A 57671-nucleotide genomic window follows, 5' to 3' on the forward strand; every position below is an offset into this window, starting at 1 on the left:
TCTTCCCATCCCGAACAGAGAAGTTAAGCCCTGCAGCGCCGATGGTACTGGGGTTACACCCGGGAGAGTAGGCCGCCGCCACATTATTCAGACCCTCAGTTCATACCTGAGGGTCTTTTTGGTTTTAAGGTAATTGCTTTCCAACTAATTCAAACGAAAATGAATATGAAAAACACTTTTGAGAAGACTTTTATAAATACCCTTTGATAACCATCCCTGAAACCATTTTTTACTTTTCTTTTGCTCGGAAATGGATTAACTTGGCCTTTGATTTGAGAATATAAAATATCGCTGAATTAAGATTATCCCCATATGAGAACTTATTTCTTTTTATTGGTCTTTGTTTTTACTTTTTCTTCTAATGCATTTCCCCAAGATAATTTAGCAGCCTATAAAAGAGGTAAAACTTTAATCGTTTACGGGAATTATGCTGAAGCCATGGAGTTGATGCGACCATATATGGAGGAATCTAAATATGGGAGATTGGCTTTTTATGCCCAATATCATTTTGGTAAAGCTGCTTTTCAAAACAAACAAGGTGAGCTGGCCAAATCTGTCATAAAGCCCTTGGCAGATAATAAAGCATGGGAAAAACAAGACGAAGCCAAATACCTCCTTGCATTGATCTATTTTGAAGAATCAAAAAATATAGAGGCCTTACAGGAACTATCTTTGATCAAAAATCCTGAAATCTTTGCTATTGGCGAGCGTGCCAGCCTGAAATATTTGAAAAGTGTTTCTGTCAGTTTTTTGCTTGCTAACTTGAGCAAATTCCAAAACAACAAAGGCTATCTGATTGCATTGAGAGAACAGCTTGAAAAGCAATCAATCATGTCAGCTGATGAAAAGGCTGTCCTGCAGCAGTTGAGTAATATTGATCAATCAATCACTGTCCCAAATCAAAATAATAAAAACCTTCAAGTACTCGAAATTGCCATTTTGTTGCCCTTCAATTATTCAGGAGGCAATGATGTCAAAGCCATTTCCCAAGGGAATTTTATCTTGGAATTGTATCAGGGAATCCATTTTGCCCTTGATGAATTGATGGCCAATGGGCATAGCATCAATGTCAGAACTTATGATACCCAAAGAGACAATGCCAGGCTGCAAAATATTTTGGGGGATGAATTCCTGCTTAAGGCAGATGTTATAATCGGACCTATTTACCCTGAAGAAACTGAAATCGTTTTACAGTTTTCACAGAAAAACAACATCCCATTTATCAATCCTCTTTCCAATTTGGATGATAAAATCCAAGGCAATGATTTTGCATATTTGTTCAGGCCAGCCATCGCATCTTTAAGCAATGGCCTGATGAATTTTTTGAAAACCAACATCCAGGGAAAAAGACTGGCAATAGCCTATTCCGGTGCTTCCCGAGATGAGCAACTTGCAAGTAAAATTGTAGAGGAAAGCGGTGGTCAGGGATATAAAACCGTTGCCAAAACGTTGATTTCTCCAAAAAATATCAACCAGTTTTTTGACAATATCCAACTTGATAGAGACCTTCTTTCAAAAACAGATGCTGTCATAATTCTTTCAGATGATCCCAATATTGCGCAAGCTACATTTGGGTATATGGAATCCAAAAACCTTCAGGTGCCTGTGATTGTGATGGACAGTTGGCTTTATTTTAATTTTGCCAGTTATGAAATGCTGGAAACCCAGAATTTTGTCTTTTTGGGAAATAATTCCATTGATTTTAGCAACGCTAACCTTGAAAGTTTCAGAACCGGTTTCAATGAGGAATATGGGAAATTCCCTTCTCTAAATATGCACTTGGGCTATGAACTTGCCTATTGGATAGCGCAGACGATAAGCCCCGCTGAAGGATTTGATTTTAGAAGTAACCTGAACAAAAACGGCTTTAGCCAAGGGAAAATTACTTATGGTTTTGATTTTAGAGATTCCAATAACAACCGATACGTTCCTGTGTTAAGATTGAATAATGGAAAATTAGAGGTTAATTAAAGAACAAATACATGCAGATTACCCATAGTAAGGCCTTGTTTGAAAAGGCCAAAAGATATATACCGGGAGGAGTCAATTCTCCCGTTCGTGCGTTCAGGGCGGTAGGTGGAGATCCGATTTTTATCAAAAGAGCTGATGGTGCATTTATCTATGACGAAGATGATAATGCCTACATCGAGCTAATCAATAGCTGGGGCCCGATGATTCTTGGTCATAACCATCCTATGATTAAAGAAGCCATTGTCAGGGCCTTAGAATTTGGTACATCTTATGGGGCACCTACAGCAAAAGAAGTTGAAATTGCGGAGTTGATTGCAAGCATGGTACCCTCTGTCGAAAAGGTCAGAATGGTGAATTCCGGCACGGAAGCCACCATGTCCGCTATCAGGGTAGCGAGGGGATATACAGGAAGAGACAAGTTCATCAAAATGGAAGGCCATTACCATGGGCATGGAGATTCTTTTTTGATTTCTGCAGGCTCGGGTGCGATTACAATGGGCAATCCGGATTCACCGGGAGTGACCAAAGGTACAGCAAAAGACACCCTCCTTGCCCCATACAATGACCTTGAAGCCATCGAAAAGCTTGTTGCGGCCAATAAAGGGGAAATTGCAGCTTTGATTTTGGAGCCTGTTCCAGGCAATATGGGACTTGTTCTACCAAAAGAGGGTTATCTCCAAGGAATAAGAAAAATCTGTAATAGGGAAGGAATTGTCCTGATCTTTGACGAAGTCATGACGGGATTCAGGCTTGCAAAAGGCGGTGCTCAAGAACTTTTTGGGGTGACACCCGATATGACCACACTTGGAAAAATCATTGGAGGCGGTCTTCCTGTCGGGGCTTATGGTGGGAAGAAGGAAATCATGGAGTTTGTCTCCCCAGCAGGTCCTGTCTATCAGGCAGGAACACTTTCCGGCAATCCCATTGCCATGGCTGCGGGTCTGACAATGCTCAAACACCTTAACCAAAATCCTGAGGTTTATACCACGATAAACAATATCGGGGATAAATTGGTAAAAGGATTTCAAACTTCTTTGGACAAACTAGGCCTGAATTATACGATCAACCATTTAGGAAGTATGTACAGCCTGTTTTTTACCGATCAGGAAGTCTTCGATTTTGAATCTGCCAAAAAATCTGACACTGTCCGCTTTGGAAAATACTTTCAAGGGATGCTCAAAAGAGGTATCTACCTCGCTCCATCTCAATATGAAAGTTTATTCCTTTCCACTGCGTTGAGCGATGAATTGATCGAAAGGATCATCCAAGCCAATGAGGAATCCCTCAAGGAAAGCCTCTAGGGATAAATTTTCTATTGCAAAATCTACCAAAATGACCTTAAAAATATACGGGATCAAAAACTGTGACACCATGAAAAAGACCTTCAATTTTTTGGAGGAAAAAGGAATTGGTTACGAGTTCATTGATTACAAAAAACAGGCGCCTGATAAAGCTTTGCTCGGGAAGTTTGCCAATAAAGTAGGAATGGAATCCCTGGTCAACAAAAAAGGGACTACTTATAAAAAGCTGTCTGAAGAAGAAAAAGTCACTTTGGAAAAGGAGGACTCCGCTTTTGAAATGCTAAAATTAAAAAGCAGCATGATCAAAAGACCGATAGTTGAGTTTCCAAACGGAGATTTGATTTTGGGTTTTGAACCGGAAGCCATCTTGAAAAAAATCTAGAATTTGTCTTTCCTGCTAATATTTCACTTGATCTGTTGGCAGGGAAGGCAATTCAAAATTTCCCAACTCCACCTTAAAACTCAATTCCTTTAATTTTTCAACCTTGATCTCTTTGGCCAAAGGGGTTTCATAGGCAAAAACTTTTTGAAGGCTCGGATGTGAATCCAGCTTCTCTAGATTGTCCCCATTGACCATTGATTTGGTCAAATGCAACTGAATCAAGTGGGTATTTCCCTTAAGCATTTCAAAACTTTGACCTTCAATTTTTGTCTCATTCAGTTTGAGAATTGTAAGGTTTTCCATTTTTCCTACAAGAGGAATAACATCATCGGTAACATTCGAAAGACTTAAATCAAGAATGGTGATATAGACAAGAATAGGTTCCAAAGATTCCAAGTCCTGATTATCGGCCTCAGGGAAATTGATGGTACTGACTTTTAGTAATGGAGATGTTACGCTCAACTTTTCGATAAAAAAACCTTTTCCTTTCAATTCCTTCAAAACATCCTCCTCCAATGGCTCGAGCTGGACTTCAGGATAAATCGAGGCTTCATTTTTTTCGAAAAAAGTAGAAACCAAATCCATTGAAATTCCCGATTGGCCGAGTGTCTCTCCAAAAGATGCACCAGTAAGTAGCCAAGCTTTTATCAATTCCACCTCGGCTTCTACGGGCTGCCTTTTCTCCTTTGGGGGCATATGGTCTTCATGATCTAATGGGAGAAGCATTCGCTTAATCAATTCGCTTTCCATGGGAGTTTTATGGAAGATTACTTCTCCATTTTTTCCGCCTTCCAACAAGCTTTCTTTGGAAGTCAGGATCAAATCGCCCTTGCTGTTCTTCTCATTATGGCAACTGCGGCAGTTTTGATTCAAAATGGGTTGGACTACATCTTCATAGAACAAAGCCTCCTCCCATGCTTCCCCATTAAGGGAAAGTGGCTCAAACTGCTCCTCTATTTTCCATCCGAAAGTTTCCTGAATCCCTTCCGGCAAAACCTCCGTCAGGTAAGTTTCTCCGTGGGTCAGATTGCCTCCGAGATGCCCGGTAAATGTCAGGCAAAGAAAAAGTATTGCTGAACCAGCATGGATTTTTGGATCCGATAGGGTTTGATGTTTTTTGACAAGTAGAAAAAGGGATAAGCAAGTCAGTGCGGTGAGAATGCCCAAAATCAAATGGTTTTGAACCGTGTCAAAAGCATAACCTTCCTGATTGTAGAGAATAATTCCGGTGATACAAGCAAAAAACGCCGTCAGGGTGCTCAATAGCAAAGCAAACTGTACCGTGGGCAAAAGCAGGTTTTTATCCTTTCTGGGATAATACATCAAGATCAGGGCAAACAAAATGAACCCAATTGGCAAATGGACTATCAAAGGGTGGAAGCGTCCGATCAGTGGGAGAATGAATAGCGGCATTGGTTTCGTTTAGGCTAAAATGTCTCTGATGATTTCACCTTCCACATCTGTCAGTCGAAAAGGCCTTCCCTGAAAATCGTATGTGAATTTTTCGTGGTCAAATCCCAAAACCTGCAATATCGTGGCGTGGACATCATGAACCGAAACTTTTCCTTCTACACCCGAAAACCCAAAATCATCCGTTTGGCCATAACTTGATCCGTTTTTGATCCCTGCACCGGCCATCCACATCGTAAAAGCGTCTACGTGGTGGTCTCTTCCTTTGAATCCCATGGTCTTTCCTTCTCTGTTTTCCTGCATCGGCGTCCTCCCGAATTCACCTCCCCACACCACCAAAGTATCTTCCAATAATCCTCTTTGCTTGAGGTCAAGCAAAAGCGCAGCAATCGGCCGGTCGATTTCATTGCATTTGTTTCTTAATCCCAAATCAATTGCCGTGTCATGGTCCGTTCCATGGCTGTCCCATCCCCAATCATACAACTGAACAAAGCGAACCCCTTTCTCTACCAATTTTCTGGCGAGAAGGCAGTTATTAGCAAAGGCCTCTTCTCCAGGTTTTGTACCATATAGTTGATGGATATATTCAGGTTCGTCGTTGATGTTCATCACATTGGGAACCTCGATCTGCATCCTATATGCCATCTCGTATTGGTTGATTCGGGCCAAAGTTTCCGGGTCGCCAAATGCTTCAAATTCGGCTTTGTTCACTTCGTTGATGGAGGAGATCAATGTCTTTTTGAGGTCACGGTTGATTCCTTTCGGGTCTTCAAGATAAAGAACCGGATCGCCTTTGGACCGACATTGGACTCCTTGGTAAACTGAGGGCAAAAACCCGCTGCCCCAAACGCTTTTCCCTGCATCAGGGGTTTTTCCGCCGGATGTCAGGACAACAAAACCCGGTAAATTCTGATTTTCTGTTCCGAGGCCATAGGTAACCCAACTCCCTAAACTCGGTCTTCCCAATCTCGGACTTCCTGTTTGCATAAAGAGTTGGGCAGGACCATGGTTAAATTGATCGGTGTGAACGGCTTTTAAAAAAGCGACTTCATCTACTACTTTTGAAAAATGCGGTAAGTAATCAGACACCCAAGCGCCGGATTCGCCATGTTGGGCAAAGTTGGATTGGGGACCAAGGAGATTGGGCACACCACGGATAAATGCGAATTTCCTTCCTTCCAAAAGAGATTCCGGACAAGGTTGGTTGTTATATTTGACAAGTTCAGGTTTGAAATCAAAAAGCTCCAACTGCGATGGTGAACCCGCCATATGCAGGTAAATAACCGATTTTGCTTTCGCAAAATAAGGAGGAGGCAAGGGAGAAAGGGGATTCAAATCCCTGTCTGAAAGTTGAAGTCCCTGAACTTTGGGCACGCCGGGATTTGTCTCGCAGCCAAATAGCAAGGGTGCCAAGGCCAGACCGCCCATTTTGCTGACGCAGTCCAACAGAAAGTGACGCCTTGTTTGTTTTTCAAGTTGCGTGCGGTGAAGCTCGGTCAATAGGTTTTCCAGCCTTTTCATTTCAGGATTTGGTTAGAAATTCGTCCAGGTTCAACATGGCATTGGCTACCAAAGTATAAGCTGCCAATTCCGGATTCCCTTCGACTTTTTTGTCTTGTAAAAATTCTTTCAGTTCCTCAGGTTTGGATCTGTAATTGGTCAATGCTTCTTGATACAGGTTCAAAAGGCTTTTCTTCTTGGATTCAGAAATTGTCACCAACATCATTTTTTCATAGGTTTCTGCAATGACAGTCCCCGGATCTTTATTGGTTTCTTGGGACATTTTTTCCCCAAGTTTCAAAGCGGCCTCGATATACACCGGATCATTCAAAGTCGCCAATGCCTGAAGCGGAGTATTGGTCACGATCCGTTTGCTAATGCAGACTTCCCTGCTGCCGGCGTCAAAACTGATAAACGAAGGATATGGACTGGTTCTTTTCAAAAAGGTATAAACCGACCGTCTGTATTGGTCTTCGCCTTCACTTGTTATCCAGGATTCTCCATTATACACTGTTTGCCAAATTCCATCAGGTTGATGTGGCATGACGCCTATGCCATACATTTTATTACTGATCAGACCTGATACTGCCAAGGCTTGGTCACGGACTTGCTCGGCACTCAGCCTAAATCTCGGCCCTCTTGCATACCACCTGTTTTCAGGATCTTTTTGATGGAGTTCGGGACTGATTTTGGAGCTTTGCCTGTAGGTATGGGAAATCAGAATTTCCTTGATCAGGGATTTGATGCTCCAATCATATTCGTGCATCAGCTTCCAAGCCAAATGATCCAATAACTCAGGGTGGGAAGGCATATCCGATTGGGTTCCCATATCCTCCAAGGTATTGACCAATCCACGTCCGAATATTTGTGCCCATACCCTGTTGACCAAGGTCCTGGCTGTCAGGGGATTCTCTTTGTCTACCATCCAAAAAGCTAATCCCAACCTGTTTTTAGGCCATTCAGGATTCCAGTTGTTCAACCCTTCTGGTGTTTTTGGAGAGACTTCTTCTCCGAGCAACATCCAATTCCCCCTTTCAAAAACATTGGTTTTTCTCTTCATGAAATCCGGATTTTCGATCATGATGGGTAGCGTCACAGGTTTGGTAGCTAACAAGTCCTTCCACTGCTGTTCGATGCTGAGGTATTCCGGTTGGTTCTTTCCGGGAAGTGATTTTATAAACGCAAACCACACAATCGCCGAAGTAGACTGTTGTGGTTTTGCTTTTGGGTTGGAAGCAGTTATAAACAAGTCCGTCTTCCCTTTTATTTCTTTAAATGGAATAGCCCTTGTAATCCGGCCTTCCGTTTTATCGATGGTAAATTCGCTCAGGATTTCACCTTCGGGCCCGCCTTTTCGGATTTCCATTTTGGTGCCGTCTATATCTGCCCAATAATTCAGCAGGAGCTGATCGGAGTTTTGGGTATCTACATTGCGGAGGTAGGTCGTCCCGTTGTGCCACATGCCAAGCCATTTGGTATCGATCAGTTCGGCATCGACAAAATCCTCGCAAAGATGGGCGTGGTACTTGGGTTCAAGGTAGGTTAGGAAATTGGCCTTGGCCAAAGCTTCCTCGTTGTTGCTGTTTTGGTCCACCCAGGTTTTGATTTTTTGAACCTGAGCTTTTTCTTCCTCGGAGTAAAGTCTCAGTTTTGGTTCCTCATCGTGGGTGTCCTCGTCCCGCGAATTATTGAAAAATGCTTTGATCTGAAAATATTCCTCATGCTTGAAAGGGTCATAAGGATGGCTGTGACATTGCACACAGGCCATGGTGGTACTTTGCCAAACCTCAAAAGTGGTATTGACACGATCCAATACCGCCGCAACCCGAAATTCCTCATCCTCCGTACCGCCCTCGTCATTGTTCATTGTGTTGCGGTGAAAAGCCGTAGCGATCAACTGATCTTCAGTTGGATTTGGCAAAAGGTCCCCGGCGAGTTGTTCCACCGTAAACCGGTCAAATGGCATGTCGTCATTGAGTGACTTGATGACCCAATCCCGATAGGGCCACATGGTGCGGGAGACATCCCGTTCATAGCCCTTAGTATCTGCATACCGGGCCATGTCGAGCCACCAAGTTGCCCATTTTTCACCATAGGAAGGCAAGGAGAGGAGTTGGTCGACAGCTTGGTCATAGGTTAATTTACCGCCATTCCAATCTGCTACTAATTTTTCTGATGGGGGCAATCCTGTGATATCCAAAGCCAACCTTCTCAAAAGCCGCAAAGATTCTTCCTCTGGCGATGGAGATAGTCCATTTTCAATCTGTTTTTGGAATACAAAATGGTCAATGGTTGAAATAGGGGATTTTCCAAGAATTGAGGCAAATGGTTTTTTTGAAGCTTCAGGGATTTTTGGTTCTCGTACAGGAACATAAGCCCAATGTTTGCCCCAAGCAGCGCCTTGATGAATCCAATTTTTGAGGGTTTCGATTTCTTCCGGTGACAATGCGGGTCTGTGATACGGCATTCGCATTTCGGGATCAGATTCATAAAGTCTTCTGATGATTTCACTTTGGCCGGGTCGGCCGGGAATGATGGCCGGTTGTCCTGATTCGGTAACCGCAAATGCTTCCTCCTCAAAAAGTACGCTGAAGCCGCCGTTTTTTTTGACGCCTCCATGACAGGAAATACAATGCTTGTTTAGGATGGGTTTGACATCTGTACTGAAATCCACTCTTTTTGGTTCTTTGAAAAACAAGATGGTTCCCACCAAAAGGAAGAGCAAAACAGAAAGGAGAGCGGGTAAATTCTTTGTTGGCATTTTGGATAAGCTACTGCAACCAAATTAATGATTTTTAGTCACCTTATCAAAATGTCTTTTGTTGGAAGGGGGAATGCAATTATTAGTATGGGTCAAAATGAATAAATAAAAGTCGTCTTCTCCTATCATTCGATATTGGTTGATACTTTTTGATATTGAGATATTGTTTCGCTTCGAACCGAGTTTCTGATTTGTTTAAGATTTTTTTGAAAAATGATCCCATCGGGATCAAATATTAATAGCCCCGGGTAAGGAACGCAACCCGGGGAAAAAAGAGAGAAAGCGTCACCGGTTTTTGGTCGAAAGGATGTAAAGTCAACAGAAAGCCTTCCTCCAAAAACAGGGAAGTTCAAGTCAAAAATTTTTGCCATTATTTCTGATTCCAAACATTCAACCCTTTCAGGGTTGGCGCTTATTTTGGTCATTTCCCATCCCCGGGTTTTACCCGGGGTAATTAAAAATTAGACCCCTTTGGGGTCTTTTTCCATTAAAACAATTTTCGGTGCTTCCTGAAATTCAACTAATTTGAACCTTCGTAAAATCAAAACGAATAAGAAGGAAGATGCTTCAGGATATCGGCGGTCATTTTTTCCAGACTGTAGTCATGTTGCCAACCCCAATCTTTTCTTGCGCAACTATCGTCAATACTATCCGGCCAAGAATCTGCTATTTCCTGTCTGAAATCGGGTTTGTAACTGATGCTGAACTGAGGATAATGAACTTTGATGCTTTCAAAAATTTCTTTTGGAGAAAAACTCATCGCCGAAAGGTTATAGCTCGACCGGATTTTCACCTGCTCTTTTGGCGCATGCATCAGGTCCAAAGTGGCCTTGATCGCATCGGGCATATACATCATCGGCAGATAAGAATCTTCTTTGAGAAAAGACACAAAATGCTCCCCTGCAATTGCTTTGTGGTAGATGTCAACCGCATAATCTGTCGTCCCACCGCCGGGAAGTGACTTATAGCCAATAAGTCCCGGATAGCGCAGGCTTCTTACGTCTACTCCGTATTTCTGAAAGTAATACTCACACCACCTTTCTCCGGCTTGCTTCGAAATGCCATAGACCGTATTGGGTTCCTTGACACAATATTGCGGTGTGTTGACTTTTGGGGTATTTGGACCAAAAACAGCGATGGAAGATGGCCAATAGATTTTATCCAGTTTTTCTTCTTTGGCAAGTTCCAATACAAAAAGCAAGCTTTCCATATTGAGATTCCATGCAAAAAGAGGCATCTTCTCGCCTGTGGCGGAAAGCACTGCTGCCAAATGGTAAATCTGCTTCACATTTTGGTCTTTGACCAAATCTTTCAAAGCCTCTTTGTCCATCACATCCAAGACCGCAGTCCTGCAGTTTTCGAACTTTTCCAAAGCTTTGGGATTGATGTCTGTGGCGATGACATTGTCTCCACCGTAGATGTTGGCTATGGCCTGCGTCAGTTCCGAACCCAATTGTCCAGCTGCGCCAATGATCAAAATTCTTTCCATTTTTAAAATATTCCTTATCGGTGCTCCGGAAAAGCCCTTGGGATTTTTAATTATATTTGGGACTTAAAGCGACAAAAATAGTGATTTCGATGAATGTATTTCACTTTAATTGTACGAGTGTTTTTTTCTTTTAAAACCCCCAATACAAAATATTATGTACGATACTTTGAAACCCAAATTAGAGAAAGAGTTACAGGAAATCGAAGCGGCAGGCCTGTTCAAAAAAGAACGAATCATTACTTCTCCCCAAGCTGCAGAGATTACCATTGCCGGAGGCAAAAAGGTGTTGAACTTCTGTGCCAACAATTATTTGGGCCTTTCTTCCCATCCAAAAGTTATCGAAGCAGCTAAAAACGCCATCGATTCCCATGGTTTTGGCATGTCCTCCGTGAGGTTTATCTGCGGTACACAGGATATCCACAAGGAATTGGAGGCCAAAATCTCCAAGTTTTTGGGTACCGAAGATACAATTTTGTATGCCGCGGCTTTTGATGCCAATGGGGGAGTTTTCGAACCGCTCTTTGGTGCTGAGGATGCGATCATTTCTGATGCGCTCAACCACGCTTCGATCATCGATGGCGTCAGGCTTTGCAAAGCGATGCGCTTCCGATACAACCACAACGACATGGAAGACCTCGAAGCCCAACTCAAAGATGCAGATGTCAAAGGTGCCCAAAATAAAGTCATCGTCACAGACGGCGTTTTTTCTATGGACGGCACCATCGCCCAATTGGACAAAATCGTCGCCTTGGCAGAGAAATACCATGCCGTGGTCATGTCTGACGAATGTCATTCTACGGGTTTTATGGGCAAAACAGGCCGTGGCGTCCATGAATACTGCAATGTGATGGGGAAAATCGACATCATCACCGGGACATTGGGCAAAGCCCTTGGCGGTGCTTCGGGAGGCTTTACTTCCGGCAGGAAGGAAATCATCGAACTGCTGCGTCAGCGTTCCAGACCTTATCTTTTTTCCAATACCTTGGCCCCATCCATCACAGGTGCTTCGATTGCGGTTTTTGACCTGTTGTCAGAGACCACCGAACTCAGGGATAAACTCGAAGTGAACACCAAATACTTCAGGGAAAAGATGACTGCTGCAGGTTTTGATATCAAACCGGGAGAACATGCCATCGTCCCGATCATGCTGTATGATGCGGTGCTGTCCCAAAAAATGGCAGAGAAGCTTTTGGAGAAAGGAATCTATGTTATCGGGTTTTATTTTCCTGTGGTGCCAAAAGGTCAGGCAAGGATCAGGGTGCAGATTTCTGCCGGACACGAAAGGGCGCATTTGGACCAAGCCATTGCTGCTTTTATAGAAGTAGGGAAGGAATTGGGTTTGGTGAAGTAAAAATCCTAGACCTTATTGAACATCAAAAATCCCCTTGGAATCACATCCAAGGGGATTTAAGTGAAATTGGTTGGGAAGATACATTTTCAGGTAATATGGCAATATGGTAAACCACCTATATAATCCAAAACCCCACAAATAAATGTTCTACAATTAGTTGGGTATGGAATATAGGTACATCCATTGGCAGGCTGACAATTTGGACTGTCATGGTTGAATGGTTCATAACAAAATTGAGTTGAACTCAAATCACCTGCAATGTTTTCAAAATTAATATAAGAATAGGTTTCAAAAATTAAATCATCAGGATTAATTTTTAGATATTCCAAAACACGAAAGCCATTTTTGAAACCTGAAACTTGGTAGTAATATCCTGTTTCACTTGTATTAAATACATCTACCTTTTCCACCTCGGTGAAAATTGCAGAAAATTTACAAGCTAAATCCATGTATAAATTTTGGTTTTTAATTGTACCAAAATAACCTTCCAAATTTGTTAGACTTGGATCCATAACCTTTTCCGCTTTTGTAAATTCAACATTTGTAAAAAGGATTATACAAAAACATAATACAGATAAAAATTGCGTGTTTTTCATGTTTTTTAAGTTTTAAAGTTAACTCCCAACCAAACTAAATGTCTAAAATTTATTTAAGAAAAACAAGGTTGTAGTTTAAATTATTTTGACTATTTTTAAATTTCTGATAATTATTAAACTTTGAAATAATTCTTTCATCATGGTAAGAGGTTTTCCCCTATTGGTTTTGGTGGTATTGTTGCTTTCATGCAATGAAAAAGAAAATGTTCCCACCTTTGCCTTACTTACAGAGAACCCATTGGATATCAGCGGAGAGAGTGCCAAGTTGGTAGGGAGATTGATTACGAATGAAAAACTTCAAGTGGATGACCACGGGTTTTGGGTGGATACAAAACAGGAATTTTCAGATCCTTCGGTGGTTTCTCTAGGTGTCAGAAATGGTCCCGGTAGGTTTATAGGTGAAATCAGAAGTCTTGCTCCCGGCCGGATATATTATGTAAAATCTTTTACTCAATCAGGTGGAGATTTCTCCTTCGGCAATGTCATCCAATTGAATTCTTTGAGTCCGGGAATATATTCTTTTTCACCTCAATACGCATCTCCAGGGCAAATAATTGAAATATTGGGGTTGAACTTAGGGGCTGATACGAGGGTGTTTTTTGATGATACTGAAGCGGCCATTCAGGAAATTGTTTTGGAATCTTTGCTAAGAGTTACCATTCCGCCCATCCAGAATAATCCTTCTCCTTTTATCAAAGTTATCAGCAATGGGGTAGAATTGGTTTTTGATATTCCTTTTGAATATATGGTTGGGAAATTCCGCCCTATCAATTTTCCAGAAACTTTCAGGCTTAGTAATTCAGTGAGTTTTCAGGCCAATGGAAAAGTTTATGTCGGTTCAGGACAAAAATCTGAATTCGTTATCAATTCCGACTATTGGGAGTTTGATCCAATTACTGATAATTGGGAAAAGCTAGATTTAGGAATCAAACCCCATCTTTACGGTTTTGGGGTTAGCGGATATTTTGGAGGAGGTTCGGAGTCCATTCGCAGCAACAATCAATATACCTTTAACAAGGCTTTTTGGTTTTGGGATGGAAACGGGCTAATTAGAAAAGCAGATTTACCTTTTAAATCTATTAATAGTATAGCCTTTGAAAGCAATGGAAGGATTTATGTTTTGGGTGGGAGTCTCAAGGAATTTGAAACATCTTTATTTGAATATACTCCTGAAACGGATAGTTGGAAAATTGGAATTGATTTTCCCTTCCCTATTCAGAATAACTTGCCACATTATGTTTATAAGGATAAGTTCTATTTCATTACCGAACGGAAAGAACTCTATGAATTGGATCCCGAAACAGGAGAAAGAAATATTATCGGGACTTTTCCGGGAGCAAACATCAATGGATTTGGGACAGCGTCGGTTTCAGGAGACCGTGCAATCATCGGGTTTTATAAGCAGGAGGTTGAAATTTGGGAATTGGATTTGATACAGCTCAGGTGGAAAAGAAAAATCAATTTCCCCGGGGTATTTCTCGGTAACAACCTCGGGTTTTTTGCCCAAGACGGTTTGTTTTACTTATTAAGATCTACTGACCAGCCTTTGGCCATAAATGGCAGCATGGAATTTTGGGAATTTGATCCTGACGGTTTTTAATTTTTGAACCATGAGAAACTGGATATACCTATCATTGATCCTCCTGACTGCCTGTATCGAGCCTTATGCTGTAGAGGTGCCTGAGGGTGAGAGTATGCTGAGTGTGGAAGGCCACATCACCAATGGTCCCGGGCCACATACCATCAAAATCACCCGGACAGCTACTTACGGAAGTGTTTTTGTGGATTTTATCAGGCCTGTTATTTTGGCCACTGTAGCCGTAAAAGAAACTGAAACAGGGCTTGTTACCTTTTTGAAAGAAACCAGCCAAGGTATTTATGAAACACCTGACGGCTTCAGGGCAACAACAGGAAATTCTTACTCACTTAGAATAGTTACCTCAGAAGGGTCCGAATACATTTCTTTCCCTTCCAAATTGCATCCTGTTCCCATTATTGATTCTCTCAGTTATCGATCAATTATTATTCCTACTGAAAACAGGTTACAACCGAGATCAGGTTTGCAATTGGTTGCATTTTTTAATGACCCATCAGATATGCAGAATTATTATTATTGGAGGGTGAAAAATCCCATTTCTTCTGTTCAAACTTTTCCGGAATATTACCGACCTCCTTTTAGCCTACCCACGGATCCATTTCAACCTAAGCCTTGTTGTAAATTTTGTGATATCGCTGATTCCAACCTGATCAAGGCGCTTTTTCTGGCAGAGGACAGTAATTTCAACGGATTGAATACCGGACAGATAGCAGGTTTCATTGAGGATAACGGTTTCCGGTTATCATACAAATACAGGTTTGATTTTGAGCAGATGGCTATTTCGGAAGATACCTACAGGTTTTTGAGACTGATCAATCAACAAATGACCCTGACAGGAAGTGTGTTTGACCCTCCTCCGGCGAACATCAGGGGCAATATGGTTTGCCTCACCAATCCTGAAGAGACGGTATTGGGACATTTTTTTGCTGCGGGGGTTTCTGAAACGAAGATCAATCTCTCCGTAGAAGACTTGGATCTTTTTCAGATCCAAAGACCTTTCAATGATGACTGCAGGGTTTTGACCCAACCGGTGGCACCGAGGCCTGTGGATCCATAATGGATCACTAATTTCCTTCGGAAAAAAATTCCCATTAGGGTTGATTGCGGTTTTCAATCAAACGTATTAAATACAAAAGCTATCACAAGTTATTTTTCTTACGTAATTCTTTTGCTGAGTAATTAAATTCAAGTGGCTCCTGGAGAATAGAAAGGCTCAAATTTTTTAGCTTTTGGCTTGAAATGTAACCTTTTAAAACCATTTTCAAAGCTTCTGTAATGGTCTCTGCTTTGGTATATTCCAAAGCTTCTTTGATCAATTCGTTAGGTAAGATTACAGTAACTTTCATTTTAAAATAATTTTTGAATAAAAATACAATATGCCATCTTATCAAAAAATTGTAGTTCTATTTATTTCTATTTTCTTTTAAGTATCTGTTGCTCATTTGGTTTGAACTTCAAATTCAGCGGCTCCGCCACGGCGGACAGGCATGGACTGTTGACTATGGACTATGGACTTTTTTTTCACTTCCTCAAATTCTTTGTCTCTATCCTATTCAATTCCTGTTGGAGGACATTTTTTGGAATCCACTCGCCACGGACCATGACACCTTGGACGTTTTTGAGGTTGGACAGATTTTCCAATGGATTTCCTTCTACCAATACAAAATCCGCTGAGGCACCGGTTGCAATCACGCCAAATTGCCCCTCCCTTTCAAAATACTTTGCCACGTTAACAGATCCGGTTTTTAGGATTTCATAAGGATTCATCCCGGCATCCTGCATGGAAGAGATTTCATTGTGGATAGAAAATCCGGGAACGTTAAATACCTGTGGAGAATCTGAAGCCATGACCATCGGCACGCCGCCACGGTGCAGGGCCATCAGCATCGTCTTTCTGAATTCAAGATAGGGTTTGACATTTTCTTCCTTGAGCATCCCTTGGTTTTCGAGGAGTTTCTTTTGGTTGACCCACTGCTGTACCTGCAGGCCGGGCATGTATTTCATGTCTGATTCCAGGCGAAACTCATCAGCCGGAATGTATCCAAAGAAGCGCTCAAACAAAGTCAGCGTGGGTGCGATCCAAGCTTTTTTCTCCACAGATAACTTTACAAGATCAGGAATTTTTGACATGTCCGCATATTTCACGGCGAGCATGCTGAAGGATCCGGCTACTTGTGGATCAAGTTTGGACTTGTCAGCGACCAAAGCCTCGATATAGCCATCCATGTGTTCTACAGAACGATAACCATTGTTCAGGGAGTTGACCAAGCCGACGTCCAGGGAAATGTGTCCGCCAAATTTGATATCCACTTCCTTGGCGGTATTGGCAATGGCGAGGAACTTGGGCATATCCAATCCAGGGTGTAATTTGAGGTGGTCAAAACCTGCCGCTTTTTGGTCACGGACCATTTTGGCACCGCTTTCAGGGTCTGCGACAGAATTGCCGTTGAGCGATTGTCCTGCTGCAAAAATCCTCGGTCCGGTAATTTCACCGGAAGCTATTTTCTTTTTGAGTTCAAGGTGGGAATCATGGCCGATCATCCCGCGGACATTGAGGATTCCATTTGCTAAGTACAGCCACATGACGTCCTGCATATATGAAAAATCGCCATTTTCGGTTACAGGGATATGAGAATGCATTTCTGCCAAACCCGGAAAAGCATAAGCACCTTTGCCGTCGATCTTTTCCATTTTCTCAAACTTGCTCAAGTCCTTTTTGGGAAATATACCGACGATCTTATCACCCTTGATATGGATAAATTGGTCTTTGAGAACCTTGTCATTTCGCATGCTGATGACATGGACATTGGTGACTATAAATTCCTGTGCTTTTGACTGGAGGAATACCAATAAGGTCAAACAAAGGGTCAGGAAATATTTAAGGATGTTTTTCATGGTTTTATGAGAAAAAGATATTGGTGGATATTAAGATACTTTTTGATATTAACTCCTGCTTTCACCATTTTGAGGAATCGGTTACATGTTTTAGGTTCATTGCCATTGACTATCGACTATGGTCTATGGTCTGATCCATTAACCAAATAACCCATTAACCCTTAACCATATCCCTAATATCCAATCTCCATACTTCCCCCCTTGGGGATACTTCCTTTCCAATCCGAATGATGGAATGGCCCATTGGGATCGTCTCTACGCTGATAAGTGTGGGCACCAAAGTAATCCCTTTGTGCCTGAATCAGATTGGCTGATGAATCAGCAGTAATCCTTCCGTAGAAGTAATTGATGGCCGCTGACATGACCGGCAAGGAATAATTGTGCTGTAGCCCCAAGCCAACGATGTAAGAGAGGTCATACCGGAGTTCTTTGATCTTGGTTTTCATCTGTTTGGCTTTCAGCAGCGAACTGTTTTCCTTGTACAAAGCAACCATGTTTTCCATCAGCGTCGAACGGATAATACATCCATTGGTCCAAATCCGTGATATCTCACTCATATTGAGGTTCCAGTTTTCTGTCAGGGAGACCTGATTCATCAATTCAAATCCTACTTCGTGGTTGATGATGCGGGTGAGGGCGTAAGCGTTTTTGATTTTCTCAATCAGAATGACCTTGTCTTCTCCAAAAGCTCCGAATCGATGACCGAAAAAAGTAGCCAATTCTTCCCGCTCGTCTTTGTTGCCGGACAGCATCCTAGCGGTGACAGCTTCCGAAAGTGGGCTATAAGCGACATTGTATTTCAATGCGGTGGTCAAGGACCAAGAGCCTGTTCCCTTTTGTCCGGCTTTGTCCAACACCTGATCGAGCAGGAAGTTTTTCCCTTCCTTGGCAAGCAGGATGTCGGCGGTGATTTCGAGCAGGTAACTTTTCAGACCTTCATTGGTCCAGGATTTCAGTGTTCTTGAAATTTCGGGATAGGAGAGTTTCAGGCCAAACTTCATCAGGTGGACAGTTTCTGCCAAAGTCTGCATTTCACCGTATTCGATGCTGTTATGGACCATTTTGATAAAATGTCCCGCACCCGAATTGCCGATAAAGCTGACACATGGGGCGCCGTTATTGTCTTTGGCGGCTATTTTTTTGAGGTAAGGGGATACCAAGTCATAAGCTTCCTGATTTCCGCTTGGCATCAAAGACGGTCCTTTTCTAGCTCCTTCTTCCCCTCCGGAAACTCCCATCGGAATAAAATGGAAGCCTTTGGAATTTAGCTCTTCGTACCTTCTTTTCGAATCTTCAAAAAATGAATTTCCCCCGTCAATGATGATGTCTCCCGGCTCAAGCATCGGAAGTAATTGCGAGATCTGCATATCTATCGCATTGCCGGCAGGGATCATCAGGAGGATTTTCTTGGGTTTTTCGAGGGAAGAAATAAATTCCTCCAATTCATCAAAACCTTTCAGAAGTGGAAGATCCGAATTTTCTGTTGCAAATGTGGAAGCGATTTTTTCCTCTTTTCCTTCGACATGCCTGTTGTACACTGCCGTCGGGATTCCGTTGTCAGCAAGGTTGAGAGCAAGGCTTTTGCCCATTACTCCCATGCCTATGACGCCAAAGTGAAGTGATGGCATCTTGATTTCTTCTATTTTAAGAATTTCCCCAACCATTTCTTCAGGAGTTTTTGAGATATCAATCCGATGTCCATATTCGGGTTCCTCCCAAGTTTCCAATTGGGAATCCAATAGGCCGGGATTCATATAGTGGCCTTTTCGCAAGGAAAGCCTTTCGGTCAAAATATCTTTGCTGCCAATGAGGTGCAGCCATACTATCGAAGGGACTACTTGGAGAATTTGCCTGTAGTGTTCTCGCAGTGCCGAACAGGCGAGGATTCCGCCGCCAGCTGATTCCCATGTTTTGATATTATCAGCAAGGTGCTCGAGCCAAGGCTGTCGGTCGTGGTCGGTCAGGGGAATTCCCTGTGTCATCTTTTCCACATTGGCTTTGGGATGAAAGTCATCTGCATCAAAAAAAGGCAGCCGAAGTTTCTTGGCCAATAGGGAACCTAAAGTTGTTTTTCCGCTTCCCGAAACACCTGTTACAATAATTATCATAGCCGAAATTAAGAAATTTAATTATTTTCACCATGAAGAGTTTGGGAAGGAATGATAACCACAGCTGAAAATAATATTGACCACATCTACACCAAAAAAGTCGGAGACCTCCATTTCCGTAATTTATCGGTTTGTCCGGTCCATACCCCTGTTTTTGAAGTTGCCCGCTTGATGGCTAGAGATAAGATTTCCTGCTTTTTTATTGGAGATTCTCCCAATGAAATTATTGGATTTGTCACTGATATCACGCTCCGGGACAGGATTATCGCCGATAAGCTTTCTTTTGATACCCCTGTGGGAGAAATCATGGACAGGAATATCGTTTACATTCATGATTCAGCTTTCCTGTATGAAGCGCTTTTGATGATGTTCCGGACCAAGACGAGATACCTTTTGGTCAAAAACAAAGAAACATTTGTCGGCTGGATCAGCCGAAATAAAATCCTATCAGAGCAGGCGCAGGGCCCTTTTGTTTTTATCCAATCTGTGAAGCAGTCTATGGATACGGAAGAACTGAAGGAAAAGTGGGAGCAAGTTCCTCAAATTATCCATCAGCTGATCGATAAAGGGCTCAAATCACAGATCGTCAATCAGATTATTACCACCGTGGCGGACACGATCGCCCTGAGGATCATCGAAAATACCATCAGGGAAATAGGAGAACCCCCGGCCAAGTTTGTTTTTTTTGTGCTTGGCAGCGAGGGGCGGGCGGAACAAACCCTCAAAACAGATCAGGACAACGCCATCATCTATGAAGACAAGGCCAATGAACACCGCGAAATGGTCAGGGAATACTTTTTGGATTTTGCCGAAAGGGTTTCTTTTGCCTTGGATCAGGTCGGATTTGTATTTTGCAAAGGTGGATTTATGGCCAAAAACCCAAAATGGACGCATTCTCTTTCCCATTGGAAGCGGAATTATGAAAGCTGGATTCAGGAATCCACTCCCGAAACTGTCATGAAGTATTCGACTTTCTTCGACTGCAGGCCGATTTATGGGGAATTTGGATTGTTGGAGGATTTGAGGAAATTTATGGACCAACAGCTTGAAAATCCTTCCGAGAAGTTTTTTATCAATATGGGGACCAATGCACTTCAGTTTGAGCCGCCACTGACTTTTTTCAAAAACATAAAAACCTACAAGATTGATGGGGAGAAACATTTCAACATCAAAAAAACCATGACGCCTATCGTGGACCTTGTCCGCATATTTGCTTTGAAATACAGGATTTTTGAGACCAATACAGGAGACAGGATCAGGATGCTCGAGGAGCAAAAGATTTTTACCGACAAGGAAGCAAAGGAGATTTCCCATGCCTACTATTACCTAATGGGGATCAGGTTGGAAAAGCAGTCGTTACAGCTTATGGAAAACAAAAGCAATCCGACCAACCACGTCAGTACCGATGAGCTGACCAAAGTGCAGATGGTGACTTTGGTGGAAATATTCAAGGTGATCAAAGAATTTCAATTGAAAATCAAGATTGAATTTACTAAAAATATATTTTAGCAAAATTTGAATATCTTTTTTAAAATTTTTATAAAAGTCTATGATTTAACGTAAAAGTTTTTTTATTTTTGCATAAATAATTTCCCGGCTGTATTTAATTAAATTAAGTTGAATACAGAAGGTAATCCGAGCAAGCCTAAATATTTATTCTTCGCGAATGAATTGATGCCAAATTTAAATTGGTTTGTTTAGTTTGGTAATTGAAAAAATTGCGTCACTCCATTTGTCATATATTTCTAAAAAGTCCGAAACAAAAAAACAGTCCTATGCTTAGCAAATACCCGCTTTCAGAAGTAGAAAAAGCTTTCCAAAGAGAATCCGGTGTCGATAAGATAAGTACGCTGATTCCCTATCTTTTGGTGGATAATTTCCCAAAATTAGGGCTTATCACTGCGTGTAGATTTTTGGAATGGGTTTCTGAAAATCCCAAGGGAGTCATCAGTTTGCCAACAGGCAAAACCCCGGAATATTTCATCAAATGGACACAATACCTTTTGGAGAATTGGGACACCAAAAAGGGAAAAGAAACCAGAGAAAAACATGGACTTGGGGCCGTCAAAAAACCTTATCTCAAGGATTTGACTTTTGTGCAGATAGATGAGTTTTATCCGATTTCTTCCAAGCAGAAAAACAGTTTTTTTGACTACGTCAATAAATTTTACCTCGAAGGTTTCGGTCTGAGCAAAGAAAAGGCAATCCTGATCAATTCGGATGAGATTCCTTTAGCCGGAGGGAAACATTTCAAGGAAGTTTTCCCTGATCTGAAAGTGGATCTTTCCTTGAGATTCCGTGACCCGATAAACAACTTAGAAAAAATCCAACAAGAATCGATTTACAAAATCGACCATTGGTGTGGGCAATATGAGCAGAAAATCAGGGATGCAGGCGGAATCGGATTCTTTTTGGGCGGCATCGGGCCGGATGGCCACATTGCCTTCAATACCCGCGGTTCGCATCTTTTTTCGACGACAAGGCTGACAGAAACCAACTTTGAAACCCAAGCGGTAGCAGCAGGGGATTTGGGAGGGATAGAAGTATCGGCCAATAGGCTGGTCATCACCATTGGTCTGGATACGATTGTGTTCAATCCCGATGCAGTTGGGATCATCATTGCTGCCGGTGAAGCTAAAGCACAGATTGTCAAAGATTCCCTGGAGACTCCATTGGACAATGTCTACCCGGCCACAGTACTACAAAAACTGAAAAACGGACGCTTTTATCTTACCAAAGGGGCGGCGGTAAAGTTGACGGATTCTGTGGACGCCTATTACCGTCAAGGCGAATGGACTTGGGAAAAAACAGAAAGGGCCATCGTTGACCTTTGTAAAAAAATCAAGAAATATGGTCACCGTCTCAAAATGGAGGACCTGAAAGCCGATAAATATACCGCCATGATTCCGGGATTGTCCGAGGAAACGGTCAATCAGGTAATGGAAAGTACCATTGCCAAACTTACCCGTGGCATCACGCAGGAGCGGGATGAAGTTTTGCTCCATACAGGACCTCACCATGATGATATCTCATTGGGTATTTTGCCTCATATCACCAACCAATTGCATGAATACAGCAATGAGGCACACTTCTCTGTCTTGACATCAGGATTTACAGCGGTCACCAATACTTTTGTGATCGATACCCTTCTCCAGACCAAAAAACTTTTGGATGAAGGAAAAATCCAGATGGTCAAATTTGAGGATTTCTTTGATGTTGGTTACAAACTGAAAACTGATAAAGATGTCTACCATTTTCTGACCAATGTGGCTTCGGAGGATTTGGATGAAAGGATCAGGGGACTTTGCCACAGGGTAGTGCGTGCTGTAGTCGATGTGTTTGAAGTCAAGTCGGCGGCCAAGTTGAGAGAAACCATCAACGACATCATCAGTATCCTCAGGAATTCCTATGACGGAGAAAAAAATCCGGCCAAAATCCAGAAACTCAAAGGAATGATCAGGGAATTTGAAGAGGAACTTGTTTGGGCTCATTTTGGAGTTCAGGTGAAAAACGTGCACCATTTGAGATTGGGATTCTACACCGGCGACATTTTTACAGAGCAGCCTGACAAAAAAAGGGACGTTATTCCGATTGTTGAATTGTTCAGAAAGGTCAATCCGACCAAAATCAGTCTGACCCTTGATCCTGAAGGTTCGGGTCCTGACACGCACTATAAAGTCCTTCAAGCCACTGCAGAGGCTGTCAGACAATGGGGTGAGGAAAAAGACCTGAGCAAGTTGAGAATCATCGGCTATAGAAATGTGTGGTTCAAATTTGAGCCGCATGAAGCAAATGTAATCGTGCCGGTTTCCTTGGGCGACATGTCGGTGATGGAAGATTCTTTCTCCAACTGTTACCTCAGCCAAGTGAATGCTTCTTTCCCGAGTTACTCACACAACGGTAAATTTTCTACTGTTGCCAAGCGTACATGGGTTGGACAACTTGACGATATTCAGCTACTTTTGGGGAAAAATTATTTTTACCTTCATGAAACAGCAAAAGTCAGATCCAGTCATGGGCTGATCTTTTTCAAAGATATGAATGTGGAAGAGTTTTTGGCCCATGCCCGGGAACTTGAAAAGTCCATTGAGGGTATGCTTGATTAATCGCTAGCAAACCAATATTTTGGAAAAAGGAGAATGAATGAATCATTCTTCTTTTTCTGTTTAAAGCTTAAAAACCTTAGACCTATGCTGAAAACCGAAAAACCTATTCTTGGACTTGACATTGGAGGCACCAACATCAAAGCAGGAGTTCTTGTTGGTTCTGAATTGATAGATATCCGCACCATTGCTACTCCCTCTCAGGAAAGCCAGGATTTTATCCTGGAAACAATCGCGGAATTGATTTCTTCTTACAGCCATCATGATTTTTATGCCATTGGAATAGGGATTCCGGGATTGATCAACACAGATCTGGGACTTGTGCTCAACCTTGAGAACATCCCTTCCTTCAGGAGGGTACATCTAAGGGATTTTTTGGAACAAAGATTTTCAAAACCGGTGTATATAAATAATGACGCCAATTGCTTTGCCTTGGGCGAATACAAATTTGGGGCAGCGGGAGTTTACAAGCATGTGGTGGGAATTACTCTCGGTACCGGCCTTGGGGCAGGAATCATTGCCAACGGCCATTTGTATTGTGGATTCAATTGTGCGGCAGGAGAATGGTGCTCAGCACCTTACCTCGATCAGGACTTTGAGTTTTATTGCAGCAGCAAATTTTTTAATGCCAAATATGGCTCGAAAGCCAAAACTTTGTCCAAAAAAGCCAAAGAAGGCGATCCTGAAGCAATCAGGGCTTATGCGGAATTTGGACACCATTTAGGTGAACTGATCAAAAATATCCTGTACACTTTAGCACCTCAGGCCATAGTTTTGGGAGGTTCGATCCGAAAGGCTTTTCCATATTTTCAGGAAAGTATGATGGCCAATATTGCTACATTCAAATATCCCTCAGTGAGTCAGAACCTTAAAATTTTGATTTCTGATCTGGATGAAACTGCCATTCATGGTGCAGTCGCCTTGGTGGACGAATATGCCGCACAAGTCGAGCCTGTTGCCAAAGCGTCCTGACGGCGTGACAACCCTTTCGAAATAAAATTTGGATACCTCAATTAGAAATGCCTGAGGTTTAAAAATATTCGTAAATTCGGGCTTTATAACCCAAATTTTATGATTTATAATTCCATTATTGAAACCATTGGAAATACACCAATGGTAAGGTTGAACAGGCTGAACAAAGGCATCAAGGGAGAGATTCTCGTCAAAGTTGAATATTTCAATCCGGGAAACTCGATGAAAGACAGGATGGCCATCAAGATGGTCGAAGATGCGGAAGAAGCCGGATTTTTGAAACCGGGAGGGACAATCATAGAAGGAACAAGTGGGAATACCGGAATGGGTTTGGCTTTGGCCGCCATTGCCAAAGGGTACAGGTGCATTTTTACAATGGCTGACAAGCAGTCCAAAGAGAAAATCGATATCCTCAAAGCAGTTGGTGCAGAAGTGATCGTATGTCCGACGAATGTGACTCCGGATGACCCAAGGTCCTATTATTCTGTGGCCAAAAAACTGAATCAGGATATTCCCAACTCTTTTTATCCTAACCAATACGATAACTTATCCAATTCGTTAGCTCATTACGAGACCACAGGTCCCGAAATCTGGCGCGATACAGAAGGAAAAATTACCCATTATGCTGCCGGGGTGGGAACGGGAGGATCTATGTGTGGTACGGCAAAATACCTGAAAGAACAAAATCCTGACATCATCACCGTGGGAATTGATACCTATGGTTCGGTATTCAAAAAATATAAAGAAACAGGAATCTTCGACGAAAATGAAATTTACCCTTACCTGACTGAAGGGATTGGTGAGGATATTTTGCCAAAAAATGTTGATTTTTCACTGATTGATCACTTTATCAAAGTGACTGATAAAGATGCGGCCGTCATGACAAGAAGACTGTCACGGGAAGAAGGACTTTTTGTTGGATGGTCTTGTGGGTCTGCGGTCCATGGCGCTTTGGAATATGCCAAAGAAAACCTGAAAGAGGGAGACCGCATGGTAATCATCCTTCCTGACCATGGGACGAGGTATCTCGGCAAAATCTACAATGACGATTGGATGAGAAACCACGGCTTTCTTGAAAACAAAACTTTTGGAACAGCCCGAGATATCATCAGTGCCAGAAATGGCAGTTACCAATTGGTAGTTTCCCACAAAAATGACAAAGTCAAAGATGCCATCCACCTGATGAACGGAAAAAGCGTTTCCCAGATCCCTGTTTTGGAAGATGGTCACGTGGTCGGTTGCCTTACAGACAGTAAACTTTTGACCAAAATTATTGAGAATCCGGAATTGAAAGACGCAACGGTCGCCGATGTGATGGAAGCATCTATGAAATTTGTGGCTTTGGACAGCACCTTGGATGTGTTGAGTTCGATGTTGGATAAAGAGAAGGCAGTTTTGGTAAGAGATGATAACCATCAGATCCATATTGTCACCAAACATGATATCTTGGAAGCAATGACAAAATAATGGTTAATTGGCTATTGGGTTATTTGTATCGGTTTCATGATGATAAATGGATTTAAATAATTGAATAATCCTTTCATACCGAGCTTCGAATTTTTCTCAAATCTCAAATCTCATGTCTCACGTCTCATATCTCTTTTCTTATAAATGAGTAAAAAAAAATTAGAACAACTTAGGGTTACAGGCTACGATTTCGATTTCAATGACATATTTCAAAGGGCTTGGAAAATGTTTCTCAAGCAGCCGGTTTTGAGCGTGGCATATACCATGCTCATCATTTCTTTGCAGTTGATGGCAGTTGTGTACCTGGATAAATTTGCCTTTGTTTTTGCACTGTTTTTGGCACCTCCGCTCTATTCGGGATTCTATTTAGCGGCCAATAGGATCAGTTTGGGATTACCGGTAATCTATCCGGATTTCTTCAAGGGCTTCAGTTTTTATATGCCGATTTTTTCTATATGGCTTATTGGACAAATTTTGGTGGCTCTGGGATTGTTTGCATTTTTGATTCCGGGAATTTACCTCGCAGTAGGATATAGCTTTGCGGTTTTGATGGCTTTGTTTGGCGGTTTTGATTTTTGGACAGCATTGGAAGAAAGCAGAAAATTGATCACTGTGAGGTGGTGGAAATTTTTTGTTTTCACATTGATCTTAATCATTATCAATTTGTTGGGTATTCTCACGCTAGGGTTGGGGTTATTGGTCACCATCCCGATTACTTTCTATGCTACCTACATTCTGTTTGAGGATTTGACAAAAGATATCTTTTCTGAATAGAAAAATATGGTTATCCGCTTCTTTGCCAAATACCAAATATTCTATTACAATTGGGACGGATCCCGATAGCTATCGGGACGAAGTCGGAAGACCCTCGCCTGTCGTCGGGCAGGGATGTTCCGGGCAATTCCAATCTCCCAATAAGATTTATATAGAATTACAATTCAAGTTGAATCATCGCGAACAATACATGTAAAGGTGATTCTTGGCAATAGTAAATAAGAATGGTTGATGCTGTTCTGTGGGTATCCACTTTCTGGCCATTAGCTATATAAAACTCGGATTGAAGTTTCATCGCGGTGGCTATGGACTATTGTCTATGGACTTATTGACTATGCCTGATTTTGGTTGCCCCTTTTCTGTCTAGTGGCAAAGTAGCGGATAATTCTATGCTGTTTTTTTTTCAATTCCCATTTCCTAACTTCAAGCTATGAAGCACCTTAAAAAAATCGGGTTTTACGCAGCCTTTATCCTGCCTGTCTTGTTGATTGGAGGTTTTTATTTGGGTGGGTGGAATTTGCTTCTGATCCATGCATTTGTTTTTATTTTGGTGCCTTTTCTGGATTTTCTCATCAGAACCGACAGGACCAATATTCCCGAAAATGAAATCTCCGATGTTTCCAAAGAAAGGTTCTATCGCTTGGTGACATTCATTTGGGTATATGTTCAGCTTGGGGTTTTGGTTTGGGGTTTTTATGCTGTGGCAAATAATCCTTTGTCTTTTGCTGAGTGGTTGGCTTTTTCCACCGGTTTGGCCTTAGTAACCGGAGGAATAGGAATTACTGTAGCGCATGAGTTGGGCCACAAAGCCGAAGCCTTGGAGCAGTTTTATGCCAAGGTTTTATTGATGACTGTCTGCTACATGCACTTTATCATTGAACACAACAGGGGACATCATGTTCGGGTAGCAACTCCGGAAGACCCTGCTACGAGCAGGTTTGGGGAGACTTTTTATAGCTTTTGGTGGAGGTCTGTCAAAGATGGGTATTTGAGTGCCCTTGAATTGGAAAAGGAAAGACTTCACAAAAAGGGACTTCCGGTATGGTCAAGCCAAAATCAGATGATCCGGTTCACCCTGCTTCCATTGGCATTTGTGGGGGTTTTTACTATTGGGTTTTCATTCATGCAAGACAGGTTTGTGTGGGAAGTTCCGGTTTTGTTTTTTGCACAAAGTTTCTTTGGATTCAGTTTATTGGAATTGGTAAATTACATCGAGCATTATGGGATGGCGAGAAAGCAATTGCCAAACGGCAGGTATGAAAAAGTAACTCCTTTGCACTCTTGGAATGCGAGTCATTTGGTCTCTAATTTTTTATTGTTCCAGCTACAGCGGCATTCTGACCATCATGCCTTTGCGTACAAGCGCTATCAGGTTTTGAATCATTATGACGAAAGTCCCCAATTGCCACAGGGATATTCGGCCATGATTATTTTGGCTTTGTTTCCACCTTTATGGTTCAAGGTGATGGACAGGAGATTGGAAGATTGGAAGGAGAAGGTGGGTGTTTGAGTTTTTTATTAATCCAGCAAAAAATTATTGAAGAAAGTACTCTTCAGTCCAAGCCAAGCTAGGAACAACAGGATTCCCCAAAAGAGATATACCCTGTAGTAATCCGTAGTTTCTTTGTACCTTGATTCGAGAATTTCTGCCTTTTCCATGGTATTGATCTGGTCAAAAATCTGCTCCAAGGCATTGTCATCTGAAGCCCTGAAAAACTCCCCGTTGCCGATTCCGGCGATTTCCCGAAGGGTAGATTCATCCAGGTAGCTCTCCACCATCTGCGGTCTGCCAAAGAAGTCCACGCCATAGGGAACCATGCCGTCTTTGCCTACCGCAATGGTGTAAATTTTGATATCCATTGCCGCAGCCAATTGCGCAGCAAAAAGTGGATCTACGTTTCCGGCATTGCTCTCGCCGTCACTCAGAAGGATCATGACCTTACTTTTGGACTCGGATTCCCGCATCCTGTTGGTCCCGGCAGCCAAAGCTGACCCGATGGCAGTACCTTTGGCGTCCATCATATTGAAGGATATGTCCTTGACCAAGTCAGTCAGCAAGGCATAATCCGTAGTCAAGGGTGCAAGAGAATAGGCCTCTCCCGAAAATATCACCATCCCGATCCTGTCTCCAAAACGTCCGTTGATAAAGTCAATCGCCGTTTCTTTGGCGGCTTCAAGTCTGTTGGGTTTGAAATCCTGCAGGTCCATGGATTCTGAAATATCCATCACGATCATGATGTCAATCCCCTCTGTGGACTGCTCGACACGCTCGTTGCTTTTCTGAGGACGTGCCAAGGCAATGACAATCATCCAAACAGCAAGGATAAACATCAGCCCGGGAATCAACCGAAGGTAAGTCCATGGATTGTTTTGCGAAACTGTACCCGGCAATGAAAGCTCGAGAACGGGATTTTTGAGAAATTTCACAAACTTTCTCAAAACCAAAATCAATGGAGCGATCCAAATGAGGTGCAGCGCCCATAGATTTTCCCATTCAAAAGTCTTGAAGGTCTCAGGCAAAAACCAGAACCAAGAAAAAAAGTCAGCGATATTATTTGGATTCATCTTGTTCGGTTATCTTTTTCTTGAAAGAATCTGTGCAGATATCTTTCAGGTTGTTGCAGGTTTCGGTGATGTCTTTTCCTTCTTTGCCGGCATAGATTACCATTTCGATGGCTCTAAAATCCTTGATGATTTCCTTGTTGTCGAGGAATTCTGAAATCTCCGTCGTGGTCCACTCTCTGAACGGCTCGTTGTTGAGGTGTTCCATGTAGGTCTTCCAAAGACCAAGGAGTTCATCTGCTTGTGCCATATCCGGAGTGGCTGCAAACGCGGTTTCTGCGGCATTCCACCTTTTGACAAAGCGCTTGTACTTTTGCTTTTCCCGCCAATTATCCCATTTTCTTTTGATTTTTTTACCGAAAATAACCAATACGATTATTGCCAATACTGCAATGACTCCCAAAATCAGGAGCAATACCAGCATGTTGAATTCTGTAGGAATGGGTTGGTAGACGTTGTTGTCCTTGAACGCCAGCTCTTCGGGAAGCGGGTCAATGGTCAGTTTCAATGACAAGCCTGCTTCCAACGGCATATGAACCAAACTGTCAAATCTGAATACTTCATATACCGGAAGAGCGAGTTTGGCAACAGGATCAAGAGAAAAATTGCTTACATAGTAAACCACCGAATCAACAGTGACATCCTCCTGCGTGGAGGAAATGAAGGATTTTTTCTCCAAGAGGACAAATGGAGAGTAATTATGTGTAGAGTCCGGGAAAACAATATTTACTCCCGGTTTTGATTTTGCCTTGAGGACATACCCGACCCTTTCGCCAAGCATGGCCGAATCCTGCATAAAATAGCCTTCCACCTCAAGGTCCTGTGAATGGGCCTGCTGAGGTATCAGAAAGTAGCTGATGATGCAAAGGAAGAATAATACTTTACCCACGTTTCATTGTCCGGTTACGGTTTTTGAATAATTCTATCAAAGGAATCACGATGTCGTCCTTGGTGCTGATTCCCAGATAATTGATCTGGTTTTTCTTGCAGATTGTTTTGAGATGCTCCCTTTCGGAAGTAAATGTATCTGCAATTTTTTTAGAAAAGCTTCCAAAAGCAGTATTTACCCAAGTCGTCCGGCCTTCCTCTTTGTCATATACTGGAATGATACCAAGTGTTGGCAGTGCTGATTCCCGCGGATCTGTCACCTGGACGGCTACGAGATCATGTCTTTGCGCCAAAGCCTTGAATGGTCTCTCATATCCCTCATCGATGAAATCCGAAATCACGATCACAATGCTTCTTTTCTTGATCAGGTTCAGCGCAAAGTTGAACATTTCTGTCAGGTTGGTTTTTTGGGAAATGTTTTTGTGCCCAAAGATTCCCTGTATGATTTTCACTCCTTGCTTCGGACCTTTTCCCGGCAGGATGATTTTTTCTTTTTGGTCCGAATAAGAAATCAATCCGACCTGGCTTCCTTCAAATACGGCGGCCAAAGTCAGAACGCCGGCAATCTCTTTTCCGATATCTATTTTCTTTTTTCCTTCCTGCCCGATATCCTGCGATCCGCTGATGTCAATGAGGAAATAAACCGATTGGTCTTTGTCTTCCCTAAAGGTTTTGACAAAGGTACCATGGCCTTTAGCGGATACTTTCCACTCTATCGTCCTGAAATCATCTCCGTATTGGTAGGGTCTCAGGTCATCAAATTCCAATCCCGCGCCTTTGAAGATGGATTGATAGTCACCTTGAAGCTGGTTGTTGACCACCTTCCGGATCATAATCTCGTACCTTCTGAGTTTTTTGAGCAGTTCGTTCATGGCTGATTTTTCAAAGGCCTAAATTAAGGTTGATAATTGAATTAAAAAACGATATGTGATCATCGGACGTAAGGTAAACCAATCAATTTTCTTGTTCATTGTCGGAATTGATTATTTTTGGTCTGTGAAAAATAAAATCTTTCTTTTGTTGATGCTTTTTGTGGGAATTGCCTGCAGCAAGCAAGAAATCCCCGAAGGCATCCTGTCCGAAGATAAAATGGTGGAAGTGCTCATTGATATCCATCTGGCCGAGGGAATGGTTTCATCATTTCCGATTCATTATGATTCTTCAAGGTTATTATACCCCTATTTTGAAAATGAGGTTTTTTTAAAACATGATATCGCTGATACTGTTTTCAAAAAGAGCTTGGAATACTACATGCTGGACATAAAGACGATGGACAGGATTTATGCAAGGACGATCGATTCCCTTCATGTAGTTGAAAAAGCAAGAACCCCAAATCCCAACCCATGATTTACCCTAAAAATCTCGAAGAGAAAATCAATTTTACCAAAATCCGGGAATTGTTAAAAGAAGCATGCACCGGACCCCTTGGGATGGATTTTGTGGATAAAATGGGGTATTCGAAAGACCCCAACCTGGTCGGAAAACTTCTAGATCAAACAGCCGAGTTTAAGGCAATCATCGAATCAGGGGAATTATTTCCTTCCTCTAATTTCACCAATATCTATCCCTACCTCGAGAAAGCTAAAATCGAAGGTAGCTTCCTTTACGAAGAAGAGTTTCACGAAATGAGGCTCTCCCTTTTTACCTTGAGCCGTTGTCTTGAATTTTTCAGAGATCATGAAGAAACCTATCCCAACCTCTTTAATTTGCTTGGATTGGTGGCATTGGACAATACGATCCTCAAAGCCATAGAGCGGATAATCGATGAAAAAGGAAAAATTCGTAACAACGCCTCACAAGAACTTTCCCTGATCCGGTCGCAGATTTTGTATGAAGAAAACCGGTTGAGAAAGGTTTTGGACAGGATTTTTAGGGATGCAAAAGCCAAAGGACTGACTCCCGAAGATGCTTCTGTCACAATCCGTGGCGGCAGGATGGTGATTCCGGTTTTGGCTGAAAGCAAAAGAAAAATCAAGGGGTTTATCCATGATGAATCAGCTACCGGGCAGACAGTCTATCTCGAGCCCGCGGAGGTTTTGGATATCAATAATGAGTTGAAGGATTTGGAGTACATGGAAAAAAGGGAAATCCAAAAGATCCTGACCAAGCTCACCGATACGGTGAGGCCAAGTATTCCTGAACTCAGGCGAGCATATCATTTCCTGGGCATGGTGGATTTCATCCGGGCCAAAGCCAGATTTGCGATCAAAACCCACTCCTCCAGGCCTATTCTAAAAAAAGAAAGACAATTGGAATGGAGCAATGCAAGACACCCCTTGCTGGAGTTTGCATTGAAGCAGCAGCACAAAAAAATCGTTCCGCTCAACATCACATTGGACCACAACAGGAGGTTGTTGGTGATTTCCGGACCAAATGCAGGGGGCAAATCGGTCACTTTGAAAACCGTAGCAATGGTCCAATACATGCTGCAATGCGGATTGTTGGTTCCTATGGACGGACATTCCACTTGCTCGCTATTCGATAATTTTTTCATCGATATCGGCGATGAGCAGAATATTGAGAATGACCTCAGTACCTATAGCTCGCACTTGATGAGCATGAAGTTTTTCACTGAGTTTGCCGACAAGAAGACCATTCTATTTATTGATGAATTCGGAACAGGTACCGAACCGCAATTCGGTGGTGCCATTGCGGAAGGGATTCTGTTGGCTCTGAATAAAACAGGAGCATATGGAGTCTTGACCACGCACTACGGTAACCTGAAGCAAGTCGCCTCCAAAAACCAAGGTTTGGTAAACGGGGCGATGCGCTATGATGTAGAGAAACTTGAACCTTTGTATCAATTGGATTTGGGTAAGCCGGGAAGTTCTTTCGCCTTGGAGATTGCTTCTAAAATCGGCATTTCGAAGGAAATCATCGACTATGCCAAAATGCATATCGGAGAAGACCGTGTCAAATATGACAAGATGCTTACCAAGCTGGAAAATCAACTTGCCAACTACGAGCAGCTAGTCAATGAAAACAAGAAGAAAGAAAGGGTTCTGGATCTGAAAGTCAAAGAATACACAGAACTCAAAGACAATATCGATCAGAATAAGAAGAAATTCATTCAAGAAGCAAAGGCCGAAGCCAAAACGCTTTTGGATGAGGTCAATAAAAAGATTGAAAACACCATTTCTGATATCAAAAAAAGCAAGGGTGACAAAGAAATCACCAAGCAGCTAAGGACAGAAATCGAGGACCTGAAAGTCAAAATCAAGCCTGAAAAAAAGGCGGTATTCATTCCCGAAGTCAAGGATGTGGAGGGAGATATTCAGGTAGGTGATTATGTGAGATTGATAGACAATGGCGCTATTGCGCAGGTTTTGGCTTTGAAGAAAAAGGAAGCAGAAATCAGCATCGGTGATCTGAAGTCCAATGTCAAGATTAACCGACTTCAAAAGATTTCACTCTCAGAGGCCAAAAAGGAAAAGAAAACCTTTGCCAAAAGAACGGGATTTGATACCAACGCCAAAATGCTTGAATTTTCCCCCAATCTTGATATCCGTGGCTTGAGAGGCGAAGAAATTCTCCCGTTGGTTCAGGCTTTTGTGGATGATGGCTATATGCTTGGGCTCAAAGACTTAAGGATAGTTCACGGCAAGGGAAATGGGATTTTGAAGGAGATTACCCGCAATCTTTTGAGAAATATGAATCAGGTGGCCAAACTTGAGGACGAACATGCCGATAGAGGCGGGGCGGGAGTGACCTTAATTACGTTAAAGGCATAAAAAAAGGGCATTCCAAATATTTTTGGAATGCCCTTTTGAATTTCAGGAGAATATTTTTTATGCTTTCTTCTTAAGCGTAAATACATAGTTTCCCAATACAGCAGCTGTTCCCAATTGACGGGCTCCCGGTGCTACGATACTGAATCTTAACACCAAGTTGTCCCCTGTTCTTGTCCATGAAATCTCAGTATTGGCAGCCGGCTTCGATCCTGTAAACAAAAGCTTGTCAAGTCCACCAGTTACAAAAGACCAATTTCCATTTGCGTCGAAAAGGTCATTGTTGTTAATTGTCACATAAGTTTTACTGGATGAATTGGCAGCAAGGGTCAACTCAAAGGTCTGATAGATATTGGTTTCTGACCTGCCATCTCTAATTACAGATCCCCCACCTGCAATTGTCCAAATCTGTGAGGATCCGCTTGTGAGTTCTTCAATTGCCAATTCTTCAGGGGTTTTGCTTGGCGGTGTTGGGGCGTCTTCCCCGCAGGAAAACATTCCAAAGGCCACTAATCCTACTAGTAGGAAGTTTAATAATTTTTGTTGCATAATACGTAGGTGAGTAAATTTTTGTAAAATTAATAAATCAGTCTAATAATCAAAGGTTTTGTTTATTCTTAAAATCCTCCATCTTGATCACATGGTGGCAAAAAGTGTATTCTTTTGGGTCATTAGAGCATATAAAAAGTGTTTTGTTCTTCGAAAATTCTTTTACTAACTGCAGATACCAAACTATTCCCTGCTCATCAAGGTTGGAGGTAGGTTCATCCAAAAAGACCAATTTACTGGCAGAAAAAAAACACAGACCCAGCTTTAATCTTTGCTTCATTCCTGAAGAAAACTGGGATATGGGTTTGTTTTCATGCGCCTTGAGATACATGATATCCATCATTGCGTCGAGAGAGATATTGTCAGCGGGTCTTTTGAACTTGAAATGGAACTGAAGTAACTCCCGTAAAGTAAACTCTTCGGGAAGTTCCATATAAGGCGCGCTGATGACGAGGGACTTAAAAATCTCATTGCCCTCTATTTCTTTTCCTTCTGAAAAATAGGAAATAGATCCATGGGTGACCGGGTTTATTCCCGAAAGGCATTTCAATAAAGTGGATTTTCCCGAACCGTTACTACCTGTAATTGCCCAATGGGAAAGGGCCGGAATATGAAGAGTGATGTTTTTAAAAATCCATTCATACTGGTATCTTTTGGATACCTGGTCCAGCTTCAGTTCCATTGTAAATCAACTGATGTACCCTTTCATCACCCCTCTTTCTGAGGACCTGATAAAGTTGATGATTTCATCCCGTTCTTTGGTGGCAGGAAGGTTGATTTCAATTTCCTCAAGTGCCCTGCTGTTGTTCAGAGAATTTAAGAATAAGTAGCGGTATACTTCTTGGATATGGCTGATGGTTTCGCTGGAATAGCCTCTTCTTCTCAATCCCAGGCTGTTGACGCCGGCATAACTGAGAGGTTCGCGGGCAGCTTTGGTAAATGGAGGAACATCCTTGCGTACGAGTGATCCTCCCGAAATCATGGAGTGCATGCCGACTTTAACAAATTGGTGGATGGCGCTGCTGCCTCCTACGATGGCCCAATCATCTATCGATACATGTCCTGCAACCTGTACTGCATTGGCTATGATCACGTTATTCCCTACAATGCAATCATGGGCAATATGTACATAAGCCATCAATAAGCAGTTGCTTCCCACTTTGGTGGTTCTTTTATCAATAGTACCCCTACTGATAGTCACACATTCTCTGATGGTTGTATTTTCCCCGATTTCAACGGTTGAATCCTCTCCCTGGAACTTAAGGTCCTGAGGAATAGCGGCGATCACAGCACCTGGAAAAATTTTGCAGTTTTTGCCGATTTTAGCACCTGAATAAATGGTAACATTCGATCCGATCCACGTTCCTTCACCGATTTCCACATTTTCGTGAATCATGGTAAAAGGGTCGATTTGCACGTCCTTTCCAAGGATGGCTTTTTCGTGTATATATGATAGAGGACTGATCATGATTCTTTTCGGACTATACTTGCTGTCATTATTGCTTCGCAAACAAGGGTGTTACCCACAAAAGCTTCTCCTTTCATTTTTGCAATTCCTCTCCTGATCGGAGCAAGCAACTCGCATTTGAAGACCAATGTGTCTCCCGGGAGTACCATTTTTCGGAACTTGCAGCTTTCAATTCCTAAAAAATAGGTCCAGTATTTTTCGGGATCATCTACGGTGCTCAACACCAAAATCCCTCCTGTCTGGGCCATTGCTTCCACTTGAAGAACACCCGGCATAACAGGATTGTTTGGAAAATGACCCATAAAGAACGGCTCATTTATGGTCACATTCTTTACCCCTGCTACCACAGTATCATCAAGGTAAATTATTTTATCCAATAGCTGAAAGGGATATCGGTGAGGCAGAATATTGCTGATCTGATTGATATCCATGACAGGGGGAAGCTTCGGGTCATAATGAGGGATATGGACCGAACCCGCTTTTTCCATTGCTCTTTTTATTTTTTTAGCAAATGCGACGTTTGCGGCATGCCCAGGTCTGGCAGCCAAAATCTGTGCTTTCAATGGTCTGCCCACCAAAGCCAAATCTCCCACCACGTCCAACAACTTATGCCTTGCAGGTTCATTCTTGTAGCGCAATTCTACATTATTGAGAATTCCTTCCTTACGTACTTCAACCTTTTTCTTGTTGAACATCTTAGCAAGATGCTCCAATTCTTTTTCTTCCACCACCCTATCAACGACCACGATGGCATTGTTCAAGTCTCCGCCTTTGATAAGGTTTTGGTTGTAAAGCATTTCCAATTCATGTAAAAAACAAAAAGTCCTGCAAGAAGCAATTTCGGTTTTGAATTGACTGATGTTGGTGATTGATGCATGTTGACTTCCCAAAACTGGAGAGTTGTAATCCACCATTACCGTGACACGGTAATCATCCAGAGGCAAAGCGGCCATTTCCACTTCCCTTGATGGTTCTCTGTAGGTGATACTTTCAGGGACTTCAAAAAATCTGCGGAGGGCATTTTGCTCTTCAAGGCCTACATCCTCCAATACTTCAATAAACTGGATCGAAGATCCATCCATGATAGGAGGCTCAGGGCCATCCAATTGGATCATTACATTATCGATTTCCAATCCGACAAGTGATGCCAGAACATGTTCGACTGTAAATACCCTGGCGCCATTTTGCTCCAAGGTCGTGCCCCTTGAAATATCCACGACATTGTCAACGTCTGCATCCACAATCGGCATTCCGGGCAGGTCAATTCTTTGGAATTTGAATCCATGATTCGGCGGGGCCGGTAAAAAAGTCATGTTTGATATTACCCCTGTATGGAGACCTACTCCCGAGACGGTAACTTGTTTTTTTATGGTATGCTGTTTGACTCTCATCCGATCCTATTAATCTCCTTCATTTTACGAAGCGTAAATTTATGGTTTTTTTTCGAGTTCTTTGATTCTGTCGTTTAGTTCAGGCAGTTTTTTAAAAAGACTGTAAGATTTTAAGAAATCTTTGATATCGTATCCCACATAACCAAAAAGAGTCTGTCCTGACTTTGTTATATTTTTGGAAACACCCGTATTAGCGCCCACAGTCGTGTTATCAGCGATTTTTATATGCCCTACTATCCCGGCTTTTCCTGCAATCACACAGTTTTTCCCTATTTCGGTAGAGCCGGAAATACCCGTTTGGGCTGCAATTACCGTGTTTTCACCAATGATAACATTATGAGCGATTTGGACAAGGTTGTCAATTTTTGCTCCTTTTTTAATCAAAGTAGAACCCATCGTGGCGCAATCAACTGTGGTATTGGTACCGATGCTGACATTGTCCTCGATGACCACATTTCCCAATTGGGGGATTTTTTTATAGCTGCCATCCGGCAAAGGTGCAAATCCGAAACCGTCACCTCCGATCACAGCACCTGGATGGATTTCACAATTATCACCGATCTTCGTATTGTCATAGATTTTGACCCCGGCATGGATGATGGTATTGTTTCCGATTTTTACATTATTGCCTATGTAAGCTTGTGGATAGATTTTGACAGAATTGCCGATGATGCAGTTTTTTCCCACATAGGAAAATGCCCCTCTGTAATAATTTTCACCCGTTGTGCTTGACTCGTCAAAAAATGAAGGTTCCTCTTTGCCTGATTTGGAGGATTGTAGCATCATGGCATAGGCTTCAAGAAGCAACGTAAATCCTTCGTAGGCATTTTTTACCCTGATGAGATTGGTGCTCAACGGCTTTTGGGGTTCAAAATTCTCCGAAACGATGACCGCTGTGGCTTTTGTGTCATAGATGAAAGATTCGTATTTTTCATTTGACAAGAAGCTTATGCCTCCCGGCAAACCATCTTGAATCTTATCCAGGCGGCTAACCTTCAAGGTGCTGTCGCCTTCTACTTTTCCGCCAATTAATTGAGCAATTTGAGCTAGAGAAAATTCCATAAATTGGGTTTAGAGCTTACAAAGTTAAATTTTTGGCGTGACAGATGTAGTGTTTTTTCACAATTTTACTCATTGCCTTTATATTGGGGAGGTCTGCCGCTATGGCTACATCAATGATGTTTCCTTTTTTGGTCAAAATGAAAATCTGCTCCGTATTCAGATAGGCATGATTGCTCAAGACCCCATGGTTAAAGAAATAGGAAAGGTCATGTTCGGGTATTTGGAGCTTTTGGAGAAGCTTCATTTTTTCCTCCTCAATTTCAGAATTTGAAAATTCATCATTTCTAAGATTTATTTTAAAGAGATTTCTTTCCAAAAACATTCGTGATAAGTTTTTGAGAATGTAATCCTCATGATTTTTCCAAAGCTTGATGCCCCCCCAAATGTCAAAATCATCCAAGGCAAGAAAGTTTTTTAAGGAGTCTTCTTTGGTTTCAAAGTCATTCAAGGTAAAATTCCCCTTTAGGAAATAAGATAGCTCATCAGTGGTGACCAGGTTTTGTCCGTTTTGCATGAGGTATTTTGCTCGGTTGATGAGGCTGATCATCATTTTTTCTGCACTCACGGTGGTCTTGTGGAGGTATACCTGCCAATACATCAGCCTGCGGGCACTCAGGAAATTTTCAATACTGTAAATTCCCTTTTCTTCGATTACCAACCGGTCATCTTTAATGTCCATCATTTTGATAATCCGGTCAGCACCGATGGCGCCTTCTGACACACCTGTAAAAAAACAATCCCTTTGAAGGTAATCAAGCCTGTCTATGTCAAGCTGACTCGATACCAATTGGTTGAAAAACTTCCTTTCATATTCTCCTTTAAATATTTTTATGGCCAAGTCCAGCCTGTTGTTCAATTCTTTATTGAGCAATTGGATGACAAGGAGGGAAAGGGCTTCATGGGGGATGTTTTGAAGTATGCTGAATTCCAAAGCATGGGAAAACGGGCCGTGGCCAATATCGTGTAATAAAATAGCAATCAGTCCTGCTTCGTATTCTTCCTCACTTATTTCGATACCTTTATGTCTGAGGTTGTCCAAAGTAATGCTCATCAGGTGCATGGCGCCGATAGCATGGTGAAATCTCGTGTGGAGTGCACCCGGGTAGACATAATCTGTCAAACCTAGTTGCTTGATACGACGTAACCTCTGGAAGTAGGGGTGGTCAATAATGCTAAAAATCAATTCACTGGGTATGGTAATAAATCCATAAACAGGATCATTCAGAATTTTATGACGTTTCAATGTCGCAGACATTTGATAGGTCTCAAAAGTAATTATAAATTTAAAAGAAGTAAACCAAATTTTATGCAAAGGTTCAAAATCCTATGGGCTGACGACGAGATCGATCTTCTTAAGCCACATATTTTATTTTTACAGCAGAGAGGCTATGAAATATCTACCGTCAACAGCGGTGTAGATGCCATTGAAATGGTGGAGAAGTATAATTACGATGTGATTTTTTTGGATGAAATGATGCCAGGAATGACCGGATTGGAAACTTTGCAACAAATCAAAATGCTCAAACCTCAGGTTCCGGTCGTCATGATTACCAAAAGTGAAGAGGAACATATCATGGATGATGCCATTGGAGGAAAAATCGCAGATTACCTCATCAAGCCTATCAACCCAAACCAAATTCTCCTTTCGGTAAAAAAGATATTGCAAAACAAGCAGCTGATCACTGAAAAAACGAATCTTTCCTATAGGCAGGATTTTATGAATATCAGCACGGCCTGCGGTGAGGCCTCTACCCATCAGGAATGGACAGATATTTACAAAAGACTGACTTATTGGGAAATGGAGATTGACGGGACCGAAACCAAAGGAATGCAGGATGTCCTTGATACCCAAAAAACCGAGGCCAATGCCGCTTTTGCCAAATTTATCAAAAACAATTATATCGACTGGATCAATGATCCCAAATCCGATAAGCCTATCTTATCCCACCGTTTGATGGCAGAAAAAGTATTCCCTTATATCAAACCGGGAAAGCCGCTCTTTTTTGTGGTGATTGACAACCTGAGACTTGACCAATGGGAAGTGATCAAGCCGCTCATTTCCGAATACTTCAACACCTTGGAGGAAAGTACTTATTTCAGTATACTCCCTACTACTACGGCATTTGCGAGAAATGCACTATTCAGCGGATTGATGCCTTCTGATATGGCGAGATTTCATCCCGAACTGTGGGAAGGAGAAGATACCGACGAAGGAAAAAATAACCATGAGGAAGATTTTTTGTCTGAAAATCTCCACCGAAACAAGTTGAATATCAAGTTCAGCTATAATAAGATCCTTCAGGTTTATCAAGGCAAAGCAGCGTTGGACCATTTTCACCAACTATTGAACAACGACCTGAATGTCCTCGTCTACAATTTTGTGGACATGATGTCTCATGCCCGTACAGATATCAAAATGGTCAGAGAACTTGCGCCGGATGAATCCGCCTACAGGTCATTGACCAAAAGCTGGTTTGAACACTCCACTTTATTCGACCTTTTCAAAAAAATCCACGCTGCCAAGGCAGAAGTCATCATCTCCACCGACCACGGTACAAAGAGAGTCAGCAGGCCCTATAAAATCATCGGAGACAAAAACGTAACCACCAACCTCCGATACAAGCAGGGCAAAAACCTTAACTTTGAAAGCGGCAAAGTATTTGAAATCTCCCGGCCTGAAGACGCCAAACTTCCGAGGTTCAATGTTTCCACCGGTTATGTTTTTACAGTAGAAGATTATTTCTTTGCGTACCCAAACAATTACAATTATTACGTAAATTACTACAAAGATACTTTCCAACACGGGGGAGTATCCCTAGAAGAAATGATTGTTCCAATTGTCCGACTCGAACCAAAGAATATTTAATTAAATTTGGAAAAGTATTATTGTCCCAGTATTAGAGAGATTCATGCCGCAGCGCAAAAGATCATAGACTTTGGCAAGTTTGACAAAATTTGGATTTTCAAAGGGGATCTTGGCGCAGGAAAAACCACACTCATTAGGGAAATTGCAGGAATATTGGGAGTGAAGGACAGGGTGAATAGCCCTACTTTTTCGCTTGTCAATGAATATCAAAACGCTAAGGGAGAGGTTTTTTACCACTTTGATTTTTATAGAATCGAAGATCCGGAGGAAGTTTTGGAAATTGGGCTGGACGAATATTTGGAAAGTGGCAGGCATTGTTGGATAGAATGGGCTGAAAAAATCGCAGGATACATTCCTGATGATTTTATCCATGTCCTGATCGAGGTGGATGAAAAGGAAGGAAGAAATATCACCTTAAAAAGGGTTATTAATGGGCAAACAAATGGTTGAAATTAGGGAAGAGGTTGGGATTTATCCCAAAGAAGCAGTTTTAAAAGTGAAGAATTCACAGAATTCATTGTTGATTGGATTGCCCTTGGAGACGGCTGCCCAAGAAAAAAGAGTTGTTCTGACACCTGATGCGGTAGCACTTCTTGTCAATAACGGACAGCGGGTCTTGGTGGAAACAAACGCTGGCAAGGAATCAAAATTTACCGACAAAGAATATTCAGATGCCGGTGCAAAGGTAGTCTACACTGCCAAGGAGGCTTTTGATGCAGAAGTTATCATTAAAGTCGAGCCACCCACAGAGGAAGAAATAAATTCCATGCGCTCAGGTTCCTGTCTGATTTCTGCCCTTCAACTTGGAAAGCAGAATGCAGACTTTATCCACGCACTGAATAAAAAAAGGATCACAGCCGTTTCTTACGAAAATCTGGAGGATAAAGTAGGGGGGATGCCTGTGGTGAGGGCTATGAGTGAAATAGCAGGAAGTACAGTCATGCTGATAGCTGCCGAATACTTAAGTAGCGTCAACAACGGGAAAGGATTGATAATGGGAGGCGTCACGGGAGTTCCTCCTACCCAGGTGGTCATCGTCGGTGCAGGAACTGTGGCAGAATATGCCGCTAGGACAGCATTGGGATTGGGTGCCAGCATCAAAGTTTTTGACAATCATATTTATAAACTACGGAGGATCAAGCACCTGCTCGGTCAACAGGTATTCACCTCAACGATAGATAATTATACCCTGGGAAATGCCATCAAGGAAGCTGATGTGGTCATAGGTGCACTCCGTGCCGAAAAAGGCCGAAACAAAATAGTAGTAAGTGAGGAAATGGTCGCGGCGATGATGGAAGGAAGCGTCATCATTGATGTGTCTATAGATCAGGGTGGCTGCATTGAAACCTCCGAAATGACTTCGCACGATGTCCCTACATTTGTCAAACATGGCGTTATCCATTATTGCGTACCCAATATCGCATCGAGGGTTTCAAGGACAGCTTCCTGTGCATTGAGCAACATTTTCACGCCCATATTACTCCACATGGCTGACCTGGGAGGGGCAGAGGAAATGATTTTTAATTATAAATGGTTTATGAAAGGGGTGTATACTTATAGGGGAAGCCTGACAAACGCCTATCTGGCGAGGAAATTTTCCATGACACACAAAGAGCTTTTGCTGCTCCTTGCAGCCCGGTATTGATACTATTTTTGGTGGAGCATCAACTCAAGGTTTTTGTTGGTCTCAACAAGGTCTTCCATGAGTTTTCTGTTTTCTTTTCTTAGAGAAAACAGTTCAAAAGCATTTTTGATGACTGTCCTCATATAATCTTCCTCCCACGGTTTGGTCAGGTAGTGGTAGACCTGGCTTTTATTGATGGCATCAATTACGGCCTGGATATCAGTATAACCCGTCAGTAGGATTCTTATCGGATCAGGATGATCCGGAATGATGGAAGCCAAAAAATCAACACCGGTTTCATCAGGCATCCTTTGGTCAGTGATGATGATATCCACCTCATTAGAATTCAAAATCTCCCTGCCTTCCTCGGCAGAAAGTGCAAGGTGGATTTTATAATCTCTTCTAAATGTAGCTTTGAATGCCTGAAGGTTATTTTCTTCATCATCTACATATAGTATCCTGATTTTTTCTCTGGGTGATTCGGACATTTGATTTTACTAGTAGTGATACTTTAGGTACAAGTTTAAGTATATATTCAACTTAATGATAATTTTACTTAAAAAAATTTTTCCTTGAGGAAGGAATTGGCTAAATCTCAGTATAAAATTCCTTTTTTATAATTTTTTTTACATTTCTATTATGATTATTGGATCAATAACATAACTTTATCGCTGGTATCCACCCTTACTGCCTCTACATGAGATTGGCTTCATCGCTTGATTTATTCTACCGCATTGAAATTTTGTTTAGGGGGTTGAATTTCCCATCCTTTTGGTTTTTCTACCAAAAGATGTACCAAAAAATTTGTTTGAGACAGTGGTTTGATTTGATTCATTCCATGAATGATTGCGGTTCTTTATTCGGGTTGTCTTTCCATTCAAATAAAATTGTTTTGATGGCTGTTCAGATTGTGAAGTCATTTTCAAATACTTCTGTATCTACAAATTCTGTTTGTTTTGCTGGGGAATATGATCCGAATTGGACACACCCTGATTTTCATTTCACAAACCTTAGGTTACAATTTGTAAAAAATAATTATTTTGGAGCTGATCCGCTTTTACCCACTCCAATCTTAATTTTATGTTAGTTTATTTTCTCAATATTTTTCTTTTTTTGTCTACTCCGGTGCTCCAATTGGATAGTGAGTCCCCCATGCAGGATGTTTTCAATTATGAGTTCCTATTGGAGACAGGAAATGACCTTAATATCCAAGACGTGATTTCCGACGCCAACTTCAAGCCGATATTTTCCAAAAATCCCAACTTCGGTCTTGGTGAACAGGCGGTTTGGGTAAGGTTTAAAGTGGAATCCAAGGGAGACCCGAGTGTAAAAAAATACCTTGTCATCAATAACCCAAATTTGGATGAGGTGTATTTTTATTTGGTAAGGGACGGTAAAGTGAGGCTAAGCCAAGAAAGCGGAAGAACACATGATTTGTATGACCGGTTAGTCCCTTCCCGGAAAATTATATTTGACCTTGCAACCACCACGGGAGGTACAGATGAGGTATTTCTCAAAATAAAAAGCTCCGATAAAAGGATAATTTCTGCAAGTATTGGGGCTATGGAAGCCATTAATTACCAGCTAAATTTTGAAAACATCCTTTTTGGAATTTTTACCGGGGTTTTCTTCGGGCTATTTTTTTACAACCTGTTTCTTTATTTTTCACTTAATGACAAGACCTATCTGATTTATGTCGCCTACATCCTTTTGGTTTGGTTAGGCCAGTCTTCCATATTGGGATTTACCCAGGAATTGATATGGCCCAACTGGATTTGGATGAATCTAAGGTCAAACGTCCTCTTTTCTGTTTTGGGAAGTATGGTCGCACTTTGGTTTGTACAGTCTTTTCTCAGAACAAAAGTTTATCTTCCAAAATTGAATACCGGAATTCAGGTAATCTATGTTGTCTATATCATCATCCTGACCGGAACTGTTTTTGGGTTTTTGACGGCGATGTATGCTGTTTTTTTGGTGACGCAGGCTATCGTAATACCCTATGTGTTTATGATGTCTGTTTTCATTCTTCAGAAAGGGTTTAAACCTGCGAGGTATTTCCTGATTGCCTGGTCAGTGTTTATGGCAGGCATTTTAATATTTGTTTTGACCCAAATGGGATTGATGCCCTTTTCTCCAACATACTTCTACATGATGCCTTTTGGTGCTACTTTAGGAGTTATCCTTTTGTCATTTGCTTTGGCAGATAGAATCAATGACCAAAAAAGAGAGAACGAAAAAGAGCAGAATGAAAAACTCAAATTGCTGGAGGAGCACGAAAGCCGGATAATTGAACAAAATGAATTTTTGGAAGAAAAGGTGAAACAAAGGACTGAAGAGCTTGAACTTACGCTTCACAATCTCCAAAATACGCAGACACAATTGGTCAACCAAGAAAAAATGGCTTCATTGGGACAATTGACTGCGGGGATAGCCCACGAAATCAATAATCCGATCAACTTTGTAAGTTCTAACATTTCCCCACTCAAAAGAGATATCCATGATTTGTTGGAAATAGTCAACGCCTACCGCGAAAAAGGAAAGCTGGAGTTTACCGATTCTTCCAAAAAAGCTTTGCAACAGGTAGAAGATGACATTGAATTCGATTATATTCTCAAAGAAATAGACCAACTTTTGAGGGGTATGGAAGAAGGGGCAAAGAGAACGGTTGAAATTGTCAAAGGCTTACGGTTGTTTTCTAGGGTAGATGAGCAGGATGTCAAGAGGGTCGATATCCATGATGGGATCAACAGTACGTTGATCTTGCTCAACAGCTCCATGTCAGGCAAAATACAGATGTATCGGGAGTTTGGAAATATCCCCATTATTGAATGCCTGCCGGGCAAACTCAACCAGGTATTTATGAATATCATTACCAATGCTATCCATGCTTTGGTAGAAAATCTGGATAAAATTACAGATCCGAAAATTACGATACGAACAATCCATGTCGGAGAAAAAATAAGAATAGAAATAGAGGATAACGGGTATGGAATGCCGCCCCATGTCAAACAGCGGATATTTGAACCCTTTTTTACAACCAAAGCAGTAGGGAAAGGTACAGGTTTGGGTCTTTCAATTGTCTATACCATCATCGAAAACCATAAGGGAACACTCGAAGTTCGTACGGCACAAGGCAAAGGAACCAATTTTATCATTACCCTTCCAATATATCAAAATACCCAGCAGCATGACTGACAAGATTAAAGTACTCTATATCGATGATGAAGACAATAACCTGAACTCCTTCAAGGCGAGTTTGAGGAGGGACTTTAAAGTCATTACTGCCATTGATGCATTTGAAGGACTGAAAATAGCAGAAACAGAAGAACTTCATGTGGTGATTGCCGACCAAAGAATGCCCGGATTGGACGGGGTGGAGTTTTTTGAAAAACTGATGAAAATCAACCCCGAACCAGTCAGGATTTTACTCACAGGCTATTCGGACATTGCCGATGTCATAGATGCGATCAACAGGGGTCAGGTATACCGGTTTATAGACAAACCTTGGAATATCGAGCAGATAAAAAATGCCATCACTACTGCAGGGGATATCTATTTTGCCAGAAAAGAACTCAAGGATAAGAATGAAAGACTTCAGAAAATCCATTCTGAGATGAATCAGTTTGTCTATTCGCTTTCACATGAATTGAGAGGTCCTCTGATGAGCATATCGGGTGTGTCCAAACTCGCCAAAATGGAGGCTAAAGACCCCTCGGTTTTGGAATATTTTGAGTTGATAGATACCGCCACTGACAAATTGGATGATTTTATCTATAAAATGCTAGACTTCTATCGGTCTACAAAAATCGAAAACAAAGTCATCGAAATTGATTTTAAGGAAGTCGTTTCGCAGCAGCTTGAAATCTACAAACAGAAGTGGAATCTGGAAGGGATTGACATCAGGATTGACGTCAGCCAAAACACTGCCTTTAACTCTGATGATTCCAAAATCCGGGTAATTTTAAATAACCTATTCCATAATGCAGTAGTCTTCCAAAAAGAAGATTTCCCTGATAAATCAATAAAAGTGACTATCAGTGTGTCAGAAAATATTGCAACGATAATTGTCGAAGACAACGGGGTTGGAATTGAAGATAAGCTGATTAATGAGGTGTTTAATTTGTTCCAAAGAGCAACGCAAAAAAATGTTGGTTCAGGCCTTGGCCTATACATGGTCAAGGAATCTGTAATCCAAATGGGAGGCAAGATACAGTTGGATTCTACTGTCGATGTGGGGACAAAAGTTAAAGTATTGTTGCCGAGCCTTATTCCCGGTTGAGCTTAGCAAACAGGAACGCTTGATTTTTTCCTTCCAATGGTTCCTTTCCTTGTCGGAATCAGGTTCATTTATGTTTGATTACAAGTGATTTTCGCTTTTCTTTGTTCTCTATTTCAATTTTACAAACCAAAAAGTTTTTAGATATGATCAATCCTTGGCATGACGTCAATATTGGCAAAGAAGCCCCAGAATTTGTAATGGGCATAATTGAAATCCCCAAAGGCAGCAAAGGCAAATACGAGTTGGATAAAAAAACCGGTATGCTTTTATTGGACAGAGTTTTGTTTTCGGCCGTGCATTACCCGGCTAATTATGGTTTTATTCCTCAAACTTTCTGTGATGATAAAGATCCCCTGGATATTTTGATTATTTCCCAGATCGACATTCCTTCCATGACTTTGGTCAAAGCAAAAGTAATCGGAGTCATGAGGATGGTGGATGGTGGTGAAGCAGATGATAAAATCATTGCAGTTGCTTCTGAAGACCAATCTGTGAATTACATCAATGACATCGATGAGCTTCCTCCCCATTTGATGAAGGAGGTCCATAGGTTTTTTGAGGATTACAAAAAACTTGAAAACAAGGAAGTCATAGTAGAAGATTTTTTGGGAAAAGAAGAAGCCTATAAAATCATCCAGGATAGCGTTGAACTTTACGACTTGAATTTCAGAACAAAAAGATAATTCACAGCCCGGTTGGAAACATCCGGGTTTTCTTTTTCCACCATGAAAAGATCGGTCATCTTACTTTTCTTTTTGATCGGAAAACTCTCAGCCCAAGAGGACAGCAGAAGAACCTGGTTTTCTCCGGATATCTGGGGGCTTATTTCAGCTATTATTTGGACCGGCCGGAAGACAATCTCAGGCCGGACTTTTTATATAATTTCAAAAGACATGATGAAATCAGCATCAACCTCGCCGTCCTAAAAGCTACTTATCAAAGTGAACTGATCAGGAGAAACCTCGCGTTGATGGCGGGAACTTACGCCCAAATACAACCTCTCCGGAGAACCAAAATGGGCCCAATACCTGAATGAGGCCTCATTGGGTATTAGACTTCATGAAAAGTTATGGTTTGACGTTGGAGTCATGCCTTCCTATATTGGATTTGAATCATGGTACGGAAGGGATTGTTCCAATTTGACACGGAGTCTATTGGCCGAAAACTCCCCCTATTTCTTCACAGGTGGTAAATTTACATTTAACCCCAATCCAAAGTGGGAAATCCAACTTTGGTTGACCAATGGCTGGCAAAACATTGTCAGAGATGAAGAAAACAAGTCTTTGGGTATTGGTGGGGGGATAAAGTTCATACCAACAGAAGATTTTACCATCAATTATTCCAATTATTTTGGAAATGAAAATCCTAATCCGGTCCGACTCAATAGGTTTTTCAATAATTTTTATGCCATGTACGAGAAAAACCAATGGACCGCAATCCTTGGGGCCGATTATGGAATCCAGCAAACGTTGAGGGATGGTTGTGATTCACGGGTTTGGCTGATAGCATCCTTGAAAAGGGAACTTGGGAATAAGTTTGAGCTGGCAGGAAGGGCTGAATTCTATTCAGATCCCAATGCCATCATCCTGAGTGAGGGGATTAAAGTGTCAGGATTTTCTGCAAATATGGATTATAGCATCAGCAAAGCAGCATTGCTTAGAGTTAAGGCTAGAAAATTTATCAGTCCTGATGCGATTTTTTCTCTTCCTGACGCAGGATTCAGCCAGCGTAATTTTGCCTTGACAGGATCCTTGGCAGTCTGGTTTTAAGGCTTTTTACGATCTTTTATTTTTTTCTTCAAAAGTTTTTTGTGGAGGTAAATCGAAAATTCATTGTAGTTGAGGTGCTCATGGTTGCTGATGGTGAAGGAGTTTTTGTCCTCAAATACAAGCGTCAACTGCTTGAATTCTCTTTTGTTGGTAATCACCGACTCTTCTTCCCAAGCCAGCACTTGAGGCAAGTTGTAGGTGGTACTTTTCCGTCTCAAGGGAAGTGTTGTAATGATTTGATCTTTGCCAAAAGAAATGATTTTGAAGCCTGCCATCATTTTTACCAATATCAAAAGGATCACCAAGGTGAGAAATACTGTCAGCGACAGATAGATAAAAGTAGGGTAGGTTCTTTTGGTCGCAAAATGATTAAGCGTGTATATGAGTCCGAAAACCTGTGCCAAAACAATCAGCCCAAGTACGAAATAGGTACTCGCTTTTGGTCTACAGTGAATCATGGGTTGCGCAATTCCTTGAGTGTCTTCTTGGAGTGGGACACTATATCTTCAAAAAAATCACCAAAATGAACTTTCAGGTATTCATGGTGCTGATCAAGGAAAACATGGGCAGTTTCCATTTTTGAATTGAATTTAGCCCTTTTAGCCATTCCTGTCATTGCTCTCCTGATACCGTCCAGTTCTCCATATCCTGCGAGCCAATTGTAATATTTCATATACCCAAAAGTCTGTAAAAATTTCTCAGGCAATGAATCTCCGTATTCATCAATTGTATTATAAACTTCTTCTGCAAATTGGTCCAGTGGTATATGGTGGTAGTTTTTCCAATACCTTCCCAAAAAATAATCAAAATACATATCTGTAATTACCATGGAATATCTCCCATATTCGGGTCTCAATATGGCTTGAGCTTCTTTTACCACAGGATGTGAATCAGTGAATTTATCTATACTCCAATGCAGTTTGATGCCTACAACAATGTCTTTGTCATACATGTTATCGATGTCCCCTCGGACAAAATCCCCAATAAAGTTTCCGACCAGGACTTTAGGATCCCCAAAGGACAAATAGGCGTGTGCTAGAAAATTCACGATTTAATGTTTAGAGTGTTGGTTGGTGAGATAGATTATCAGTTATTTTCGGTTTTAAATGTAATAATAGATGGGAAATATTCAGGAAGAATTGGGGAATTCTTTAAAACTTTTAAAACAGGAATGGGAAGAAGACTTGGATCAGTACAAGAAAAAGTTTTTATATACCTCAATTTCAGACAAAAAGGATGAAGGCGTATGCTGGTATCCTGTTCAGTTAAAAAAATCAAAAATTGGTTTTGGTGAGCGGCTTATCATCGAATTTGAAAGATTTGACACTGCTACTCCGCATATGTTTCAATCTGGTAAGTCTGTCTCTGTTTTTTCCAACCAAGGTCAATTCCAATCCCAATCCCATCGGATCAATGGCGTGATCAATCAGGTAAAAAGAGAATCCATGACAGTGACATTGCAGTCTGAGGAAGTTCCAGAGTGGATGCATCAGGGCAAATTGGGCATTGATCTGCTTTTTGATGAAGCGAGTTACCGGGAGATGGAATCTGCCATGAAAGCAGTGATCAAATCAGAAAAAGGCCGATTGGGTGAGTTGAAACAAATTTTGTTGGGAGAAAAAATACCCACACTTATGTCTTCCGTTTCTGTACATTTTCCCTATCTCAATTCAAGTCAAAACGAAGCTTTGGATTTGGTAAAATCCTCCAAGGATATTGCTATCATCCATGGCCCTCCGGGGACAGGCAAGACGACCACCTTGGTTGCGGCTATCGCTCAGGCATTGGAGGAATACAGGCAGGTTTTGGTATGTGCACCGAGCAATTCTGCTGTAGATTATCTGGTAGAAAAATTACTGGAATACAAAATAAAAACCCTGCGGATAGGACATCCGGCAAGAGTAGAAGACCATATCCTGTCCCAGACATTGGATGCCAAGATAGCGATGCACGATAGCTATAAGGACCTCAAGAGAATCAAAAAGGCAGCAGACGACTTCAGGAAGTCAGGACAGAAACGAAAACGTACTTTTGGGCCTGAAGATAGGATGGAAAGACGCCGGATGTTTGATGAAGCCAACCGCTGCAAGGATGAAGCAGAAAGTCTACAGGATTATATTGTCTATGATATTTTTCAGGATACACAGGTAGTTGCCTGTACCTTGGTCGGCGCGGCCAATTCCGCTTTGAAAGGGATGAGTTTTCCGATTGTATTCATAGATGAAGCTGCTCAGGGATTAGAAGCGGCAACATGGATTCCCATCCAAAAAGCCGCAAAAGTCGTGATGGCAGGAGACCATTGTCAGCTACCGCCTACGATCAAATCTTATGAAGCCGCCAAAAACGGATTGAGTGAAACACTTTTTGAGAAGGTGATCAAAAGAAAACCTGGTGCCTCCAGAATGCTAAGCGTCCAATATAGAATGCCGCAACTGATCATGGGTTTTTCGAGCAAATATTTTTACCATAACGGGTTAAGGGCAGCTGACAATACTTTGCAGCATTATCTGGCAGCCGAAGAACCTGTGCTGGAATATATTGATACCGCGGGCAGTGGATTTACAGAACAAAAGGAAGAAGAATCTCTCAGCACCTTCAATCTGGAAGAAGCGCGGTTTTCTTTAGGTTTCTTGGAAAATCTCATCAAAAGAATCGGGATTGCGGAGCTCAAAACCAACCAATGGAATATCGGGCTTATCGCACCCTACCGCGCCCAGGTCAGGAGATTCAATGAACTGGTTTTTGAAAGCTACGAATTCCCAAACCTGCGCTCTTTCTCAGAGCTGCTGACAATAGATTCCATTGATGGTTTCCAGGGGCAGGAAAGGGATATCATCGTCATCAGTCTGGTACGCTCAAATGCTAAAGGAGAAATCGGCTTTTTGGCAGATACCAGAAGGATGAATGTGGCACTGACCAGAGCCAAAAGAAAACTTGTCGTAGTCGGGGACAGTTCCACATTGAGTATTCATCCTTTTTACAATTCGTTTTTTGATTATATCGATGCCAACGGCTGCTACAAAAGTGTGTATGAATATTTGGAATGAAAATCAGTTTTGTCTGGTTTTTCCTTCTTCCCGGCTGAAGTAAACCCAATTTAAGTAGCTGAGAATATCACCAAAAGTATCTGTAGCTTCCAGAATGTCGGGAGGAACATCCCTGCTTCTCAGCCTTGCCAATAACTGTCCGTAGATGGCATTCAATGCAATTTGGATTTCATGTTTTGGGGCATTTTCTCCGGCTTCAAGGAGAAGACGGATCAAATGTGGTTTTGCATTTTGGTAAAGGTCAAAATAGTCCCTGTCTGTTTTGAGTAGAGACCAATGGATCGAGGCAAGCTGATCAACCAATTCCTGAGTCTGGGCCAGGTGGCCGGTTTCTTCGACTTTCGCATTTTTCATCTCAAAGGCCAAATCAGCAAACCAAACTGCAGCTTCTGTTTTTTCCGCTTCCGAAATTGGATAGTGTGAGATTACATATTGCCGGACATCATCCAAATCGAAATTATAGGCCCGTAGCAAATCCTCCATTTGGTACATATAAATTATGTATTCAGGAATGTTTTGGGCTTTTTTCTTTTCCGCTACAGCTCTCATTTTTCGGTTTTATGATGATGATGCAAAGAAAATAAGAAAGGTCGGTTTTTTGTAATAAATGCAGAAGTCAGATCATTCTATAAAAAGATTAATTATTCCATCCTTACAAAAGATTCAGATTTTTATTTTTTGAGCGTGCTAAATGGATGTCCGCCTAAAGTAATCCGATTAAAATTTGGTAACCTGTCTACCCAAGTAATTATTCAAAAATTAATTTCAAACATAGAATTGGTTCTTGAGTTTTTAAATCAAGACGAAGACTGTTACCTCGAGATAAATTGATTTTCTTTTGGATAGTTTGAGTCTATACCAATTTTACCCACAATTTTATCTATTTTTGCGCCCAGAATGGATATGCAAAGAATTAGGAATTTCTGTATAATTGCCCATATTGACCATGGGAAGAGTACATTGGCAGACCGTCTCCTTCAGTTCACCAATACGGTGAGTGACAGAGAGATGCAGGATCAGTTGTTGGACAATATGGACCTCGAGCGTGAGCGCGGGATCACCATCAAGTCTCATGCGATCCAGATGAAGTATAATTACAAAGGTGAGGAATATATCCTCAACCTGATCGATACTCCCGGACACGTCGATTTTTCATATGAAGTTTCCCGTTCAATCGCCGCCTGTGAAGGTGCGCTGTTGATTGTAGATGCTTCTCAGGGAATTGAAGCCCAGACCATTTCCAACCTTTATTTGGCTATCGGACATGACCTCGAAATCATCCCGGTTTTGAACAAGATCGATCTCCCGGGCGCAGATCCGGAAGTCGTGGCAGATGAAGTTATTGAACTCATAGGCTGCGATAGGGAAGATATCGTCTTGGCTTCGGGCAAAGAAGGTATTGGAATCGAAGATATCCTCAATGCGGTAGTGGAAAGAATCCCTGCTCCAAAAGGAAATATTGATTCACCCCTTCAGGCAATGATTTTCGATTCGGTCTACAACTCATTCCGAGGAGTGGAGGTAATATTCCGGATTTTTAACGGTACCATCAATAAAGGCGATAAAATCAAATTTGTCAATACAGGCAAAGAGTATTTTGCCGATGAAATAGGGATTTTGGGGATCAATCAGATTCCGCAACAAACCATGTATGCCGGAAATGTGGGATACCTGATTTCCGGGATCAAAGTAGCAAAAGAGGTAAAAGTCGGTGACACGATCACACACGTCAAGAATCCTTGTGCTGAATCCATCAAAGGTTTTGAAAACGTAAAGCCAATGGTTTTTGCCGGGATTTATCCCGTCGAAACAACGGAATTTGAGGAATTGAGGGCTTCTATGGAGAAGCTCCAACTCAATGATGCTTCCCTTGTTTGGGAACCAGAGACTTCTGCAGCTTTGGGATTTGGTTTCCGTTGCGGTTTCTTGGGAATGCTTCATATGGAGATCATTCAGGAACGCTTGGAGCGTGAATTTGACATGACGGTGATCACAACCGTTCCGTCCGTTCAGTTCAAAGCCCTGATGAACAACAACGAATACAAACTGATCAATGCACCTTCCGACATGCCGGATCCCACGCTTTTCAAGCATATAGAGGAACCCTATGTCAAGGCAATCATCATCACGGCGGCAGAATTTGTCGGACCGGTGATCCAACTTTGTATGGACAAAAGAGGCATAATCAAAAATCAGGTTTACCTGACTTCCGACCGTGTTGAACTTTCTTTTGACATGCCTTTGGCAGAGATTGTATTTGACTTCTTTGACAGGCTCAAAACCATTTCGAGAGGATACGCTTCTTTGGATTATGAAATGATCGGATTCAAACAATCCCACATGGTACGCTTGGATGTCATGCTCAACGGTGAAATCGTCGATGCATTATCAGCCATTGTCCATAGAGACAAGGCATATGAGTGGGGTAGAAGACTTTGTGAAAAACTGAGAGAATTGGTACCGAGACAGATGTTTGAGATTGCTATCCAAGCTGCGATCGGGGCCAAAATCATTGCGAGAGAAACTGTAAAAGCCATGCGTAAAAACGTATTGGCTAAGTGTTATGGAGGTGATATTTCGCGTAAGCGTAAGCTTCTCGAAAAACAGAAAAAAGGTAAGAAACGCATGAGGCAAGTCGGCAACGTCGAAATCCCGCAGGAAGCGTTTATGGCAGTACTGAAACTTGATTGATAGAAGTACGAAGTACGAAGTTGGAAGTACGGGAAAGAACCCAAACGTTCATTTTGGTTAAAGAAATAAAATTTATATAAACCAAGTTGACATTTAGAAATCTAGGAGTTATTTTAGTTACCTCTCCAATTTCTATAATGACTCAACCACTTCTAGCCAGAACCAAACAATTTGCTATAGATGTTTGGTATTTGTGTTCCAAATTACCCAACAATAGAGAATTCAATAATTATGTAAATCAATTATTGAGGTGTTCGAGTTCTGTTGCTGCCAATTATAGGGCTAGTCAAAGGGCTAAATCTACTGCAGATTTTATCAATAAATTAAAGATAGTAGAGGAAGAAGCCGACGAAAGCCACTTTTTTCTTGAATTGATAAGTGAAGTAAATAGGCTAGAAAACATTAAAATTGAAATTATCCGTCTTATTCAAGAGGTAAATGAGATAATTGCTATAGTAGTTTCCTCAATAAAAAAAGTCCGATAATAAAATTCAACCAGAAGTGCTATTTACGTTAAGAGGGAATTTTTCCTCGTACTTCGTACTTCATATTTCGTACTTACACATGGCAATAATAATTGATGGTAAAAAAACCTCTGAGGAAATCAAAGGGGAAATCGCCCAAAGGGTGGCAGAAATAAAGAATGAAGGAGGAAAAATCCCTCATTTGGCAGCGATCCTTGTGGGCAGTGACGGGGCCAGCCAAACCTATGTGGGGGCAAAAGTCAAGTCCTGCGAGCAGGTTGGATTTCAATCAACATTGGTGAGATTGGATGAAAATGTCACCGAAATTGAATTGCTCAAAGTGGTGGAGGACATCAACCAAAATCCCGAAATTGACGGTTTGATTGTGCAGTTGCCCTTACCCAAGCATATTTCTGTAGAAAAAGTAACGGATAAAATCAGACCGGAAAAAGACGTAGATGGCTTTACACCCTCGAATGTAGGAAGGATGGCTTTGGGATGGCCGGCTTATGTAGCAGCGACGCCTTATGGTATCGTGGAGCTTTTGAAAAGATACAAAATTGAAACTGCTGGCAAACACTGTGTCGTCATTGGCAGAAGCCATATTGTAGGTTCACCGATGAGTATCCTTATGGCGAGAAATGAATATCCGGGGAATTGTACGGTCACGCTTACCCACAGCCGCACCAAGAACCTCCATGAAATCGCCAAAACCGCGGATATCCTGATTGTAGCTTTAGGAAAGCCTGAATTTGTCACTGCCGACATGGTCAAAGATGGCGCTGTTGTGATTGATGTGGGAATCCATCGAGTAGTTGATTCCTCCAAGAAATCCGGTTTTAAGTTGATCGGAGATGTCAAATACGATGAAGTTGCCCAAAAAGCTTCTGCCATCACTCCTGTTCCAGGTGGAGTAGGCCCGATGACCATTGCTTCTTTGCTTTACAATACCTTATTGGCAGCGGAAAAGAAAATCTACCATTAATTTCAATTTGAAGGGAATTGGTGGTTGAAATTTTAGCTAAAAACCCTTTAAAAGTTAAATTAACCCTTGCAGGGAATAGCAAACCTTTCTACTTTTGCAGACCTCAAAAAACGCGCACGTGGTGAAATTGGTAGACACGCCACTTTGAGGGGGTGGTGCCTTTACGGGTGTGGAAGTTCGAATCTTCTCGTGCGCACATAGCCTCGGATCTCATCCGGGGCTTTTTTTATGGACTCTTTTGAAGGCCTTTAATTGATGAAGCCATATTTCTAAATGACTCAATTTACTTCACACGTAGAAGTTGCTGTTTAAATTGATTAGAACCCTCAAAAATCACCAGGTAAGTTCCGGGAGATAATCCACGTATATTCAATTCTTTCATATTTTTACTCACTTTCTGAGACATCATTTTTATCCCATCCATTGTCAAGATGTGTACGTCATACAGATTTTCATCCTTAAAATTTTCATCAGAAATATTTAAAACAGTGGTCGCTGGATTTGGGAAGATAAGAAGTTCATGTTCAAATTGAAGGTCTTGAATTACTCCTACTATTTCCTCGAAAATAAACCTATCAACATCTAAAAGAAATCCTGAGCCCCCTTTAAAAACCATATATAGAGACTTATCTCCCAGATAAACTGACCCATCTTTGTAGCTTTCGAAATCGACCACTTCAATGTCAAATGAATCAAATTTTGTCCAACCACCGGTATTTTGAATTTCAGCCGTCGCAATCAAGTTTCCTTGAGGACTGCCAATTCGAAATTCCACATTTCCTCCGGTAGTATTACTGGAAGCGATCATCTGACCTGACAAAGGACCTCGTCCAAAAGTTACATTGTCGAATTGGATGTAATCGCCATTATTCACATAACCCACGGCGGCACCGGAATTGCTAAGCTGAATGCCACTCTGCATAGAATAATCCTCCGCTTGGATAATACTGTAGGGATCAAAAGGATCAGATTTTTCTTTAATAGTGATAGTACAAACCGCGAATACTAAACCATTACTAAAACTGGAAGCTGTAACTGTGATTTCCCCCGGCGCCCTTGCTATGAACTCTCCACTGAGATAATTTACGCTTGATCCATCACTTGCGGTAAATGCTATCGTCTGGTTTGTGGTATTGGATGGAGTTATCAGTACATCCAGATCAATAGTATCACCCACAGTCAGTGGTCCTGTGGGGCAATTAATAAAGCTAAGGTCTTGAATGACCACATCCGAATCTTCAAAAATGAAATTGTCAACATCTAAAAGATATCCTGAGCCTCCCTTAAAAACAAGATATAGTGACTTATCTCCTAAGTATGCGTTTCCCTCTACATAGCTTTTCGGTTCAATTACCTCAATATCAAATGGCTGAAAGCTTTTCCAACCACCGGTATTTTGAATTTTAGCCGTAGCAATCAAGTTTCCTTGAGGACTGCCAATTCTAAATTCTACAGTTCCTCCCGTAGTATTGCTAGAGGCGAAAATCTTACCAGAAAGAGGACCCCGTCCAAATGTCACCTTGTCGAATTGGATATAATCGCCATTATTCACATACCCCACCGCCGCACCGGAATTGCTAAGCTGAATACCGCTCTGAGTAGAAAAATCCTCAGCTTGCAC

49 protein-coding genes, 1 tRNA gene and 1 rRNA gene (1 of these 51 running past the window's edge) are annotated in these 57671 nt (G+C 41.7%); 29 read left to right on the top strand and 22 right to left on the bottom strand.

The window, feature by feature from the left end; genetic code table 11:
• From rrf to DQW11_RS19540, 4 genes are all read left to right on the top strand, one after another.
• Nucleotides 1-84: ribosomal RNA gene (gene rrf / locus DQW11_RS19525) — 5S ribosomal RNA — on the top strand; the annotation flags it as partial.
• Nucleotides 85-312: 228 nt separating this feature from the next.
• Complete coding sequence (locus tag DQW11_RS19530; RefSeq protein ID WP_113925810.1) at nt 313-1971, top strand: ABC transporter substrate-binding protein; 1659 nt, start codon at nt 313-315, stop codon at nt 1969-1971.
• An 11-nt stretch (nt 1972-1982) separates the two neighbouring features.
• Entirely contained in the window at nt 1983-3272 is a 1290-nt protein-coding gene (hemL, locus tag DQW11_RS19535; protein ID WP_113925811.1) for a glutamate-1-semialdehyde 2,1-aminomutase, read from the top strand.
• A 31-nt stretch (nt 3273-3303) separates the two neighbouring features.
• Nucleotides 3304-3654, top strand: coding sequence for a Spx/MgsR family RNA polymerase-binding regulatory protein (locus tag DQW11_RS19540; protein ID WP_113925981.1), 351 nt, complete (start codon nt 3304-3306; stop codon nt 3652-3654).
• A gap of 15 nt (nt 3655-3669) precedes the next feature.
• On the opposite strand, the gene DQW11_RS19545 is transcribed toward DQW11_RS19540, so the two are convergent.
• The 4 genes from DQW11_RS19545 to DQW11_RS19565 form a co-directional block, all read right to left on the bottom strand.
• The gene (locus DQW11_RS19545; protein ID WP_113925812.1) at nt 3670-5067 is read right to left on the bottom strand and encodes a c-type cytochrome domain-containing protein; all 1398 of its coding nucleotides are present in this window, start codon (nt 5065-5067) and stop codon (nt 3670-3672) included.
• A 9-nt stretch (nt 5068-5076) separates the two neighbouring features.
• Complete coding sequence (locus tag DQW11_RS19550; protein ID WP_113925813.1) at nt 5077-6585, bottom strand: DUF1501 domain-containing protein; 1509 nt, start codon at nt 6583-6585, stop codon at nt 5077-5079.
• 1 nt (nt 6586) lies between these two features.
• Entirely contained in the window at nt 6587-9325 is a 2739-nt protein-coding gene (locus tag DQW11_RS19555; RefSeq protein WP_113925814.1) for a DUF1553 domain-containing protein, read from the bottom strand.
• Between the two features lie 541 nt (nt 9326-9866).
• Nucleotides 9867-10814: an NAD-dependent epimerase/dehydratase family protein gene (locus tag DQW11_RS19565; protein ID WP_113925816.1), complete on the bottom strand. Its 948-nt coding sequence runs from the start codon at nt 10812-10814 to the stop codon at nt 9867-9869.
• Between the two features lie 154 nt (nt 10815-10968).
• Between DQW11_RS19565 and kbl the strand changes: the two genes are divergently transcribed.
• Complete coding sequence (gene kbl / locus DQW11_RS19570) at nt 10969-12165, top strand: glycine C-acetyltransferase (RefSeq protein ID WP_113925817.1); 1197 nt, start codon at nt 10969-10971, stop codon at nt 12163-12165.
• 86 nt (nt 12166-12251) lie between these two features.
• Here kbl and DQW11_RS19575 read toward each other — a convergent pair whose 3' ends face one another.
• Nucleotides 12252-12761, bottom strand: a complete 510-nt coding sequence (locus DQW11_RS19575; protein WP_113925818.1) for a hypothetical protein — start codon at nt 12759-12761, stop codon at nt 12252-12254.
• A gap of 139 nt (nt 12762-12900) precedes the next feature.
• On the opposite strand from DQW11_RS19575, the gene DQW11_RS19580 reads away from it, so the two are divergent.
• Together DQW11_RS19580 and DQW11_RS19585 are read left to right on the top strand one after the other, a co-directional pair.
• The gene (locus tag DQW11_RS19580) at nt 12901-14361 is read left to right on the top strand and encodes an IPT/TIG domain-containing protein (RefSeq protein ID WP_113925819.1); all 1461 of its coding nucleotides are present in this window, start codon (nt 12901-12903) and stop codon (nt 14359-14361) included.
• A 10-nt stretch (nt 14362-14371) separates the two neighbouring features.
• Entirely contained in the window at nt 14372-15415 is a 1044-nt protein-coding gene (locus DQW11_RS19585) for a DUF4249 domain-containing protein (RefSeq protein WP_113925820.1), read from the top strand.
• An 82-nt stretch (nt 15416-15497) separates the two neighbouring features.
• Here DQW11_RS19585 and DQW11_RS19590 read toward each other — a convergent pair whose 3' ends face one another.
• From DQW11_RS19590 to gndA, 3 genes are all read right to left on the bottom strand, one after another.
• Nucleotides 15498-15704 carry a DUF2191 domain-containing protein gene (locus DQW11_RS19590; RefSeq protein ID WP_113925821.1) on the bottom strand — a complete coding sequence of 69 codons (207 nt, stop codon included), beginning with the start codon at nt 15702-15704 and terminating at the stop codon, nt 15498-15500.
• Nucleotides 15705-15879: 175 nt separating this feature from the next.
• Entirely contained in the window at nt 15880-17253 is a 1374-nt protein-coding gene (locus tag DQW11_RS19595; protein ID WP_113925822.1) for an amidohydrolase family protein, read from the bottom strand.
• A gap of 173 nt (nt 17254-17426) precedes the next feature.
• Nucleotides 17427-19361: an NADP-dependent phosphogluconate dehydrogenase gene (gene gndA / locus DQW11_RS19600; protein ID WP_113925823.1), complete on the bottom strand. Its 1935-nt coding sequence runs from the start codon at nt 19359-19361 to the stop codon at nt 17427-17429.
• Between the two features lie 51 nt (nt 19362-19412).
• Between gndA and DQW11_RS19605 the strand changes: the two genes are divergently transcribed.
• From DQW11_RS19605 to DQW11_RS19630, 6 genes are all read left to right on the top strand, one after another.
• Nucleotides 19413-20870 carry a DUF294 nucleotidyltransferase-like domain-containing protein gene (locus tag DQW11_RS19605; protein WP_113925824.1) on the top strand — a complete coding sequence of 486 codons (1458 nt, stop codon included), beginning with the start codon at nt 19413-19415 and terminating at the stop codon, nt 20868-20870.
• Nucleotides 20871-21136: 266 nt separating this feature from the next.
• On the top strand, nt 21137-23467 hold the full coding sequence (locus tag DQW11_RS19610; RefSeq protein ID WP_113925825.1) for a PIG-L family deacetylase: 2331 nt from the start codon (nt 21137-21139) through the stop codon (nt 23465-23467).
• Between the two features lie 84 nt (nt 23468-23551).
• Entirely contained in the window at nt 23552-24436 is an 885-nt protein-coding gene (locus DQW11_RS19615) for an ROK family protein (RefSeq protein ID WP_113925826.1), read from the top strand.
• A 99-nt stretch (nt 24437-24535) separates the two neighbouring features.
• Nucleotides 24536-25903 carry a cystathionine beta-synthase gene (locus DQW11_RS19620; protein ID WP_113925827.1) on the top strand — a complete coding sequence of 456 codons (1368 nt, stop codon included), beginning with the start codon at nt 24536-24538 and terminating at the stop codon, nt 25901-25903.
• A gap of 144 nt (nt 25904-26047) precedes the next feature.
• The gene (locus DQW11_RS19625; protein ID WP_113925828.1) at nt 26048-26677 is read left to right on the top strand and encodes a hypothetical protein; all 630 of its coding nucleotides are present in this window, start codon (nt 26048-26050) and stop codon (nt 26675-26677) included.
• A 430-nt stretch (nt 26678-27107) separates the two neighbouring features.
• A complete protein-coding gene (locus DQW11_RS19630) occupies nt 27108-28187 on the top strand; it encodes an alkane 1-monooxygenase (protein ID WP_113925829.1) in 1080 nt (359 codons plus the stop codon).
• An 8-nt stretch (nt 28188-28195) separates the two neighbouring features.
• Here DQW11_RS19630 and DQW11_RS19635 read toward each other — a convergent pair whose 3' ends face one another.
• The 3 genes from DQW11_RS19635 to DQW11_RS19645 are packed head-to-tail and all read right to left on the bottom strand — an operon-like array spanning nt 28196 to nt 30999.
• Nucleotides 28196-29242 (bottom strand): vWA domain-containing protein, encoded by a 1047-nt coding sequence (locus DQW11_RS19635; RefSeq protein ID WP_113925830.1) that lies wholly within the window; start codon nt 29240-29242, stop codon nt 28196-28198.
• On the bottom strand, nt 29229-30128 hold the full coding sequence (locus DQW11_RS19640) for a hypothetical protein (protein ID WP_113925831.1): 900 nt from the start codon (nt 30126-30128) through the stop codon (nt 29229-29231). Before DQW11_RS19640 ends, DQW11_RS19635 begins: the two co-directional genes overlap by 14 nt.
• Nucleotides 30121-30999 (bottom strand): DUF58 domain-containing protein, encoded by an 879-nt coding sequence (locus tag DQW11_RS19645; RefSeq protein WP_113925832.1) that lies wholly within the window; start codon nt 30997-30999, stop codon nt 30121-30123. The genes DQW11_RS19640 and DQW11_RS19645 overlap by 8 nt, the downstream gene beginning before the upstream one ends.
• Nucleotides 31000-31123: 124 nt before the next feature.
• Between DQW11_RS19645 and DQW11_RS19650 the strand changes: the two genes are divergently transcribed.
• Both DQW11_RS19650 and DQW11_RS19655 read left to right on the top strand, forming a co-directional pair.
• Complete coding sequence (locus DQW11_RS19650; RefSeq protein ID WP_232826804.1) at nt 31124-31474, top strand: DUF4296 domain-containing protein; 351 nt, start codon at nt 31124-31126, stop codon at nt 31472-31474.
• Nucleotides 31471-33858, top strand: a complete 2388-nt coding sequence (locus DQW11_RS19655) for an endonuclease MutS2 (protein ID WP_113925833.1) — start codon at nt 31471-31473, stop codon at nt 33856-33858. Before DQW11_RS19650 ends, DQW11_RS19655 begins: the two co-directional genes overlap by 4 nt.
• Nucleotides 33859-33915: 57 nt before the next feature.
• Here the strand turns inward: DQW11_RS19655 and DQW11_RS19660 are convergent, their stop codons facing one another.
• From DQW11_RS19660 to DQW11_RS19685, 6 genes are read right to left on the bottom strand one after another with little or no spacing between them, the layout of a single operon-like run.
• A complete protein-coding gene (locus DQW11_RS19660) occupies nt 33916-34404 on the bottom strand; it encodes a hypothetical protein (RefSeq protein WP_232826805.1) in 489 nt (162 codons plus the stop codon).
• A gap of 49 nt (nt 34405-34453) precedes the next feature.
• Nucleotides 34454-35086, bottom strand: coding sequence for an ABC transporter ATP-binding protein (locus DQW11_RS19665; protein WP_113925834.1), 633 nt, complete (start codon nt 35084-35086; stop codon nt 34454-34456).
• Between the two features lie 6 nt (nt 35087-35092).
• Complete coding sequence (gene lpxA, locus DQW11_RS19670; protein ID WP_113925984.1) at nt 35093-35872, bottom strand: acyl-ACP--UDP-N-acetylglucosamine O-acyltransferase; 780 nt, start codon at nt 35870-35872, stop codon at nt 35093-35095.
• A complete protein-coding gene (locus DQW11_RS19675; protein WP_113925835.1) occupies nt 35869-37263 on the bottom strand; it encodes a bifunctional UDP-3-O-[3-hydroxymyristoyl] N-acetylglucosamine deacetylase/3-hydroxyacyl-ACP dehydratase in 1395 nt (464 codons plus the stop codon). The genes lpxA and DQW11_RS19675 overlap by 4 nt, the downstream gene beginning before the upstream one ends.
• A gap of 39 nt (nt 37264-37302) precedes the next feature.
• Nucleotides 37303-38325, bottom strand: coding sequence for a UDP-3-O-(3-hydroxymyristoyl)glucosamine N-acyltransferase (gene lpxD / locus DQW11_RS19680; protein ID WP_113925836.1), 1023 nt, complete (start codon nt 38323-38325; stop codon nt 37303-37305).
• A 16-nt stretch (nt 38326-38341) separates the two neighbouring features.
• The gene (locus tag DQW11_RS19685; RefSeq protein WP_113925985.1) at nt 38342-39568 is read right to left on the bottom strand and encodes an HD domain-containing protein; all 1227 of its coding nucleotides are present in this window, start codon (nt 39566-39568) and stop codon (nt 38342-38344) included.
• 63 nt (nt 39569-39631) lie between these two features.
• Here DQW11_RS19685 and porX point away from each other — a divergent pair, with 63 nt between their 5' ends.
• Genes porX through DQW11_RS19700 form a run of 3 tightly spaced genes read left to right on the top strand, consistent with a single transcriptional unit; the run spans nt 39632 to nt 42836 of the window.
• Complete coding sequence (gene porX, locus DQW11_RS19690; RefSeq protein ID WP_113925837.1) at nt 39632-41191, top strand: T9SS response regulator signal transducer PorX; 1560 nt, start codon at nt 39632-39634, stop codon at nt 41189-41191.
• Nucleotides 41192-41197: 6 nt separating this feature from the next.
• The gene (gene tsaE / locus DQW11_RS19695; protein ID WP_113925838.1) at nt 41198-41641 is read left to right on the top strand and encodes a tRNA (adenosine(37)-N6)-threonylcarbamoyltransferase complex ATPase subunit type 1 TsaE; all 444 of its coding nucleotides are present in this window, start codon (nt 41198-41200) and stop codon (nt 41639-41641) included.
• Entirely contained in the window at nt 41622-42836 is a 1215-nt protein-coding gene (locus DQW11_RS19700) for an alanine dehydrogenase (protein WP_113925839.1), read from the top strand. The genes tsaE and DQW11_RS19700 overlap by 20 nt, the downstream gene beginning before the upstream one ends.
• A gap of 2 nt (nt 42837-42838) precedes the next feature.
• On the opposite strand, the gene DQW11_RS19705 is transcribed toward DQW11_RS19700, so the two are convergent.
• Complete coding sequence (locus tag DQW11_RS19705; RefSeq protein ID WP_113925840.1) at nt 42839-43303, bottom strand: response regulator; 465 nt, start codon at nt 43301-43303, stop codon at nt 42839-42841.
• 592 nt (nt 43304-43895) lie between these two features.
• On the opposite strand from DQW11_RS19705, the gene DQW11_RS19715 reads away from it, so the two are divergent.
• The 5 genes from DQW11_RS19715 (at nt 43896) to DQW11_RS19735 (ending at nt 48863) form a co-directional block, all read left to right on the top strand.
• Nucleotides 43896-46010 carry a sensor histidine kinase gene (locus tag DQW11_RS19715; RefSeq protein WP_232826806.1) on the top strand — a complete coding sequence of 705 codons (2115 nt, stop codon included), beginning with the start codon at nt 43896-43898 and terminating at the stop codon, nt 46008-46010.
• Nucleotides 46003-47094 carry a hybrid sensor histidine kinase/response regulator gene (locus DQW11_RS19720; RefSeq protein WP_113925842.1) on the top strand — a complete coding sequence of 364 codons (1092 nt, stop codon included), beginning with the start codon at nt 46003-46005 and terminating at the stop codon, nt 47092-47094. Before DQW11_RS19715 ends, DQW11_RS19720 begins: the two co-directional genes overlap by 8 nt.
• 143 nt (nt 47095-47237) lie before the next feature.
• Nucleotides 47238-47777, top strand: coding sequence for an inorganic diphosphatase (locus DQW11_RS19725; RefSeq protein WP_113925843.1), 540 nt, complete (start codon nt 47238-47240; stop codon nt 47775-47777).
• Nucleotides 47778-47932: 155 nt separating this feature from the next.
• A complete protein-coding gene (locus DQW11_RS22550; RefSeq protein WP_157966157.1) occupies nt 47933-48130 on the top strand; it encodes a hypothetical protein in 198 nt (65 codons plus the stop codon).
• A gap of 7 nt (nt 48131-48137) precedes the next feature.
• Nucleotides 48138-48863: an outer membrane beta-barrel protein gene (locus DQW11_RS19735; RefSeq protein WP_157966158.1), complete on the top strand. Its 726-nt coding sequence runs from the start codon at nt 48138-48140 to the stop codon at nt 48861-48863.
• Here DQW11_RS19735 and DQW11_RS19740 read toward each other — a convergent pair.
• Nucleotides 48860-49321 carry a hypothetical protein gene (locus DQW11_RS19740; protein WP_113925846.1) on the bottom strand — a complete coding sequence of 154 codons (462 nt, stop codon included), beginning with the start codon at nt 49319-49321 and terminating at the stop codon, nt 48860-48862. The two genes, DQW11_RS19735 and DQW11_RS19740, sit on opposite strands and share 4 nt — an antisense overlap.
• The gene (locus tag DQW11_RS19745) at nt 49318-49911 is read right to left on the bottom strand and encodes an acyl carrier protein phosphodiesterase (protein ID WP_113925847.1); all 594 of its coding nucleotides are present in this window, start codon (nt 49909-49911) and stop codon (nt 49318-49320) included. The genes DQW11_RS19740 and DQW11_RS19745 overlap by 4 nt, the downstream gene beginning before the upstream one ends.
• 70 nt (nt 49912-49981) lie before the next feature.
• Between DQW11_RS19745 and DQW11_RS19750 the strand changes: the two genes are divergently transcribed.
• Nucleotides 49982-51910, top strand: coding sequence for an AAA domain-containing protein (locus DQW11_RS19750; RefSeq protein WP_113925848.1), 1929 nt, complete (start codon nt 49982-49984; stop codon nt 51908-51910).
• Nucleotides 51911-51913: 3 nt separating this feature from the next.
• Here the strand turns inward: DQW11_RS19750 and DQW11_RS19755 are convergent, their stop codons facing one another.
• Complete coding sequence (locus tag DQW11_RS19755; protein ID WP_113925849.1) at nt 51914-52459, bottom strand: DUF4924 family protein; 546 nt, start codon at nt 52457-52459, stop codon at nt 51914-51916.
• Between the two features lie 54 nt (nt 52460-52513).
• Here DQW11_RS19755 and DQW11_RS22675 point away from each other — a divergent pair, with 54 nt between their 5' ends.
• The 5 genes from DQW11_RS22675 (at nt 52514) to DQW11_RS19775 (ending at nt 56246) form a co-directional block, all read left to right on the top strand.
• The gene (locus DQW11_RS22675) at nt 52514-52741 is read left to right on the top strand and encodes a DUF5615 family PIN-like protein (protein ID WP_394337151.1); all 228 of its coding nucleotides are present in this window, start codon (nt 52514-52516) and stop codon (nt 52739-52741) included.
• A gap of 72 nt (nt 52742-52813) precedes the next feature.
• Complete coding sequence (gene lepA, locus DQW11_RS19760) at nt 52814-54601, top strand: translation elongation factor 4 (RefSeq protein WP_317047901.1); 1788 nt, start codon at nt 52814-52816, stop codon at nt 54599-54601.
• A gap of 137 nt (nt 54602-54738) precedes the next feature.
• Nucleotides 54739-55086 (top strand): four helix bundle protein, encoded by a 348-nt coding sequence (locus DQW11_RS19765; protein ID WP_113925851.1) that lies wholly within the window; start codon nt 54739-54741, stop codon nt 55084-55086.
• A gap of 79 nt (nt 55087-55165) precedes the next feature.
• Nucleotides 55166-56050: a bifunctional 5,10-methylenetetrahydrofolate dehydrogenase/5,10-methenyltetrahydrofolate cyclohydrolase gene (locus DQW11_RS19770; RefSeq protein WP_113925852.1), complete on the top strand. Its 885-nt coding sequence runs from the start codon at nt 55166-55168 to the stop codon at nt 56048-56050.
• A 112-nt stretch (nt 56051-56162) separates the two neighbouring features.
• A tRNA-Leu gene (locus tag DQW11_RS19775) sits at nt 56163-56246 on the top strand.
• 87 nt (nt 56247-56333) lie between these two features.
• Here DQW11_RS19775 and DQW11_RS19780 read toward each other — a convergent pair.
• Nucleotides 56334-57671: the 3' portion of a carbohydrate-binding protein gene (locus DQW11_RS19780; protein ID WP_113925853.1), read on the bottom strand. It continues 804 nt past the right edge of the window; the window shows 1338 of its 2142 coding nt (coding positions 805-2142); the start codon falls outside the window, past its right edge — the gene reads right to left on this strand; it ends in the stop codon at nt 56334-56336.

It is taken from the genome of Cognataquiflexum aquatile (assembly GCF_003316845.1).
In the GTDB taxonomy this organism is placed as follows: Bacteria; Bacteroidota; Bacteroidia; order Cytophagales; family Cyclobacteriaceae; genus Cognataquiflexum; species Cognataquiflexum aquatile.

What these genes read in the sequence shown, in the direction of transcription:
- DQW11_RS19660 (WP_232826805.1), bottom strand. Translation starts at nt 34,404, where the DNA reads ATGCAACAAAAATTATTAAACTTCCTACTAGTAGGATTAGTGGCCTTT.
- DQW11_RS19550 (WP_113925813.1), bottom strand. Translation starts at nt 6,585, where the DNA reads ATGAAAAGGCTGGAAAACCTATTGACCGAGCTTCACCGCACGCAACTT.
- kbl (WP_113925817.1), top strand. Translation starts at nt 10,969, where the DNA reads ATGTACGATACTTTGAAACCCAAATTAGAGAAAGAGTTACAGGAAATC.
- DQW11_RS19700 (WP_113925839.1), top strand. Translation starts at nt 41,622, where the DNA reads ATGGGCAAACAAATGGTTGAAATTAGGGAAGAGGTTGGGATTTATCCC.
- DQW11_RS19645 (WP_113925832.1), bottom strand. Translation starts at nt 30,999, where the DNA reads ATGAACGAACTGCTCAAAAAACTCAGAAGGTACGAGATTATGATCCGG.
- DQW11_RS19580 (WP_113925819.1), top strand. Translation starts at nt 12,901, where the DNA reads ATGGTAAGAGGTTTTCCCCTATTGGTTTTGGTGGTATTGTTGCTTTCA.
- DQW11_RS19575 (WP_113925818.1), bottom strand. Translation starts at nt 12,761, where the DNA reads ATGAAAAACACGCAATTTTTATCTGTATTATGTTTTTGTATAATCCTT.
- lpxD (WP_113925836.1), bottom strand. Translation starts at nt 38,325, where the DNA reads ATGGAATTTTCTCTAGCTCAAATTGCTCAATTAATTGGCGGAAAAGTA.
- DQW11_RS19530 (WP_113925810.1), top strand. Translation starts at nt 313, where the DNA reads ATGAGAACTTATTTCTTTTTATTGGTCTTTGTTTTTACTTTTTCTTCT.
- DQW11_RS19555 (WP_113925814.1), bottom strand. Translation starts at nt 9,325, where the DNA reads ATGCCAACAAAGAATTTACCCGCTCTCCTTTCTGTTTTGCTCTTCCTT.
- DQW11_RS19715 (WP_232826806.1), top strand. Translation starts at nt 43,896, where the DNA reads ATGTTAGTTTATTTTCTCAATATTTTTCTTTTTTTGTCTACTCCGGTG.
- DQW11_RS19625 (WP_113925828.1), top strand. Translation starts at nt 26,048, where the DNA reads ATGAGTAAAAAAAAATTAGAACAACTTAGGGTTACAGGCTACGATTTC.
- DQW11_RS19720 (WP_113925842.1), top strand. Translation starts at nt 46,003, where the DNA reads ATGACTGACAAGATTAAAGTACTCTATATCGATGATGAAGACAATAAC.
- DQW11_RS19630 (WP_113925829.1), top strand. Translation starts at nt 27,108, where the DNA reads ATGAAGCACCTTAAAAAAATCGGGTTTTACGCAGCCTTTATCCTGCCT.
- DQW11_RS19675 (WP_113925835.1), bottom strand. Translation starts at nt 37,263, where the DNA reads ATGAGAGTCAAACAGCATACCATAAAAAAACAAGTTACCGTCTCGGGA.
- DQW11_RS19765 (WP_113925851.1), top strand. Translation starts at nt 54,739, where the DNA reads ATGACTCAACCACTTCTAGCCAGAACCAAACAATTTGCTATAGATGTT.
- gndA (WP_113925823.1), bottom strand. Translation starts at nt 19,361, where the DNA reads ATGATAATTATTGTAACAGGTGTTTCGGGAAGCGGAAAAACAACTTTA.
- DQW11_RS19770 (WP_113925852.1), top strand. Translation starts at nt 55,166, where the DNA reads ATGGCAATAATAATTGATGGTAAAAAAACCTCTGAGGAAATCAAAGGG.
- DQW11_RS19725 (WP_113925843.1), top strand. Translation starts at nt 47,238, where the DNA reads ATGATCAATCCTTGGCATGACGTCAATATTGGCAAAGAAGCCCCAGAA.
- DQW11_RS19635 (WP_113925830.1), bottom strand. Translation starts at nt 29,242, where the DNA reads ATGAATCCAAATAATATCGCTGACTTTTTTTCTTGGTTCTGGTTTTTG.
- DQW11_RS19595 (WP_113925822.1), bottom strand. Translation starts at nt 17,253, where the DNA reads ATGAAAAACATCCTTAAATATTTCCTGACCCTTTGTTTGACCTTATTG.
- DQW11_RS19750 (WP_113925848.1), top strand. Translation starts at nt 49,982, where the DNA reads ATGGGAAATATTCAGGAAGAATTGGGGAATTCTTTAAAACTTTTAAAA.
- DQW11_RS19610 (WP_113925825.1), top strand. Translation starts at nt 21,137, where the DNA reads ATGCTTAGCAAATACCCGCTTTCAGAAGTAGAAAAAGCTTTCCAAAGA.
- DQW11_RS19615 (WP_113925826.1), top strand. Translation starts at nt 23,552, where the DNA reads ATGCTGAAAACCGAAAAACCTATTCTTGGACTTGACATTGGAGGCACC.
- lpxA (WP_113925984.1), bottom strand. Translation starts at nt 35,872, where the DNA reads ATGATCAGTCCTCTATCATATATACACGAAAAAGCCATCCTTGGAAAG.
- DQW11_RS19540 (WP_113925981.1), top strand. Translation starts at nt 3,304, where the DNA reads ATGACCTTAAAAATATACGGGATCAAAAACTGTGACACCATGAAAAAG.
- DQW11_RS19585 (WP_113925820.1), top strand. Translation starts at nt 14,372, where the DNA reads ATGAGAAACTGGATATACCTATCATTGATCCTCCTGACTGCCTGTATC.
- DQW11_RS19655 (WP_113925833.1), top strand. Translation starts at nt 31,471, where the DNA reads ATGATTTACCCTAAAAATCTCGAAGAGAAAATCAATTTTACCAAAATC.
- DQW11_RS19620 (WP_113925827.1), top strand. Translation starts at nt 24,536, where the DNA reads ATGATTTATAATTCCATTATTGAAACCATTGGAAATACACCAATGGTA.
- DQW11_RS19590 (WP_113925821.1), bottom strand. Translation starts at nt 15,704, where the DNA reads ATGAAAGTTACTGTAATCTTACCTAACGAATTGATCAAAGAAGCTTTG.
- DQW11_RS19605 (WP_113925824.1), top strand. Translation starts at nt 19,413, where the DNA reads ATGATAACCACAGCTGAAAATAATATTGACCACATCTACACCAAAAAA.
- DQW11_RS19665 (WP_113925834.1), bottom strand. Translation starts at nt 35,086, where the DNA reads ATGGAACTGAAGCTGGACCAGGTATCCAAAAGATACCAGTATGAATGG.
- hemL (WP_113925811.1), top strand. Translation starts at nt 1,983, where the DNA reads ATGCAGATTACCCATAGTAAGGCCTTGTTTGAAAAGGCCAAAAGATAT.
- DQW11_RS19705 (WP_113925840.1), bottom strand. Translation starts at nt 43,303, where the DNA reads ATGTCCGAATCACCCAGAGAAAAAATCAGGATACTATATGTAGATGAT.
- DQW11_RS19545 (WP_113925812.1), bottom strand. Translation starts at nt 5,067, where the DNA reads ATGCCGCTATTCATTCTCCCACTGATCGGACGCTTCCACCCTTTGATA.
- porX (WP_113925837.1), top strand. Translation starts at nt 39,632, where the DNA reads ATGCAAAGGTTCAAAATCCTATGGGCTGACGACGAGATCGATCTTCTT.
- DQW11_RS19565 (WP_113925816.1), bottom strand. Translation starts at nt 10,814, where the DNA reads ATGGAAAGAATTTTGATCATTGGCGCAGCTGGACAATTGGGTTCGGAA.
- DQW11_RS19740 (WP_113925846.1), bottom strand. Translation starts at nt 49,321, where the DNA reads ATGATTCACTGTAGACCAAAAGCGAGTACCTATTTCGTACTTGGGCTG.
- DQW11_RS19755 (WP_113925849.1), bottom strand. Translation starts at nt 52,459, where the DNA reads ATGAGAGCTGTAGCGGAAAAGAAAAAAGCCCAAAACATTCCTGAATAC.
- lepA (WP_317047901.1), top strand. Translation starts at nt 52,814, where the DNA reads ATGCAAAGAATTAGGAATTTCTGTATAATTGCCCATATTGACCATGGG.